46 protein-coding genes and 2 tRNA genes (1 of these 48 only partly in view) are annotated in these 57,006 nt (G+C 69.5%); 19 read left to right on the forward strand and 29 right to left on the reverse strand.

Annotated elements, in window-relative coordinates; genetic code table 11:
- Window positions 1–1,089 (reverse strand): aspartate aminotransferase family protein (locus AB4Z01_RS13135; RefSeq protein ID WP_441694260.1); only part of this gene is annotated, 1,089 nt, incomplete at its 3' end.
- A 141-nt stretch (window positions 1,090–1,230) separates the two neighbouring features.
- Here AB4Z01_RS13135 and AB4Z01_RS13140 point away from each other — a divergent pair.
- Complete coding sequence (locus AB4Z01_RS13140; protein WP_441694261.1) at window positions 1,231–2,151, forward strand: LysR substrate-binding domain-containing protein; 921 nt, start codon at window positions 1,231–1,233, stop codon at window positions 2,149–2,151.
- A gap of 183 nt (window positions 2,152–2,334) precedes the next feature.
- On the opposite strand, the gene AB4Z01_RS13145 is transcribed toward AB4Z01_RS13140, so the two are convergent.
- From AB4Z01_RS13145 to AB4Z01_RS13160, 4 genes are all read right to left on the reverse strand, one after another.
- Window positions 2,335–3,678 carry an alpha-glucosidase/alpha-galactosidase gene (locus AB4Z01_RS13145; protein WP_441694262.1) on the reverse strand — a complete coding sequence of 448 codons (1,344 nt, stop codon included), beginning with the start codon at window positions 3,676–3,678 and terminating at the stop codon, window positions 2,335–2,337.
- A gap of 66 nt (window positions 3,679–3,744) precedes the next feature.
- On the reverse strand, window positions 3,745–5,058 hold the full coding sequence (locus AB4Z01_RS13150) for an ABC transporter substrate-binding protein (protein ID WP_441694263.1): 1,314 nt from the start codon (window positions 5,056–5,058) through the stop codon (window positions 3,745–3,747).
- A 38-nt stretch (window positions 5,059–5,096) separates the two neighbouring features.
- Window positions 5,097–5,993 (reverse strand): carbohydrate ABC transporter permease, encoded by an 897-nt coding sequence (locus AB4Z01_RS13155; protein ID WP_441694265.1) that lies wholly within the window; start codon window positions 5,991–5,993, stop codon window positions 5,097–5,099.
- Window positions 5,994–6,003: 10 nt separating this feature from the next.
- Window positions 6,004–6,942 (reverse strand): carbohydrate ABC transporter permease, encoded by a 939-nt coding sequence (locus tag AB4Z01_RS13160; protein ID WP_441694266.1) that lies wholly within the window; start codon window positions 6,940–6,942, stop codon window positions 6,004–6,006.
- A 199-nt stretch (window positions 6,943–7,141) separates the two neighbouring features.
- Between AB4Z01_RS13160 and AB4Z01_RS13165 the strand changes: the two genes are divergently transcribed.
- On the forward strand, window positions 7,142–8,185 hold the full coding sequence (locus AB4Z01_RS13165) for a LacI family DNA-binding transcriptional regulator (protein WP_441694268.1): 1,044 nt from the start codon (window positions 7,142–7,144) through the stop codon (window positions 8,183–8,185).
- 83 nt (window positions 8,186–8,268) lie between these two features.
- A complete protein-coding gene (locus tag AB4Z01_RS13170; protein ID WP_441694270.1) occupies window positions 8,269–8,607 on the forward strand; it encodes a hypothetical protein in 339 nt (112 codons plus the stop codon).
- Window positions 8,608–8,662: 55 nt separating this feature from the next.
- Here AB4Z01_RS13170 and AB4Z01_RS13175 read toward each other — a convergent pair whose 3' ends face one another.
- Window positions 8,663–9,733 carry a hypothetical protein gene (locus AB4Z01_RS13175; protein WP_441694272.1) on the reverse strand — a complete coding sequence of 357 codons (1,071 nt, stop codon included), beginning with the start codon at window positions 9,731–9,733 and terminating at the stop codon, window positions 8,663–8,665.
- A 154-nt stretch (window positions 9,734–9,887) separates the two neighbouring features.
- Here AB4Z01_RS13175 and AB4Z01_RS13180 point away from each other — a divergent pair, with 154 nt between their 5' ends.
- Window positions 9,888–10,469 carry a hypothetical protein gene (locus AB4Z01_RS13180; RefSeq protein ID WP_441694274.1) on the forward strand — a complete coding sequence of 194 codons (582 nt, stop codon included), beginning with the start codon at window positions 9,888–9,890 and terminating at the stop codon, window positions 10,467–10,469.
- 51 nt (window positions 10,470–10,520) lie between these two features.
- Here the strand turns inward: AB4Z01_RS13180 and AB4Z01_RS13185 are convergent, their stop codons facing one another.
- Window positions 10,521–11,846, reverse strand: a complete 1,326-nt coding sequence (locus AB4Z01_RS13185; RefSeq protein ID WP_441694276.1) for a dicarboxylate/amino acid:cation symporter — start codon at window positions 11,844–11,846, stop codon at window positions 10,521–10,523.
- A gap of 330 nt (window positions 11,847–12,176) precedes the next feature.
- On the opposite strand from AB4Z01_RS13185, the gene AB4Z01_RS13190 reads away from it, so the two are divergent.
- Together AB4Z01_RS13190 and AB4Z01_RS13195 are read left to right on the forward strand one after the other, a co-directional pair.
- The gene (locus tag AB4Z01_RS13190) at window positions 12,177–14,075 is read left to right on the forward strand and encodes an ATP-binding protein (protein ID WP_441694278.1); all 1,899 of its coding nucleotides are present in this window, start codon (window positions 12,177–12,179) and stop codon (window positions 14,073–14,075) included.
- Window positions 14,072–15,424, forward strand: coding sequence for a sigma-54-dependent transcriptional regulator (locus tag AB4Z01_RS13195; RefSeq protein ID WP_441694280.1), 1,353 nt, complete (start codon window positions 14,072–14,074; stop codon window positions 15,422–15,424). The genes AB4Z01_RS13190 and AB4Z01_RS13195 overlap by 4 nt, the downstream gene beginning before the upstream one ends.
- 82 nt (window positions 15,425–15,506) lie before the next feature.
- Here the strand turns inward: AB4Z01_RS13195 and AB4Z01_RS13200 are convergent, their stop codons facing one another.
- From AB4Z01_RS13200 to dxs, 3 genes are all read right to left on the reverse strand, one after another.
- Complete coding sequence (locus tag AB4Z01_RS13200) at window positions 15,507–15,704, reverse strand: hypothetical protein (RefSeq protein ID WP_441694282.1); 198 nt, start codon at window positions 15,702–15,704, stop codon at window positions 15,507–15,509.
- Window positions 15,705–15,934: 230 nt separating this feature from the next.
- Complete coding sequence (locus AB4Z01_RS13205) at window positions 15,935–16,501, reverse strand: hypothetical protein (protein WP_441694284.1); 567 nt, start codon at window positions 16,499–16,501, stop codon at window positions 15,935–15,937.
- A 147-nt stretch (window positions 16,502–16,648) separates the two neighbouring features.
- Window positions 16,649–18,565, reverse strand: a complete 1,917-nt coding sequence (gene dxs, locus AB4Z01_RS13210) for a 1-deoxy-D-xylulose-5-phosphate synthase (protein WP_441694285.1) — start codon at window positions 18,563–18,565, stop codon at window positions 16,649–16,651.
- A gap of 325 nt (window positions 18,566–18,890) precedes the next feature.
- On the opposite strand from dxs, the gene AB4Z01_RS13215 reads away from it, so the two are divergent.
- Window positions 18,891–18,982: transfer RNA gene (locus tag AB4Z01_RS13215), tRNA-Ser, on the forward strand.
- A 33-nt stretch (window positions 18,983–19,015) separates the two neighbouring features.
- Here the strand turns inward: AB4Z01_RS13215 and AB4Z01_RS13220 are convergent.
- Window positions 19,016–19,153: a DUF1127 domain-containing protein gene (locus tag AB4Z01_RS13220; protein ID WP_441694287.1), complete on the reverse strand. Its 138-nt coding sequence runs from the start codon at window positions 19,151–19,153 to the stop codon at window positions 19,016–19,018.
- A 251-nt stretch (window positions 19,154–19,404) separates the two neighbouring features.
- Between AB4Z01_RS13220 and AB4Z01_RS13225 the strand changes: the two genes are divergently transcribed.
- The 3 genes from AB4Z01_RS13225 to AB4Z01_RS13235 all read left to right on the forward strand — a co-directional run bounded on the left by AB4Z01_RS13225 (window position 19,405) and on the right by AB4Z01_RS13235 (window position 21,103).
- A tRNA-Thr gene (locus AB4Z01_RS13225) sits at window positions 19,405–19,480 on the forward strand.
- 106 nt (window positions 19,481–19,586) lie between these two features.
- On the forward strand, window positions 19,587–19,790 hold the full coding sequence (locus tag AB4Z01_RS13230; RefSeq protein WP_441694288.1) for a hypothetical protein: 204 nt from the start codon (window positions 19,587–19,589) through the stop codon (window positions 19,788–19,790).
- Window positions 19,791–19,930: 140 nt separating this feature from the next.
- Complete coding sequence (locus AB4Z01_RS13235) at window positions 19,931–21,103, forward strand: class I SAM-dependent methyltransferase (RefSeq protein WP_441694289.1); 1,173 nt, start codon at window positions 19,931–19,933, stop codon at window positions 21,101–21,103.
- A 4-nt stretch (window positions 21,104–21,107) separates the two neighbouring features.
- On the opposite strand, the gene AB4Z01_RS13240 is transcribed toward AB4Z01_RS13235, so the two are convergent.
- Entirely contained in the window at window positions 21,108–21,572 is a 465-nt protein-coding gene (locus AB4Z01_RS13240; protein ID WP_441694372.1) for a YaiI/YqxD family protein, read from the reverse strand.
- A 105-nt stretch (window positions 21,573–21,677) separates the two neighbouring features.
- Here AB4Z01_RS13240 and AB4Z01_RS13245 point away from each other — a divergent pair, with 105 nt between their 5' ends.
- The 3 genes from AB4Z01_RS13245 (at window position 21,678) to AB4Z01_RS13255 (ending at window position 26,248) form a co-directional block, all read left to right on the forward strand.
- Window positions 21,678–22,754 carry a DNA topoisomerase IB gene (locus tag AB4Z01_RS13245; RefSeq protein WP_441694291.1) on the forward strand — a complete coding sequence of 359 codons (1,077 nt, stop codon included), beginning with the start codon at window positions 21,678–21,680 and terminating at the stop codon, window positions 22,752–22,754.
- Window positions 22,755–23,147: 393 nt separating this feature from the next.
- Complete coding sequence (locus AB4Z01_RS13250) at window positions 23,148–24,890, forward strand: ABC transporter permease (protein WP_441694293.1); 1,743 nt, start codon at window positions 23,148–23,150, stop codon at window positions 24,888–24,890.
- Between the two features lie 11 nt (window positions 24,891–24,901).
- Window positions 24,902–26,248: an ABC transporter ATP-binding protein gene (locus AB4Z01_RS13255; protein ID WP_441694295.1), complete on the forward strand. Its 1,347-nt coding sequence runs from the start codon at window positions 24,902–24,904 to the stop codon at window positions 26,246–26,248.
- Between the two features lie 234 nt (window positions 26,249–26,482).
- Here the strand turns inward: AB4Z01_RS13255 and AB4Z01_RS13260 are convergent, their stop codons facing one another.
- The 10 genes from AB4Z01_RS13260 to AB4Z01_RS13305 all read right to left on the reverse strand — a co-directional run bounded on the left by AB4Z01_RS13260 (window position 26,483) and on the right by AB4Z01_RS13305 (window position 38,766).
- Window positions 26,483–27,634 (reverse strand): hypothetical protein, encoded by a 1,152-nt coding sequence (locus AB4Z01_RS13260; protein WP_441694297.1) that lies wholly within the window; start codon window positions 27,632–27,634, stop codon window positions 26,483–26,485.
- Window positions 27,635–27,722: 88 nt separating this feature from the next.
- Complete coding sequence (locus AB4Z01_RS13265) at window positions 27,723–30,086, reverse strand: hypothetical protein (RefSeq protein ID WP_441694298.1); 2,364 nt, start codon at window positions 30,084–30,086, stop codon at window positions 27,723–27,725.
- 207 nt (window positions 30,087–30,293) lie between these two features.
- Window positions 30,294–31,505, reverse strand: coding sequence for an aminotransferase class V-fold PLP-dependent enzyme (locus AB4Z01_RS13270; RefSeq protein ID WP_441694300.1), 1,212 nt, complete (start codon window positions 31,503–31,505; stop codon window positions 30,294–30,296).
- Between the two features lie 161 nt (window positions 31,506–31,666).
- Entirely contained in the window at window positions 31,667–32,134 is a 468-nt protein-coding gene (locus AB4Z01_RS13275) for a RidA family protein (RefSeq protein WP_441694302.1), read from the reverse strand.
- Between the two features lie 2 nt (window positions 32,135–32,136).
- Entirely contained in the window at window positions 32,137–33,150 is a 1,014-nt protein-coding gene (locus tag AB4Z01_RS13280; RefSeq protein ID WP_441694303.1) for an ABC transporter ATP-binding protein, read from the reverse strand.
- On the reverse strand, window positions 33,147–34,160 hold the full coding sequence (locus AB4Z01_RS13285) for an ABC transporter ATP-binding protein (RefSeq protein WP_441694305.1): 1,014 nt from the start codon (window positions 34,158–34,160) through the stop codon (window positions 33,147–33,149). Before AB4Z01_RS13285 ends, AB4Z01_RS13280 begins: the two co-directional genes overlap by 4 nt.
- Window positions 34,157–35,326 carry an amidohydrolase/deacetylase family metallohydrolase gene (locus AB4Z01_RS13290; RefSeq protein ID WP_441694307.1) on the reverse strand — a complete coding sequence of 390 codons (1,170 nt, stop codon included), beginning with the start codon at window positions 35,324–35,326 and terminating at the stop codon, window positions 34,157–34,159. Before AB4Z01_RS13290 ends, AB4Z01_RS13285 begins: the two co-directional genes overlap by 4 nt.
- Window positions 35,326–36,195 (reverse strand): ABC transporter permease, encoded by an 870-nt coding sequence (locus AB4Z01_RS13295; RefSeq protein ID WP_441694309.1) that lies wholly within the window; start codon window positions 36,193–36,195, stop codon window positions 35,326–35,328. Before AB4Z01_RS13295 ends, AB4Z01_RS13290 begins: the two co-directional genes overlap by 1 nt.
- A complete protein-coding gene (locus tag AB4Z01_RS13300) occupies window positions 36,195–37,136 on the reverse strand; it encodes an ABC transporter permease (RefSeq protein ID WP_441694311.1) in 942 nt (313 codons plus the stop codon). Before AB4Z01_RS13300 ends, AB4Z01_RS13295 begins: the two co-directional genes overlap by 1 nt.
- A 103-nt stretch (window positions 37,137–37,239) precedes the next feature.
- On the reverse strand, window positions 37,240–38,766 hold the full coding sequence (locus tag AB4Z01_RS13305; RefSeq protein WP_441694313.1) for an ABC transporter substrate-binding protein: 1,527 nt from the start codon (window positions 38,764–38,766) through the stop codon (window positions 37,240–37,242).
- Between the two features lie 235 nt (window positions 38,767–39,001).
- On the opposite strand from AB4Z01_RS13305, the gene AB4Z01_RS13310 reads away from it, so the two are divergent.
- Together AB4Z01_RS13310 and AB4Z01_RS13315 are read left to right on the forward strand one after the other, a co-directional pair.
- Window positions 39,002–39,796, forward strand: coding sequence for an IclR family transcriptional regulator (locus AB4Z01_RS13310; protein WP_441694315.1), 795 nt, complete (start codon window positions 39,002–39,004; stop codon window positions 39,794–39,796).
- Window positions 39,797–39,913: 117 nt separating this feature from the next.
- Window positions 39,914–41,941, forward strand: coding sequence for a calcium-binding protein (locus tag AB4Z01_RS13315; RefSeq protein WP_441694316.1), 2,028 nt, complete (start codon window positions 39,914–39,916; stop codon window positions 41,939–41,941).
- A 43-nt stretch (window positions 41,942–41,984) separates the two neighbouring features.
- On the opposite strand, the gene AB4Z01_RS13320 is transcribed toward AB4Z01_RS13315, so the two are convergent.
- The gene (locus AB4Z01_RS13320; RefSeq protein WP_441694318.1) at window positions 41,985–42,215 is read right to left on the reverse strand and encodes a hypothetical protein; all 231 of its coding nucleotides are present in this window, start codon (window positions 42,213–42,215) and stop codon (window positions 41,985–41,987) included.
- A gap of 443 nt (window positions 42,216–42,658) precedes the next feature.
- On the opposite strand from AB4Z01_RS13320, the gene AB4Z01_RS13325 reads away from it, so the two are divergent.
- From AB4Z01_RS13325 to AB4Z01_RS13340, 4 genes are all read left to right on the forward strand, one after another.
- The gene (locus tag AB4Z01_RS13325) at window positions 42,659–44,695 is read left to right on the forward strand and encodes a calcium-binding protein (RefSeq protein WP_441694319.1); all 2,037 of its coding nucleotides are present in this window, start codon (window positions 42,659–42,661) and stop codon (window positions 44,693–44,695) included.
- 164 nt (window positions 44,696–44,859) lie between these two features.
- Window positions 44,860–45,597, forward strand: coding sequence for a trypsin-like serine peptidase (locus AB4Z01_RS13330; protein WP_441694321.1), 738 nt, complete (start codon window positions 44,860–44,862; stop codon window positions 45,595–45,597).
- Window positions 45,598–45,642: 45 nt separating this feature from the next.
- A complete protein-coding gene (locus AB4Z01_RS13335) occupies window positions 45,643–47,022 on the forward strand; it encodes a 3' terminal RNA ribose 2'-O-methyltransferase Hen1 (protein WP_441694322.1) in 1,380 nt (459 codons plus the stop codon).
- Window positions 47,019–49,598, forward strand: a complete 2,580-nt coding sequence (locus AB4Z01_RS13340) for a polynucleotide kinase-phosphatase (RefSeq protein WP_441694324.1) — start codon at window positions 47,019–47,021, stop codon at window positions 49,596–49,598. Before AB4Z01_RS13335 ends, AB4Z01_RS13340 begins: the two co-directional genes overlap by 4 nt.
- A gap of 9 nt (window positions 49,599–49,607) precedes the next feature.
- On the opposite strand, the gene AB4Z01_RS13345 is transcribed toward AB4Z01_RS13340, so the two are convergent.
- The 6 genes from AB4Z01_RS13345 to AB4Z01_RS13370 form a co-directional block, all read right to left on the reverse strand.
- Window positions 49,608–49,832 (reverse strand): hypothetical protein, encoded by a 225-nt coding sequence (locus tag AB4Z01_RS13345; RefSeq protein WP_441694326.1) that lies wholly within the window; start codon window positions 49,830–49,832, stop codon window positions 49,608–49,610.
- Between the two features lie 124 nt (window positions 49,833–49,956).
- The gene (locus AB4Z01_RS13350; protein ID WP_441694327.1) at window positions 49,957–50,811 is read right to left on the reverse strand and encodes an NAD-dependent epimerase/dehydratase family protein; all 855 of its coding nucleotides are present in this window, start codon (window positions 50,809–50,811) and stop codon (window positions 49,957–49,959) included.
- 39 nt (window positions 50,812–50,850) lie between these two features.
- Window positions 50,851–51,570 carry a glutathione S-transferase gene (locus AB4Z01_RS13355; RefSeq protein WP_441694329.1) on the reverse strand — a complete coding sequence of 240 codons (720 nt, stop codon included), beginning with the start codon at window positions 51,568–51,570 and terminating at the stop codon, window positions 50,851–50,853.
- Window positions 51,571–51,864: 294 nt separating this feature from the next.
- Window positions 51,865–52,788, reverse strand: coding sequence for a DMT family transporter (locus AB4Z01_RS13360; protein ID WP_441694330.1), 924 nt, complete (start codon window positions 52,786–52,788; stop codon window positions 51,865–51,867).
- A gap of 132 nt (window positions 52,789–52,920) precedes the next feature.
- Window positions 52,921–56,079: a UvrD-helicase domain-containing protein gene (locus AB4Z01_RS13365; RefSeq protein WP_441694332.1), complete on the reverse strand. Its 3,159-nt coding sequence runs from the start codon at window positions 56,077–56,079 to the stop codon at window positions 52,921–52,923.
- Window positions 56,080–56,219: 140 nt separating this feature from the next.
- Window positions 56,220–57,006, reverse strand: partial view of an aldo/keto reductase gene (locus AB4Z01_RS13370; protein ID WP_441694334.1) — the 3' portion only. It continues 287 nt past the right edge of the window; only the last 787 of its 1,074 coding nucleotides appear in the window; its start codon lies beyond the right edge, outside the window — the gene reads right to left on this strand; its stop codon occupies window positions 56,220–56,222.

A 57,006-nucleotide genomic window follows, 5' to 3' on the forward strand; every position in this document is an offset into this window, starting at 1 on the left:
CTCCAGCCCCAGTAGCAGCCCGCGGCCGCGGACGTCGCCGATGCAGGAATGGCGTCGCCGCAGCCCGCGCAGGCCCTCGATCAGCCGGGACCCAGCCTCGGCCGCCCGGGCTGCCAGCCGGTCGCGGGCCACGATCTCCAGCACCTTCAGCCCGATCGCGGCGGGCAGTGGGTCGTTGACGTGGGTGGTATAAAACAGGAAGTCGCGCGCCTCGGCTTCGGCGGCGATCGCCTCGCTGGTCATCATCGCGGCCAGCGGCAGCCCGGCGCCCAGTGTCTTCGACAGGGTCAGGATGTCGGGCACCACGCCGTCGCGCTCGAAGGCGAACATCAGGCCGGTGCGGCCGATGCCGGTCTGCGCCTCGTCCAGGATCAGCAGCATGCCGCGGGCCCGGCAATGCGCCTGCAGCGCCGCCAGATAGCCCGGCGGCAGGTCGAGAACGCCGCCGCTGCTGAGGATCGGCTCGGCGATGAAGGCGGCGAGGTTGCCGGTGCTCTGCCGGTCCAGCAGGTCGAAGCCATCGTCCAGCTCCTGCCGCCAATCGACGCCGGGGAAGCGCGGGCGATACGGGTTCGGCGCGGGGATCGCGAACTGGCCGGGCATCAGCGGGCCGGTGCCGTGCCGCCCGGCCTTGTAGGTGGCGGCCGCGGCGGCGCCGGTCATGCCGTGCCAGGACTGGGTGAAGCCCACGATCTCCCATCTGCCGGTGACCAGCTTGACCAACCGGATCGCCGCCTCGTTCGACTCGCCGCCGGTCGACAGCAGCATGACCTTCGGCAGGCCCGGCACCAGCCCGGCCAGGGCCTCGGCCAGGTCGACCACCGGGGCAGACAGCATCGAGGAGAACAGGTGGTCCAGCCGTCCGACCCCGTCGCGCACCGTGGCCACGATCTCCGGGTGGGAGTGGCCGAGGATGGCGCTCATCTGGCCGGAGGTGAAGTCCAGCACCCGGCGGCCGGCGGCGTCCCAGAGGAACGCGCCCTCGGCCCGCACCGGGACGAAGGGCACGAAGTCGCCGCCATAGCGCAGCAGATGGCGGCGGGCGCGGGTCCAGAAGGTGGTGTCGGGGGCGGCGGCGAACTGGTCCATGGCTGGGCTCCGGGCCACGCTGCGGCGGAGGACGCGGCCGGCGTGGCGCGCCGCGTAACGATATCCTCCGCCCCGCTCCAGCCCGCCGCAAACGCAGAGAATTCGCTGGACTCGTGAGGACAGTTCACCATTCATCAACCGATGAGCCGGTCGCCCCTGCCGCTGCGCGCGCTCGCCGCCTTCGAGGCCGCCGCCCGCCTGGAGAGCTTCCGGGCGGCGGCGGCGGAGCTGGCGCTGACCCCGTCGGCGGTCAGCCACCAGGTCCGGATCCTGGAGGCAAGGCTGGGCCTGCGGCTGTTCACCCGGGTCGGCCGCGGCGTGGTGCTGTCGCCCGACGGCGCCGAGCTGTTCGGCCGGATCGGCGGCAGCTTCGACGCCCTGGCCGAGGCGGTCGAGACCGCCGCCCGCCGTGGCCGGCGCGCCCGCCGGTCCGAGGTGGTGCTGCTGCGCACCCCGCCGTCGCTGGCCGGAAGCTGGCTGCTGCCCCGCCTGCCCGCCTTCCTGGCCGAGCATCCGGAGATCGACATCCGGGTCCATGCCGACCTGCGCCTCGCCACCGAGAGCGGCGGCCGCTCGGAGGCCGACGGGGTCGACCTGGTGATCTGGTACGGCGACCATCCGCCCGCCACGGCTGTGCCGCTGCTGGCCGAGACGATCCAGCCGCTCTGCGCCCCGGCGCTGGCCGCTCGCGCCGATCTGCGCGCGCCGCGCGACCTGCTGGCCCTGCCGCTGATCGTCACCCGCGACAACCGTATGTCCTGGGAGGGCTGGTTCCGCCGCCAGGGCGTGACGCTGGACGAAGCGTTCGCCGGCACGCTGCAGCTCGACCCGTCACATGTCGCCATCGAGGCGGCGGTGAAGGGCCTGGGCGTGGTGCTGGAGAGCGACGTGCTGGCCGAGGACGCGCTGCACGGTCACCGGCTGGTCGCCCCGTTCCCGGGGTTGGGCCTGTCCTGGACCGCCTATTGGCTGGGCGTCGCCCGCGGCTCGGCCAGAAGGGAGGGCGTGGAGGTCGTGCGCGCGTGGCTGATGGAGAGTGCGGCGCGCATGGTCGGAGGTTAGGGCAGCCGGCAGCGCCTCGCGTTGCCTCTCCCGCGTGATGATGGGACCTGCTCACAACGCCCATCCCTCGCCGTCATTGCGAGGAGGCGAAGCCGACGAAGCAATCCAGGGGCCAGCACGTGGGGCCTCTGGATTGCTTCGCTGCGCTCGCAATGACGGTGTTTTGGTAGTCTGAAAGGTCTCCTACGCCACCCGCAGCAGCGGCGCCGCCTTGGCCGTCGGGCGCAGCGCCTCGGGGATCCACTCGCCATGCGCGGCCAGCAGGTCGTCGACCAGCTTCCAGATCTGGTCGAGGTCCAGCTCCGCCGCCGTGTGCGGGTCCAGCATGGCGGCGTGGTAGATGTGGTCGCGGTTGCCGGTCAGCAGCGCCTCGACCGCCAGCGACTGGACGTTGATGTTGGTCTGCATCAGCGCCGCCAGATGCGGCGGCAGCCGGCCGATGCCGATCGGCTGCACGCCGTTGCGGTCGACCAGGCAGGGCACCTCGACCGTGCAGTCGGACGGCAGGTTCTCGATCAGCCCGCCATTCTGCACGTTGCCGTAGATCACCGCCGGCTGCCCCGTCTCCTTGGCGCGGATGATGGTCGAGCCGTATTCGACGCTGCGCCGGATTTCCAGCGGCACCGACGGGTCCTGCAGCTGGGCCTTCAGCGCGCCCCATTTGTCGATCTGGCGCTCGCAGCGGGTGATGTACTCGTCGAGCGGGATGTTGAACCGGTCGACGATCTCCTCGCGCCCGCGCTTGATGTACCAGGGCACGTATTCGCTGAAATGCTCGCTGGATTCGGTGACGAAGTAGCCGAGCCGCAGGAACATGTCGTAGCGGACGCGGTTCCACTCCGGCACCCGCCCCTCCTCCACCACCTTGCGGATCAGGGGCGTCAGGTCTTCGCCGTTGCGCTCGAACTTCAGGTAGAAGGCCATGTGGTTGATGCCGCCGCAGAGATAGCTGATCTCCTCGACCGGCACGCCGATGTCCTCGGCGATCTCCGCCGCCGTGCCCTGCACGCTGTGGCACAGGCCGACGGTCTTGATCTTCGTCGCCCGGTTCAGCGCCCAGCAGTTCATCGCCATCGGGTTGGCATATTGCAGATGGGTCACGTCCGGGCACAGCCGCTCCATGTCCCGGGCCTGCTCCAGCAGCACCGGCACGGTGCGCAGCGCCCGCATGATGCCGCCGATGCCGAGCGTGTCCGCGATGGTCTGGCGCAGCCCGTAGGTCTTCGGCACCTCGAAATCGGTCACCGTGCAGGGCTTGTAGCCGCCGACCTGGATCATGGTGATGGCGTAGTCGGCGCCGTCCAGCGCCCGGGCGCGGTCGGTCGTCGCCTCGATCGTCGCCGGAGCCTTCAGCGACTCGGCGATGCGCCGGGCCACGGTCTCGGAGGTGGCCAGCCGCTCCGGATCGATGTCGTAGAGGGTGATGCGCGCATCCGCCAGCTCCGGATAGGACAGGATGTCGCCGATCAGGTTCTTGGCGAAGACCGTGCTGCCGGCGCCGATGAAGGTGATCTTGGGAGAGGTCATGCGGAGAGTCCCGGTTGGCGGAAGGTGCCCGCGGCGCGGCGGCCGCGGGCCGGATGGATCGAAGGGTTATTGGAACAGAGCGTTGACCTGGTCGTTCGCGTCCTTCAGCAGCGGCGCGACCGGCACGTCCTCGAGGAAGATCCGATCGAAGGCCACATTCATGGTCGACAGGATCTGCGGCGAGTAGTCGGTGATCGGGTACAGGAAGGTCTGGTCCGGCGTCGCCTCGCTGGTGAAGGCGGTGACGTCCTGGCCGCGCTCGGCGAAGGCGTCCTGGGCGATCTTGGCGGCCGCCGGGATCGCTGGGAACACCACGCCGGCCTTGCCGATGATGTTCTGGCAGTCGGCGGAGCCGAGGAACTTGACCCATTCCCAGGCCTCGTCCGGGTGCTTGGTGCCGGTCCAGATCGAATCGCCGAGGCCGTTGAACATGCTCTTGCGGCCCTGCGGCCCGGTCGGCAGCGGCACGAAGCCGTAGGCGAAGGAGACGTTCTTGCCGTACCAGGTGGAGTTCCACGAGCCGTCGGCGACGATCGCCCCCTTGCGGGCGCCGAGCAACGCGGTGCCGCCGAGGGCGCCGACATCCTTCTGCGGCAGGCCGTAGCCCTTCTTCAGCGACAGGTCGCGCAGCCAGGTCAGGGTCTCGGCCAGCACCGGGTCGTCATAGTGATACTTGGTGCCCCAGGGCCCGTCGGTGAACTTGAAGCCGGCCGAAACCGCCAGCCAGCTCCACTGCGTCTGGCCATAGCCGTCGATCTTCGGGGTGATCAGCCCGTACTGGACGACGTTCTTGGGGTCGAAGCCGGCCTCGTCGCCGCGCTTGCCGCTGGCGTCCAGCGACAGCTTGGCCAGGATCTTCTCGAAGCTGCCGCCGTCCTTCGGGTTCCAGGTCGCGGCGCGCAGCTCGTCGACCGTCACCCCGGCCTTGTCGAGCATCTCCTTGTTGTAGACCAGGGCCACCGTGTCCCAGTCCTTCGGCATGCCGTAGAGCTTGCCGTCGCGCGTCCACAGATCGACCAGTCCGGGGCTGTAGATCTTGGTGTCGACCTTGTCGCGCTCGATCATGGGCGTCAGGTCCATGATCTGCTCGTTGGCGACGAATTCGGGGTAGGAGCGCAGATGGTCGGCGAAGACGTCCGGCGCCTCACCGGAGACGAAGCCGGTCGACAGCGTGGTCCAGTAGTCGAGCCAGCCATACTGCGTCACCTTGACGGTGATGTCGGGGTGCTTGGCGTGGAAGGCGTCGCCGCAGGCCTGGTAGTGCGGCGCCTGCATCGCATCCCAGAGCCAATAGTTCAGTTGGGTCTCCGCCCGGGCAGCGCCGGCCAGGGACATCGCCGCCACTGATAGAAACAGGGTCCTCGACAGGCTCACACGCATCTCGGGCCTCCTCCGATCTCGTTTGTTGATGCCGCGGGTCATTTCAGCCCGCTGAACTGCAGGGATTCGACGACGCGCCGGCCGAACAGCACCAGCAGCACGATCACCGGCACGATCGACAGCACGGTGCCGGCCATCAGCCCGGTCCAGTCCGGGTTGCCGTTCTGCTGCTGGGTCTTGAAGGCGGCCAGCGCCACCGACATCACCCGGACATCGGCGTCGCGCCCGACCAGGAACGGCCAGAAGAAGTCGTTCCAGGCGTTGATCGACAGCAGGATCGCCAGGGTGGCGATGGCGCTCTTGTGCACCGGCAGCACCACCGACCAGAAGGTGCGGAACGGCGTGGCGCCGTCGATCCGCGCCGCCTCTTCCAGCTCACGCGGGGTGGTCAGGAAGAACTGGCGCAGGAAGAACACGGCGAAGGGCGACATCAGGATGGTCGGCGCCACCATGCCCTGGAAGGTGTTCAGCCAGCCCAGCTCCTTGATCAGCACGAAGTTGGGGATGAACAGCACGATCGCCGGGATCATCGTGGCGGCGATGAACAGGTAGAAGATCACCGTCGACCCGATGAAGCGGATCCGGGCGAAGGCATAGGCCGCCAGCGCCGAGAAGAAGATCTGCCCGCCCACCGTCAGCAGCGTGAAGATCAGGCTGTTGCGCAGGGCCAGGGCGAAGTTGATCGGCGTCGACGGGGTGGCCGGGTTGACCGGCGCCAGGCCCAGCACCCGGCGGAAATTGTCGAGGGTCACCTCGACCGGCACCATGAGCGTCGCTTGGTCGAACAGGGTCGAGGTCGGTACCAGCGCCGTCTTCAGCGTGATCCAGAGCGGGAACAGCGAGCAGACGATGAACGCCCCCAGCACCGCCCAGGCAAAAATGCGGCCGGGGGAGAAGCGGAAGGCGGAGGCTTGCGGCAGGGCGATCGCGGTCATGGCGCGTCCCTCACTCGAGATCCGAGCTGCCGGCGCGCAGCGCCCGCATCTGCAGCATGGTGATCAGGATCAGCACCGCGAACAGCGCCACCGACATCGCCGAGGCATAGCCCATCTTCGAGAAGCGGAAGGCGCTTTCGTAGACGTACCAGATGATCGCGCTGGTCGAGTTTGCCGGCCCGCCCTGGGTGGTGACGGCGATGGTGTCGAACACCTGGAACGACCCGATCACGCTGGTCACCAGCACGAACACCAGCACCGGGCGCAGCAGCGGCAGGGTGATGCGGCGGAACACCACCCACTCCCCCGCCCCTTCCAGCCGCGCCGCCTCGTACAGCGACCGCGGGATGGCCTGCAGCCCGGCATAGAACAGGAGGGCGGTGAGGCCGACATGGCGCCAGATGTTGATCCCGGCGATCGACATGATGGCCAGGTCCGACGTCGCCAGGAAGGACTGGCGCGGCACGCCGATCAGCCCGAGGAAGACGTTGGTCATGCCCAGCAGCGGATCGAGCAGCCACAGCCAGATCAGCGCGGCGATGACGTTGGACAGCAGATAGGGCGCGATCACCACCGCCCGCAGCGCCACCGATTTGCTGAGCCGGTCCATCAGCACCGCGAGGACGAGGCCGAGCAAGGTCTGCAGCGGGATGTTGTAGAGCACATAGGCGATGGTGATGCGCGCAGACTGCCAGAAGCGTGGGTCGTCGATCAGCTTCACGTAGTTGTCGAAGCCGATGAATTTCGGCGCCCGCATCAGGTTCCAGTCGGTCAGGCTGATCTCGACCGCCCGCAGCGTCGGGTACAGGTAGAAGACCGCGAAGCCGATCAGCGCCGGCAGGATGAACAGCCAGCCGGTCACGTTGCGCTGCAGCGCCGCCCGCAGCTTCGGGCGGGATCGCAGCCAGCCGGCGGCGGCCGCCGGCCTGCTTAACTCCGCTGCCACCATCCTCGACCATCCTCCCCGGATCGGGCCCCTGCATTCCATGGAAAGCGGGGCTTCTGTCTGCGGATGACACGTGTCAGTATCGTTACTAACACGTGTTAGCTATAGTCAAACGAGATCCGGCCGGCTTGTCAAGCGCCGACCGGCATGGCACAGCGGGCGGGGCGTTCCGGTCGGCCGGGCGCCCATGAAGCGGATGGACATGGAACGACGCAGGGTCACCAGCCACGATGTCGCCCGCCGGGCCGGGGTGTCGCGCGCCACCGTCTCGATGGTGCTGAACCGGTCGAAAGCGGTGACGATCAGCGCCGAGACCCGGCAGCGCGTGCTGGAGGCAGCGGCCGCGTTGGGCTACCGGCCGAATTCGGCGGCGCGGATGCTGGTGCGCGGCGACACCGAGACCATCGGCCTGGTGGTCACCGACCCGCAGGTGCTGGCTGTCGATGGCTTCGTGCCGCAGCTGCTGTACGGCATCAGCCAGGCGACGAGCGAGAGCGGCTATCGCATCCTGCTGGAAGGGGTCGAGCCCGGCGCCGGCCCGCATGCCTATGCCGAGCTGGTGGAGGGCCGGCGGATTGACGGGCTGATCGTGTTGAACCCGCCGACCGACGCGCCGCAGATCCATGCGCTGATCGACCAGGGCTTCCCGCTGGTGCTGCTGGGCTCGGTCCGCCACCCGCGCGAGCACGCCTGCAACTTCTCCACCCGCCGCGCCATCCGCCGCTCGATGGATCATCTGATCGGGCTTGGACACCGGGCGATCGCCCATATCGGCTTCTCGCCGCCCGGCTTCGTCGCCACCGATGCGCGGCTGAACTCCTACCGTGAATCGCTGCGCGCCCATGGCATCGAACCGGACGACCGGCTGGTCGCCTATGGCGCCTTCAGCGCCGAGAGCGGCCACCGGGCGATGCGCGAGCTGCTGGACCGCGGCGGCGTGCGTCCGACAGCGGTCCTGGCCGGCAACGACACCATCGCGCTGGGCGCCCTGGCGGCGCTGACCGATGCCGGACTGTCGGTGCCGAACGACGTCGCCCTGGTCGGCTTCGACGACCTGCCCTTCGCCGCCCTTCTGCGCCCGGCCCTGACCACGGTGCGCAACCCGGGGGTCGAGCAGGGCCGCCAGGCGGCGCAGCTGCTGATCCGCCTGCTCAAGGGCGAGACGGTCGACCAGCGCCGCATCGCCCTGCCGACCGAGCTGGTGATCCGCGATTCCTGCGGCGCGAAGCGGCGATCCGGCCCCTAGGTCCGGTACCTTTCCGTTGAATTTGATGTATTATTGAGGCGCGTTCGCAGGATTTCCGAACGTGGTTTCATAAGGGATAAAAAATGCGGAATTTCCGTTCCTGCGGCTTGGCCGCGGCCGTGATCGGCGGCCTGATGATCTTCGCCGCCCCGGCCTCCGCCGACGACCTGGAGTTCACCCTCACCAACGCCACCACGGTCAGCGCCACGGAGTTCTACGTGTCGCCGGTCAATGTCGACGATTGGGAGGACAACCTGCTGGAGGGCAAGTACCTGCCCGCCGGCAACGAGGTGACGGTGACCATCGGCGACGGCCGGCGCACCTGCACCTATGACCTGAAGACGGTGTTCGAGGACGGCCGGACAGCTGAGAACAACGGCGTCGACCTCTGCCAGACCGGAAAATACACCGTGCACGAGTGACCGGATGCCGGGGCGGTGCCACGCCGCCCCGGCCCGGATATCACGGTGTCGGATGTTACGGAGTCGGGGGCGCGCAGCCCGGCCGGTCGAACAGCGCGGCCAGGCCGCAGGCCGAGGTCAGCATGCGGTCGCCGTCATGGCCGACGCCCTGGACCAGCAGCAGCCGCTGCCGAAACCCGTCCGGATGGCGGCCGCGCAGATACTGCACATAGGCCTCGCCGCGGGCGAGGCGGTAGGGCCCCTGCGCCTCCGCCATGCAGCTCTTGTCCAGCGCCGGGTGGTTCGGGTCGGTGTCGGCGGTGCCCAGCAGATAGGTGACGTCGCGGCCCAGATAGGCCTGCTCCAACGCCGCCGGGGTCGCCGTCCCGGCATAGGCGGGCAGATCGGTCATGCCGTATTTCCAGCGGTCGAATTTCGGGCAGGCGGCGGCGCCGGCGAAGGGAGCGAAGCCGCCCTCCCCGTCCGGCCGGTCGCGGTTGAAATAGGCGTAGGAGGACGGGTTGGCGACGACGTAGCGCACGGCGACGCCGGCCGCGATCGGTACTGTCTCGCCCTGGCCGAGGATGGCGTAGCGCTGCACCACCTGACCGCCACCGGAATGGCCGGCCACCACGATCGTCGTCAGGTTCGGGAACAGCGTGCGGTCGGCCAGCCTGGCCAGGATCGCGTCGAGCCCGGCGAAAGCGCTGATCGGCGCAGGACCCTTGGCGTCGCTGCCGCCCTCCCAGCCGGTGGTGCCCCAGCGCAGGGTGTCGGCCGACAGATGATGGGCTTGCGCATCGACCTCCGCGAGGAACTGCGGCACCACCAGGATCGCGGCCTGACCCGCCTCCCCCGCCGCGGCCAGGGCCTTCTCGGCCGAGGCGCGGTAGACATCGGCGTTGCGCAGCCGGCCGTGGATGACGATCACCGCCCGGGTGACGCCCGGAAGCGGCCGCGACCAATCGCGCGAGACATACAGGGCCAAGTCGCCGGTGCCGGCCGGCGTGGTCACCGTCAGGCGCTGGTCGGCGACCTCCTTGACCGGCTTCTCGGGCGGGCTCTCATCAGCGGCTCGAAGCGGCGGCACCGAGGCCAGCATGGCCGTCGCGGCCAGGACAAGGATTGCGGCACATCGCAGGATCACGCTGGATCTCCCTCACTGTGGGTCCTACACGTCGGACCGCCTTCCGGCGGCCCATGCTCCTCGCACATGTTTCCATCAGACATCGTCATGCGTCGCCTGCTGAGGCGCGGCCAATACTTGGCCTCACCTTTTCGACCACAGACGAGCCCAGCCGATGACCGATACGCAGCGCTTCCCGATCGACGACATCATCGACACTGTCGAATTCGAATCCGACCAGCCGCTCGACCACGCAGCACTGCGGGCGGAGCTCACCCGATATGCCAGGATCCTGAGCACGGGCACCGAGCTGTCGCTGACCCCGGAGCTCGACGAGGACACCCGCCAGGGCTTGGTGCGGGCCATCATGCTCAAGGCGAGCTATTTCTGCATGCTCGACACCGCCGCCACCGATGCGGAATCGGCCGACAACCATCTCCGGATCGTGCTCGGTGGCCTCGACAGCCATGAATACAGGGGTCTGACCCGGAAGCAGGAGCGCGAGATCCGCGGCTTCATCGAGGCGGCCCACGCCGACGGCAAGGTCACCTTCGAGGAGACGATCGACTTCCTCGTCGTGGTGAACCGCGCGACCGATGATGCCGGTCCCGACCTTCCCGCCTCCACCCTCGCGACCGCAAAAGTCTATCTCGAGGAGCACGGCATCGAGCCGACCGAGGCTCGGGTCCGGGCCCTGGCCGAGGCGGCGGAGAGCACGGTGGCAGACACGATCGACGAGGTCGAGGAAGCGGCCTGACGCTGCGGCCGGCGGGCGGGCGGCAATGATATCGCCGTCCGCCCCCTTGCCTCACTCCGCCGGGGCGGGGACCGTGGCCTCATCCGGCGCCGGCAGCGGGTCGCCGGCGAGGGCGGCCCGCAGCCGCGTCTCGTCGAGCGCACCTTCCCAGCGGGCGACCACGACGGCGGCGACGGCGTTGCCGATGAAGTTGGTCAGCGCCCGGCACTCCGACATGAAGCGGTCGACGCCGAGGATCAGCGCCATGCCGGCGACCGGCACGGTCGGCACCACCGACAGCGTCGCCGCCAGGGTGATGAAGCCCGATCCGGTGACGCCGGCCGCGCCCTTGGAGCTGAGCATCGCCACCGCCAGCAGCAGGATCTCGTCGCCCAGCGACAGATGCGTGTTCGTCGCCTGGGCGATGAACAGCGCCGCCATGGTCATGTAGATGTTGGTGCCGTCGAGGTTGAAGGAGTAGCCGGTCGGGATCACCAGGCCGACCACCGGCTTGGCGCAGCCCGCCCGCTCCATCTTCTCCATCAGTGAGGGCAGCGCCGCCTCGGACGAGCTGGTGCCCAGCACCAGCAGCAGCTCGGCCTTGATGTAGCGGATCAGGGCCAGCACCGAGAAGCCGTTGTAGCGGGCGACGGCGCCGAGCACGACCACGACGAAGATGATCGAGGTCGCGTAGAAGGTGCCGACCAGGAAGGCCAGGTTGACGACCGACCCGATGCCGAACTTGCCGATGGTGAAGGCCATGGCGCCGAAGGCCCCGATCGGCGCCACCTTCATCAGGATGTGGACGACCTTGAACACCGCGGCCGATACGGCCTTCAGGAAGCCCAGCACCGGGGCGCCCTTCTCGCCGGTCATGGCCAGGCCGACACCGAACAGCACCGAGACGAACAGCACCTGAAGGATGTCGCCGCCGACGAAGGCGCTGAACATCGTCGTCGGGATGATGCCGGTCAGGAAGCCGACGATCGACTGGTCATGCGCCTTGCTGGCGTAGCCCTCGACCGCCTTGGCATCGAGCGTGGCCGGGTCGATGTTCAGGCCGGCGCCCGGCTGCACCAGGCTGGCGATCACCAGCCCGACGATCAGCGCCAGCGTCGAGAACACCAGGAAATAGCCCAGCGCCTTGGCGCCGACCCGCCCGACCTTCTCCAGGTCGTGCATGCCGGCGATGCCGGTGACGACGGTCAGGAAGATGACCGGCGAGATGATCATCTTGACCAGGCTGATGAAGCCGTCGCCGAGCGGCTTCATCGCCGCGCCGAGATCAGGATAGAAGTGGCCGAGCAGGATGCCGATCACGACCGCGATCAGCACCTGGACGTAGAGATGGCGGTAGAACGGCAAGGGGGGACGCGGGGCGGCATCGGCAGTGGCCATGGCACACACTCCTCGGGGCGCGCGGGCCGCGATGGCCGCGACGCCGGCTTGGGGTTTCCTGCCGCCCCGGGGATGGCCCCTTCTTACGGACGGCCCCCCGGACGGCGCAAGCCCTGTGCCACTCTGCTCCCGATCCATCCGATTTTCGCCATCTTGTTGATGGGAAAGGGCCATTCTTCGAAGACGGCCGGCCATCGGAAGCGGATCTGTGCGGAAACTCGCACAAGCCTGCCCCGGCTGAAGCGGAGATCCGCACAGGCTCGCCGGAGCATTCGCAATGCCCCCAAGCGGGAGAGGTAACGCAGAGAGCGCGGTGCTAGGCTGGACGGCATGACCGCAGTCGACCGTCCCCTGACCGCCACAGCCCCGGCCCGGCCCGCGGTCGCGGCGCCGGCCGCGCCGCACCGGTGGCGCAGTTGGGCGGTGTTCGCCGCGGTCGGCGCCACCCTGTTCGCGGCCGTGATCTGGCAGGCCGGGCCGGTTGGGCGCGACCGGGCGGAGGACGAGATCGCGCGCTCGGCCGCGGCGGCGCTGGGGCTGCATGTCGCCATGCTGCGCAGCGAGCTGGAGAAGCAGCGCTCGCTGCCCTTCGTGCTGGCCCAGGACCCGGATGTCCGCACCGCGCTGACCGCCGCCAACGACCGGCAGCGGCTGGACGGGATCAATGCCAAGTTCGAGGCACTGAGCCGGGGCACGCGGGCGGCAGTGATCTATCTCTTGGACCGCGGCGGCACCGCGATCGCCGCCAGCAACTGGCGTGAGCGGATCAGCTTCGTCGGCCAGCACTACGCCTTCCGCGGCTATTACCAGCGCGCGGTCGAGACCGGCGGGGCCGAGTTCTTCGCCATGGGCACGATGAGCCGCAAGCCGGGCTCGTACCTGTCGCGCCGGATCGACGGGCCGAACGGGCTCTTGGGCGTGATCGTGGTCAAGGTCGAGTTCGACGAGATGGAGGAGGCCTGGGGCCGCTTCGCCGAGACCGCCTTCGTCACCGACGAACGCAACGTGGTGCTGCTGACCGACGTGCCGGAGTGGCGCTTCCGCAGCTTCGGCCCACTGCCGGAGGAAGAGCGCGCAGCGGTGCGCGAGAGCCTGCAATACGGCGGCGCGCCGCTCGACCCGCTGCCGATCGCGCCGGATGCGGCCTCGCCCCGGCCCGAGGCGGTGACCGCGACCCTGCCGGGCGCGCGGATGGCTGGGCGCTTCCTGGCCCTCGCCGCCCCGGTGCCGACCACCGGCTGGACCCTGCACCTGCTGGCGCCGACCTCGCCTTCCGTCGGCCGCGCCGTGATGGACACCAGGCTGATCGCCGGGCTGGTGACGCTGCTGGCGCTGGCCGCCGCGGCCGCCTTGCTGTACCGCCGCAACCGCGCCCTGACCAACACGGCCCGGCAGGCGGCGGCGCAGGCGGAGCTGGAGCGCCGGGTCGCCGAGCGCACCCGGGCGCTGAACGACGCCAATCAGCGCCTGACCGAGGAGATGGAGGAGCGGCGCCGCAGCGAGCAGCGCCGGCAGCAGTTGCAGGAGGAGTTGACCCAGGCCAACCGCCTGGCGATCCTGGGCCAGGTCGCGGCCAGCGTGGCGCATGAGATCAACCAGCCGGTGGCGGCGATCCGCGCCTATGCCGACAACGCCTCGGTGTTCCTGGAACGCGACAAGCCTGCAGCGGTGCGCGAGAACCTGTCGACCATCGCCGGGCTGACCGATCGGGTCGGCGCCATCACCCAGCATCTGCGCGCCTTCTCGCGCAAGGCGACCGGCCGGGTCGAGGCGACCTCCTGCGCCGATGCGGTCGAGGGCGCGCTGCTGCTGACCCGGCCGCGCATCCGCCGCCAGTCGGTGCGGCTGGTGCAGGATCTGCCGCCCGGCGACGTCCGGGTGGTGGCCGAGCGGGTGCGGCTGGAGCAGATCCTGGTCAACCTGCTGCAGAACGCACTCGACGCCGTCGAGGGCCGATCTCACCCCGAGATCCGCATCGCGGTGGACGTCGCCGTGGACGCTGGGGGGGTCGAAGAGGTTAGGATCGCGGTGTCCGACACCGGCAAGGGCATCGCCCCCGATACGATGAAGGCGCTGTTCATCCCCTTCGCCACCTCCAAGCCGGCCGGGCTCGGCCTCGGTCTGGTGATCTGCCAGGACATCGCGCGCGAGTTCGGCGGCAGCATCGCCGCCGCAAACCGCGATGGCGGCGGCGCCGTGTTCTCCGTCACCCTGAAGCGGGCGCCATGAGCGCGGGGCAGGTGGTCTTCGTCGACGACGAGGCCGAGATCCGGCACGCCAATGTCCAGAGCCTCGAGCTGGCCGGCTTCGAGGTCACGGCACTGGCCTCCGCCCGGGCGGCACTGGCGACTGTCGAGCGCGACTTCCCGGGCGCCGTGGTCACGGACATCCGCATGCCGGAGACCGACGGCCTGGCGCTGTTCGGGCGGCTCAGGGAGCTCGATCCCGACCTGCCGGTGATCCTGATCACCGGGCATGGCGACATCGCCATGGCGGTCGGCGCCATGCGGGACGGCGCCTACGACTTCCTGGCCAAGCCCTATCCGGCCGAGCGGCTGGTCGACAGCGTCCGCCGGGCCGTGGAGAAGCGGCGCCTGGTGATCGAGAACCGCCGGCTGAAGGCGCAACTCGAAGAGGCCGACGATCTCGCCTTCCTCGGCGACACGCCGGAGATGGCGCGGCTGCGCGATGCCGTGCGCAACGTCGCCGACGCCGATGTCGACGTGCTGGTGCTGGGCGAGACCGGATCGGGCAAGGAGGTGGTGGCCGAGGCGCTGCACCGCTGGAGCCGCCGCCGGTCGAAGCCGCTGGTGGCGCTGAACTGCGGCGCGCTGCCGGAGAGCGTGATCGAGAGCGAGCTGTTCGGCCACGAGGCCGGCGCCTTCACCGGGGCGCAGAAGCGCCGGATCGGCCGGATCGAGCATGCCGATGGCGGCACCCTGTTCCTGGACGAGGTCGAGAGCATGCCGGCGGCGCTGCAGGTGAAGCTGCTGCGGGTGCTGGAGGAACGGGCGGTGGAGCCACTCGGCACCAATGAGCGCCGGCCGCTGGACCTGCGCGTGGTCGCCGCCACCAAGACCGACCTCGCCGCGGCGTCGCAGGAGGGGAAGTTCCGGGCCGACCTCTATTACCGGCTCAACGTGGTGACGCTGCGCATCCCGCCGCTGCGCGAACGCCGGGCCGACATCCCGCTGCTGTTCGCGCATTTCTTGGCCCGCGCCGCCGAGCGCTTCCGCCGCGACCCGCCGCCGCTCGGCGACGTAGTGCGGCGGCATCTGCTGGACCATGACTGGCCGGGCAATGTCCGCGAGCTGGCGCATTTCGCCGACCGGGTGGCGCTGGGCCTCGACAGGATCGACTCCCCGGCCCCGGCGGAGACGCCGGCCAGCCTGCCGGAACGGGTCGAGCGCTACGAGGCGGCCCTGCTGCGCGAGGCGCTGGCGGCGCATCGCGGCGATGTGCGGGCCACGACCGAGGCCCTCGGGCTGCCCCGCAAGACCTTCTACGACAAGCTCACCCGCCACGGCATCGACCCGAACGAGTATCGGGCGGAGCCGATCGGAAAGAGGGCGGGTTGAGCGCATTGGATCCGTGCGGACCGAGCGGGAAGGCGTCACCGCAGGGCCCCCGGCCTGACAGGAGGCGCGGTGATCCAATCCGTCAGCCGGATCGGTGTCGCTTGGCCTCGGCAATGACCTGATCCAACTCCGCCAAGAGTTCGTCCAACGTCACCGTCCCGTCGCGGTCACCCTCCTGCTCGGCTTCCCGGAGCATCGCCATGAAGGCACGGCGGCGATCCTCAGCGGATTTGTCGGCAAGGCCTTCAAGCTTCGACGTCGGCGGCGGGTCGGTCGTCATGGTCAACCTATTCCAGACCGACGACAGGGTGAGGCCAAACGGAATCGAAGGCAAATCACCGTTGCCTCTGCTGCCAAGCGAGACCTTTTCAGATTCCAAACATCGTCATTGCGAGCGCAGCGAAGCAATCCAGGGCCGCTCGCACCGGCCCCTGGATTGCTTCGTCGGCTTCGCCTCCTCGCAATGACGGCGAGGAAGGGGCAACGCAAAACGACGTGCTTACTCCAATCTCACGGCAGCTTGACGAAATCCGCGTCGATCGTGTTTTCGACCTTGCCACCGACCGTCCGGGTGTAATGCAGCGACAGCTTGCCGGGCGCGGTCAAAGTGCGGCGGTAAGTCTGCAGCTCGGTCTTGCCGCCGGACTTCGCCGTCAGCTCCGTGGTCAGCACCGATCCTTCCAGCCGCGCCTTGGCCTGGGCGCCGCTGTCCAGCTTGGCGGTCCAGACATTCGGCGACTTGCCGGGCGCGAAGACCGCGGTGTTCTCGCGCATCTTGAGCTGGTCGTCATTGTCCGCGCCGTCACGCGGCCCCTCGGCGCTGCGCCAGCGCAGGAACAGGCCGCCATCGGCCGAGGCGTCGATCACCAGCGCCGCGGCGCGGCGGGTGTCTCCCTCGCCCTGGCTGGCGCCGACCCAGGAGCCGCGGAATGCCTCGATCCCGGTGACCGCTGCCGCCTGCGCCGCGGCCGGAGCAGCCGCCGCAACGGGCGGCTTGGTCTCCCCGGATGCCGGCACGCAGGCGCCCAGCGCCGTGATCGCAGCCACCCCCAGGATGGCATGCCGCAGCCTCATCATGTCCCCCTTCCCGTCCCCACAGGATCGATTCGACGGCCATCATCGCCGATGCGCCGCTTCCGCCGCACGGGAAATCGGCCCGCAGAAAGGAAAACGGCCGCACCGACGGATCGGAACGGCCGTTCATCCAAAAAGCAGCGGAAGCGGTCAGGCGCGGATCACACCGGTGGCCGGCGTGTCGAGACCGAGCGCGGCGGCGGCGGTGGCGACGATGTCCTGCGCCGACAGCGCGGCCTCGGCGTATTGCAGCTCCGGCTTCTCATGGTCCTGGAACCGGTCCGGCAGCGTCATCGGCCGCATCTTCAGCCCGTGGTCCAACAGGCCGGCGCGGGCCAGATGGTGCAGCACGATGCTGCCGAAGCCGCCCTCGGCCCCCTCCTCCACCGTGATCAGCACGGCATGGTGGCGGGCCAGCTGGCCGACCAGCTCGGTGTCGAGCGGCTTGGCGAAACGGGCATCGGCGACGGTGGTCGACAGGCCCATCCCGCCGAGAACCTCGGCCGCCGCCAGGCATTCCTGCAGCCGGGTGCCGTAGCTGAGCAGCGCGATGGTGGTGCCCTCGCGCAGCACGCGGCCCTTGCCGAGCGCCAGCGGCTGGCCGCGGGCCGGCAGCTCGACGCCGACGCCGTCGCCGCGCGGGTAGCGGAAGGCCGAGGGCCGGTCGTCCAGCGCGGCGGCGGTCGCCACCATGTGCACCAGCTCGGCCTCGTCGGCCGCAGCCATCAGCACCATGCCGGGCAGGCAGCCGAGATAGGGGATGTCGAAGGCGCCGGCATGGGTGGCGCCGTCGGCGCCGACCAGCCCGGCGCGGTCGATGGCGAAGCGCACCGGCAGGTGCTGGATCGCCACGTCGTGCACCACCTGGTCGTAGGCGCGCTGCAGGAAGGTCGAGTAGATCGCGCAGAACGGCTTGAAGCCTTCCGTCGCCATGCCCGCGGCGAAGGTCACCGCATGCTGCTCGGCGATGCCGACGTCGAAGGTGCGGTTCGGGAAGCGCTGGGCGAACTTGTCCAGGCCGGTGCCGGACGGCATGGCGGCGGTGACGGCGACGATGCGCTCATCCGCCTCCGCCTCCTGGACCAGCGCCTGGGCGAAGACGCCGGTGTAGCTCGGCGCATTGCTCTTCGGCTTGGCCTGGGCCCCGGTGATGACGTCGAAGCGGCTGACGCCGTGATACTTGTCCGGCGCCGCCTCGGCCGGGCCGTAGCCCTTGCCCTTCTGGGTGACGACATGGACCAGCACCGGGCCATCATCGGCGTCGCGGACATTCTCGAGCACCGGCAGCAGGTGGTCGAGATTGTGCCCGTCGATCGGGCCGACATAGTAGAAGCCCAGCTCCTCGAACAGCGTGCCGCCGGTGACGAAGCCGCGGGCGTATTCCTCGGCCCGCTTGGCGGCGCGCGCCACCGGCTTCGGGAACACCGCGGTGACGTCGCGCATCAGGTGGCGCAGCGAGCGGTAGGAGCGCGAGGAGATCAGCCGCGACAGATAGGCGCTCATGGCGCCGACCGGCGGGGCGATCGACATGTCGTTGTCGTTGAGGATGACGACCAGGCGGCTCTTCAGCGCGCCGGCATTGTTCATCGCCTCATAGGCCATGCCGGCGCTCATCGCGCCGTCGCCGATCACGGCGACGACTCGGAAGTCCTCGCCCTTCAGGTCGCGCGCGACGGCCATGCCGAGGCCGGCCGAGATCGAGGTCGAGCTGTGCGCGGCGCCGAACGGGTCGTACTCGCTCTCCGACCGCTTGGTGAAGCCGGACAGGCCGCCGCCCTGGCGCAGGGTGCGGATGCGGTCACGGCGCCCGGTCAGGATCTTGTGCGGATAGGCCTGGTGGCCGACATCCCAGATCAGCTTGTCCCGAGGGGTGTCGAACACCCGGTGCAGGGCAACGGTGAGCTCGACCACACCGAGTCCGGCACCGAGATGACCGCCCGTGGTCGAGACCGCGTCAATGGTCTCTGCCCTGAGCTCATCAGCAACCTGCTTCACGTCGGAAGCCGGCAGGAGTCGGAGGTCTTCGGGGGTGTGGATGGCGTCGAGCAGCGGCGTGACTGGCTTCATTCAGCTTCGCTTTCGGCAGGATTGGTCCGGCGGTTCGGGCGACTTCGGCATCGGTCTCTCTCCCACCGTGACGGCAGACCTTCGGCCGAAGCACCCATCATTTTCCTGCCCCATAGTCGTTCCAGCACTATAGGGGAGCGGTGGCGCGATCAAGAAAATCCGGTGACAAGGGCATGACCGGATGCCGATTTGCCACACCCTGACGCCGCTGCGCCACGTCTTGGTCCGGACTGCAGCGGAGCCGGCCCGGACGGGCCGCGAGCCGTCATTGACAAGCCTGCTCCGTCCCCTTAGAACCCCGGACCGAGCGGCGCTGCCGCTCGACGGAGGGGTGGCCGAGCGGCTGAAGGCAACGGTTTGCTAAACCGTCCACGGGAGAAATCCCGTGCCCGGGTTCGAATCCCGGTCCCTCCGCCACCCTACGCCTGACGGCTTCGGGTGGCAGGCCACTTACCGCCAGAACGGCTTCGACAGTTCGGCCAGCGCGTCGCCGCGGGTCCAGCCGAGATCCTCCAGATCCGGCTCCGACAGGCCGGCCAGGGCGCGGCGCTGACGGATTCGTTCCAGCGCGTCCTCCAAGGCCAGCATCAGGCGCCACTCCAATGACACGGCCGGCCCGGGCCGCATGGTCCCGGGTGCGTTGTTGTCATTGGCGCTCCGCCCGGCCAGTTCGCCCCGGACGCCGGGCGCGGTCGAACCGATACTCCACATCGCCGGCCCCACAGCCAGACCCGCTCCAGGAATGATAGAGCCGGGGGACCCGGGCCAGCCAGCGTGTCGCGCGACGGCCGCCTCCCCGCTGGACAGCGGCGGCGGGACTCGTTAGGGAATGGGCCGGCGCCGGATTAGCTCAGTCGGTAGAGCAGCGGTTTTGTAAACCGAAGGTCGCGGGTTCGACCCCTGCATCCGGCACCAATTTTTTTGGGCTTCCGCGGGCTGCGGCGGCGCTCTTTACGCTTTCCGCAGCGTCCCCATTTCTAGTGTAGGCTGGCCGACAGCCATCGACACTTCTGGCCGACAAATGACCGACAAGCCCGACAACATCGTTCTGGATCTGCTCCGTGCGATCCGCAGCGACATCGCCGAGGTCAAGACGGATCTCGTCGAACTGAAGGAGCGTATCGGCAATCTGGAAAGCCAGTATGCCAGCGTGTCCCGTCGGCTCGACCGGATGGCCGGCGACATCGAGCGGATTAAGAAGCGCCTCGATCTGGTCGAGGCGTAGTCAGACCCCTCACCCCCCGCGGGGTGCCCTGCACCGGGCGTGACAGATCGGGCCCGGCCGCCTTATCCTGCCGAAGTTTCTGAGCGTATCCGGAAATTTCCAAGCGTTTCCGGGCATATCGGGTTTCCGGGGGGATTTTGATGCAGAATTCGACGATCCGCCGCGCCTGTTTCGTCTGCGGCTCGACCGAGGGCGAGACGGTGTTCGAGACGGCGATGGATGTCTGCGGCCTCGGCCGCGTCACCTATGCGCTGCGCTGCTGCTCCGATTGCGGCCTGACGCTGCAGGACCCCGCGGTGTCGCCCGAGACCATGCTGCGCCAGTACCAGACCTTCTCCAACTACACCGCCTTCGGCGGCGGCGATCCGCCCCTGATCGACACCGCCCGGCGGATGCTCGCAATGGTCCAGGCCGAGGGCGTGCGGCCCGGCCGGATGTATGATGTCGGCTCCTCCAGCGGCTCGATGCTCTGGCATTTCCGCAAGCTGGGCTGGGCCGTCGCCGGCTGCGACCTGTCCCCCAAGGCGGTCGAGCAGGCGCGCGAGCGCAACGGCATCGAGGTCGACCTCGGCGGCGATGAGGAGGCGCTGCCGCATCGCCCCGGCCAGGACCTGATCACCTTCTCGCATGTGCTGGAGCACATCTACGACCCGGCGGCGACGCTGCGCCGCGTGCACACGGCCCTGGCCGAGGGCGGGCTGCTGCTGCTCGAGGTGCCGTGCCTGGCCGCGCCGGAGGTCAACCCGCCCGGCCTGTTCATGATGGAGCACGTCAATTATTTCGACGAGACGTCGCTGGACAACCTGCTGGCCCGCACCGGCTTCGGCATCCTGCAGGCGCCAGTCACGGTCGAGCACTACCCCTATCCGGTAATCACCGTCCTGGCCCGCAAGCAGGCGCCGCAGCCCGACCGGCCGCTGGTCGATGGCTTCGAAAAGAACCGCGCCTTCTGCCGGGCGTATGGCGAGGTCGAGAAGCGGCGCTGGGGTGCGGTCGAGGAACGGCTGCAGGCCGGTATCCGGCCTGGTGAGGAGGTCTATGTCTGGGGCGCCGGGCTGCACACCTCGACCATGCTGGAGCGCACCTCGCTGGAGAGCCATGCCCGGATCCTGGCGATCACCGACCGCGACACCCAGAAGCACGGCCACACCGTCGGCCGCCATGCCGTGATCGCGCCCGACGACGTGCTGCGCAGCGGCCGCAAGGTGGTGATCTCCAGCTTCCCATCCGAGCGCCAGATCGGCGAAGGGCTGCTGCAGGCCGGCGTTCCGCGGGACATGATCGTGTCGCCGCACGGGCAGTTCACCCCGTAAGCCCTCAGCCCGGCCGCGGCGGCGGGGCACGGCGCAGGCGGACCACGGCGGCGTCGAGCGCCGACAGGAAGGTGGATTTGTCCTTGGCCACCATCGGCTTGTTGCCGCCGCCGACCGTGCCCATGGCGCGCAGATCGGCCATCAGCGCTCGGCTGGCCAGGGCCATGCCGATCGATTCCTTGGTGAACGGCCGGCCGGTGTTGCCGATCACCGTTGCGCCCGACTTCAGGCAGCGGTCGGCCAGCAGGATGTCGGCGGTGACCACGATGTCGGACGGGCCGCAGCGCTCGGCGATCCAATCATCGGCCGCGTCGAAGCCGTCGCTGACGATCACCAGTTGGATGCGCGGGTCGCGCGGCACCAGCACCCCACCATTGGTCACCACGAAGACGTCCAGCTCGTAGCGCTCGGCGACGCGGTAGATCTCAGCCTTCACCGGGCAGGCATCGGCGTCGACGAGGATGCGGATCGGGGCGGTCACGGCGATTCTGCGATTGCGGAAGGGACCGGAACCATAGCGGCGGCGGGGCCGTTGGTCCAAGCGCCCTTCCCGCCCAGGAGCCGCCTTCCCCGAATGGCCGACATCGCCGCATCGCTGGGCGCGTTGCCCGATCCGTCCCCACCCGCGCAAGCGAAGGCCCATGGGCTTCACTACGTCTCCGATACCGAGCCCGGCATCCGACGGCGTCGATCCGGCAAGGGCTTCGCCTACCGCATGCCGGACGGCAGCCCGGTTCGTGACCGCGAGACGCTGGCCCGGATCCGCAAGCTGGCCATCCCGCCCGCCTATACCGATGTCTGGATCTGCCTCGACCCGCTGGGCCATCTGCAGGCCACCGGGCGCGATGAGCGCGGCCGCAAGCAGTATCGCTACCACCCACGATGGAAGGAGGTCCGGGATGAGGCAAAGTACGGCCGCATGGTCGCCTTCGGCCGCGCCCTGCCGCGCATCCGCAAACGGGTCGACGCCGACCTGGCCGAGCGTGGCCTGACCCGGACCAAGGTGCTGGCCGCTATCGTTCGCCTGCTGGAGACGACTCTGATCCGCGTCGGCAATGACGAATACGCCAAGGCGAACAAGAGCTTCGGCCTGACCACACTGCGCAAGCGCCATGCCGATGTCGAGGGCGGCGCTGTGTATTTCGAGTTCCGCGGCAAGAGCGGCAAGCAGTACCGCACCGGCTTCCGCGACCGCCGCATCGCCCGCATCATCCGCTCCTGCCAGGACCTGCCCGGCTACCGGCTGTTCCAGTATGTCGGCGACGACGGCGAGCGGCATGCGGTCGGATCGGACGACGTGAACCAGTATCTGCGCGAGATCTCGGGCCAGGATTTCACTGCAAAGGATTTCCGCACCTGGGCCGGCACGCTGTTCGCCGCCCGGCTGCTGTCGGCCGCGGATCCCGAGGCGCCGCCGAGCAAGGCCGCGGTGGCACGCTGCATCAAGGAGGTGTCGGCGCAGCTCGGCAACACTCCGGCCGTGTGCCGCGCCTGCTATGTCCATCCGGAGGTGGTCGAGGCCTTCCTCGACGGTCGCCTCGCGACCACCCTGCGCTGGCCGCCCGGCGACGATGCGGAGGGGCGCCGCGGCGAGGCCGCGCTGCTGCGCTTCCTGAAGAAGCTGGAGGCCGCGCCGGCCGCCGGCGCATGACCTGTTCCTTACAAATCGTACAGGACCGGAAAGCGGCTTGACCGCTTCGCCTCGCGGCGCGATATCGGCTGGGTCGAGGCCAGTTCCCGACGCAATCAAGGACCCGCCGCTCCGATGAGCACGCCCAGTCGACCTAGCGCGACTTTGCCGGCGCCGACGCTGCGAGCCTGACCCTCCGGGTTTGGTTCACCTCGTCGCGCGGCCAGGCCGCGCCGGTGCGAGGTGAACCCGATGAAGCACCAGTCTTTCAACCATGGTCCGTCCTATCGGCGCGCCACCCTGGAGGGTGACGACCGAAGGCAAGGGTGACGCCGGCACATCGCCGGACGTTCCGCACCGCGTGTCCCCGGCGACGCGCGGCGATTGCGACTGCCTGCCTTCCGGACGGACATCATGGCCTTTCACACCCCCGCGCTCACGGCGGAGCGTCCGCGCACCCTGCCCAATCTCTGGGACCTGGTGGCGTTCTCCCTCGTCTTCGGCGCCATCGTGCTGGTCGCCCATGGCGGCCGCGCCACCCTGGCGCCCTTGGCCGGCCTCGAGCAGACGCCGATCTCGCTCGACCCGCTGGCGCTGCCCGAATACGCGCTGCGCACGACGCTGCGCATGCTGGCGGCGATCGTCGCCTCGCTGGTCTTCACCTTCGTCTACGCCACCGCGGCGGCCAAGAGCCGGCGGGCGGAGATGGTGCTGATCCCGCTCTTGGACATCCTGCAGTCGGTGCCGGTGCTGGGCTTCCTGTCCTTCACCGTGGTCGGCTTCATGGCCCTGTTCCCGGGCCAGGTGCTGGGCGTCGAATGCGCCGCGGTGTTCGCCATCTTCACCTCCCAGGCCTGGAACATGACCTTCAGCTTCTACCAGTCGCTGAAGACCGTGCCACGCGACCTGGACGAGGCCAGCCGCAGCTTCCGCCTGTCCTCCTGGCAGCGCTTCTGGCGGCTGGAGGTGCCCTTCGCCATGCCCGGCCTGGTGTGGAACACCATGATGTCGATGTCGGGCGGCTGGTTCTTCGTGGTGGCGTCGGAGGCGATCTCGGTCGGCGACACCACCATCACCTTGCCAGGAATCGGCTCCTACGTCGCCAAGGCGATCGACAGCCGTGACCTCGCCGCCGTCGGCTGGGCCGTGCTGGTGATGGGCGCGGTGATCCTGGCCTACGACCAGCTGCTGTTCCGGCCGCTGGTGGCCTGGGCCGAGAAGTTCCGCTTCGAGCAGTCGGCCGGCGCCACCCGCCCGCATTCCTGGCTGCTGACCCTGGTGCAGCGCACCCGGCTGTTCCAGCTGGCGCTGTCGCCGATCGGCTTTGTAACCCGCACCGTGTCGCGCCGGCGCTTCGCCTTCATCCCGGCCGGGGCGATCGACGGCGGCGTGGTTGCGCGGATCTGGTCCAGCCGCTGGGCCGACCGGGGCTTCGTCGCCCTGCTGCTGGCGGCGATCGCCTATGCCCTGTGGCAGATCGTCGGCTTCGTGGCGACGGAGCTGAGCTGGGGCGATGCCGGCGAGGCGCTGCTGCTCGGCAGCTTCACCCTGATCCGGGTGGTGGTGCTGATCGCGCTGGCGACGGTGGTGTGGGTGCCGATCGGCGTCTGGGTGGGCCTCCGCCCCCGCGTCGCCGAGCGGGTGCAGCCGCTGGCCCAGTTCCTGGCCGCCTTCCCGGCCAACATCGCCTTCCCCTTCGCGGTGGTGGCGATCGTCCGGCTGGGCCTGAACCCGGATGTCTGGCTGGCGCCGCTGATGGTGCTGGGTACCCAGTGGTACATCCTGTTCAACGTGATCGCCGGCGCCAGCGCCTTCCCGACCGACCTGAAGGAGGCGGCGGCCAGCTTCCGCATCGGCGGTTGGAACTGGTGGCGCAAGGTGATCCTGCCCGGGATCTTCCCCTACTACGTCACCGGGGCGATCACCGCCTCGGGCGGGTCCTGGAACGCCAGCATCGTCGCCGAGGTGGCGAGCTGGGGCACCACCACCCTGACCGCGCACGGCCTCGGCGCCTACATCGCCCAGGCCACCGCCGCCGGCGACTATCCGCGCATCGTGCTCGGCATCGCCGTGATGTCGGTCTTCGTCTCGCTGTTCAACCGGCTGCTGTGGCGGCCGCTCTTCACCTTCGCCGCCCGCCGGCTGCGCCTCGACTGAGGGCCACGACCATGTTCGACATCAACCTCCTCCGCCCGGCTCCGAAGGCCGTGAACGACAACCCGGTGCTGATCGACATCGCCGGCGTCCGGCAGGCCTATCACAAGGGCGACAACGACCTGCTGGTGCTCGACGACGTGTCGATGACCATCCGCGAGGGCGAGATCGTCGGGCTGCTCGGCCGCTCCGGCTCCGGCAAATCCTCGCTGCTGCGGATCATCGCCGGCCTCGTGCCGCCCAGCGCCGGCCGGGTCAGCTGGTGCGGCCGTCCGGTCGCCGGCCCGTCCGAGGGCCTGTCGATGGTGTTCCAGAGCTTCGCCCTGTTCCCCTGGCTGACCGTGCTGCAGAATGTCGAGATCGGCCTGGAGGCCCAGGGCATCCCGGCGGCGGAGCGGCGGCGCCGGGCGCTGGAGGCGATCGACCTGATCGGCCTGGACGGCTTCGAGAGCGCCTATCCGAAGGAGCTGTCAGGCGGCATGCGCCAGCGCGTCGGCTTCGCCCGCGCCCTCGTCGTGCACCCCCGGCTGATGCTGATGGACGAGCCGTTCTCGGCGCTGGACGTGCTGACGGCGGAGACGCTGCGCACCGACCTGATCGACCTGTGGATGGAAGGCCGGCTGCCGATCAAGTCGATCCTGATGGTGACGCACAACATCGAGGAGGCGATCCTGATGTGCGACCGCGTCCTGATCTTCTCCGCCAATCCCGGCCGGGTGGCGGCGGAGATCAAGATCGACCTGCCGCATCCGCGCAACCGGCTGGACCCGGAGTTCCGGCGGATGGTCGACGACATCTACGCCCGGATGACCAACCGCAGCCCGGCGGAGAAGGCCGGGCCGAAAGCAGCCGGCGGCTTCCCCGGCACCGGCATCGGCATGGAGCTGCCGCATGTCTCGACCAACCTGATGTCCGGCCTGATGGAGGCGCTGGCCGCCCCGCCGTATAACGGCCGGGCCGACCTGCCGGACCTGGCGGCGACGCTGCAGATGGAGGCGGACGAGCTGTTCCCGATCGCCGAGACGCTGCAGTTGCTGCGCTTCGCCGAACTGGCCGATGGCGACATCCACCTGACCGAGCACGGCCGGCTGTTCTCGGAGTCCGACGTCGACCACCGCAAGCGGCTGTTCGCGGCGCATCTGCTCGCGCATGTGCCGATCGCAGCGTTGATCCGGCGGGTGCTGGACGAGCGCCCGAGCCACCGCGCGCCCCGGCTGCGCTTCAGCGAGGAGCTCGAGGATTTCATGTCCGAGGACCGGGCGGAGGAAACTCTTCGCGCCGCGGTCTCCTGGGGCCGCTACGCCGAGCTGTTCGCCTATGACGGCGAAAGCGGCCAGTTCAGCCTGGAGGATCCGGTTTAGAGCAATCGAGTGCTGTCTGCGTTGCCTCTCCTGCGAGCGACGGCTTTTCATAACGTCCATTCATCGCCGTCATTGCGAGGAGGCGAAGCCGACGAAGCAATCCATGCCTCCGCTCTTGCGGCCCGATGGATTGCTTCGCTGCGCTCGCAATGACGGTGTTGGAATTCTGAAACGGTCTCGCTTGCGCGGGAACCGCCACGCGCATGCCTCCGGCCACGGCGGCCGGTCCTCCGGTCAGCCGTGCCGGTTGTGGGGCAGAGCCGCTGCGGGCGGCGGCACTGCGGCGGGCGGCCCGATGTCGCCGGGTGGCCCGGTGCCGGCGAGCGGCCGGTCGTCCGCGGGCAGCGCCGGGGCAAGCTCCCGATCCGGGTTGAAGATCGCGCCGGTGGTGTGGATGCGGCGCTCGCCCTCGGGCTTGCCGAATTCTTCGTCCGGCATGGTGCGACGGACGTCGGAAGAGGCTCGGTGCAAGGCCGGGCCGGAGGTTCGGCCCTTCGGACCGGCGGCCGGAGGCCCGGCGTTCGCCGCGCCGGCGGGCCCTCCTGCGGCAGGTCCGCCGGCCGGAGGAGTCCCGGAGGGCGGCAGGCCGAGGGCCCGGCACAGGCTGGCGATCAGGGCCTCGATCGGCAAGGTGGTGTCGGCGAGGTCGACGTCGATGCGCTCGTCCTCGGTCAGTTTTTCCCGGAGCTCGGCGGTCAGCCGCTCCTGGGCGTCGGCATCGGGAACCGCGGCGATGGCGGCGGCGACGCCCTGGGCGGCGGCCTGGCGCCGATCGTCCTTCTCGTCCTGCCGGGTCTTCCGCCGGGCTTCGGCCTCGCGCTGGGCCTGCTCCCGCTGCCGCCGCAGCCTGGCCTTGAGCGCGATGGCACGGCGGATGCCGAGAAAGAGGCTGCTGAAGCGGGTCTCGGCATCCCCGGCACGGTCGAGATCGCCGGCCGCGAGGGCGGCGAGGGCCACGGCGTGAAAGCCGCGGGCCAGCGCCTCCGCGAGCTCCATCAGCTCGGACAGCATCGCGGCGTCGGCCTCGATCGCGCCCGGCCACGCTACGGCATCCTCCCGCCGCCGGCGCAGCTTGAGCGCGACGGTGCGGCGGATGGCGAGGAAGAGGGTGCTGAAGCGGGTCTCGGCCTTGCCGGCGCGGTCGAGATCGCCGGCCGCGAGGGCGGCGAGCCCTCGAGCCTGAAAGGTCCGGGCCATCTCCAGAGCCAGCTTGGTCAGCCCGGACAGCAGTTCGGTCTCCCGGCCAGCCTCGTCCGTGGCCGGCGAAGCGGCGGCGGGAGTCTCGGCTGTGCTGGCAACGACCATGTCCGCATTAGAACAAAAAGGGAACAACCGGTCAAACGAAATCGTCCGCTCATGGCTGAGGGCGAAGGGCTGGATGGGCACGCCCCTGCGGGGCTCGCCATGACGAGCTCGATGTGGCGACTCCGGACGGGTGGGGCCCGGCGCCGACTCAGATCCTCGAAGTCCGTCCTCAGCGGCGGCGGCGGAAGCCGCCGCCGCCACCCTCGAACCGGCCGCCGCGGTCGTAGCTGTCCAGCCGCTGCTCGCCCAGGCCGCGCGCGCCGCGCTGGCCGTCGAGCCCGCGCAGCTCGTTGTTGTCGCGCTGCACCGGCTGCCAGCCGCTGGAATCGTGCTTCTGCCAGCCGTCATCGTTGTGCTGGTAGACGTTGCCGTCATGGCCGGCATAGACGTTGCCGTTGTTCCAGGCCACGCCGGAATCGGTGCGGGGATTGGCCACGACCCCCTTGCTGTCGACCGAGCGGTCGCCGGTCCGGACATTGCCGGTGACGGTGGTCTGGGCGGCGCCGATCCGGCCCGTCTGCGCATTCACCCCGGCGACCTGGCGGCCGGCCTGATACTCGCCGGTGTCGACATTGCCGGTGATGCCGGCCCGGCCGGCGGCGGCGACGCCGGTCGAGGGGTTGGCGAAGGAGCCCTGCCGCCCCGCCGCATAGCCGCCGGTGTTCCAGTCGAACGCCCCGGCCCGGCCGGCCTGGCCATGGGCGCCGGTGTAGGGATTGAAGCCGGAGACGTGGCTGCCGCTCCAGCTCGTGTCGCTCCAGCCGTTCCAGCCGCTGGCATGGGTGACCGTGCCCTCGCCCCAGCGGCCGTAGACATTGACCTGATTGACGTCGACATGGCCCCAGTTGACGTAGTGGCCGTCATAGCCCCAATACGGGCCCCAATAGGGCGAGGCCGAGCCCCACAGCGCCCCGGCCGCGAAGCCGAAGGCGAAGCCCGTCGCCGTACCCAGGCCGAAGCCGGCGCCATAGCCATAGGTCGCCGGATAGCCGTACCAGACATCGCCCGCGACATAGGCCGGGTAGACGTATCCGGTGCCGTAGACCACAGTCCCGGCGGGGCTGACGACGACGCCGAGATAGCCCGGCGTGTAGCCGACCACCACCGCCTCCGGCGTCGCCGAATAGACTCGGACATAGGTGACGTAATGCAGCGGTGACGCGGCCGGGATGGTGTAGATCACCGCCGGCACCGCATCGGCGACGCGCCACGGACCGGCGGGCACCAGGGCGACGAACCAGACGCCCTTCGACACGGCGTAGTAGTGCTCCGCATCGACCCGGATCACCGGCACCGGCGTATTGGCGGCATAAGCCAGCGGCGTGCCCGCGATCGGCCGGAACTCCGGCACGTCGCCGGCATAGGAGACCCTGAGGCTCGCCTCGCTGCGCGAGACCGTCGCGGTCTGCGGGATCGTGGCCGCGATCGCCGCCTCCTTCGCCTGCGGCGTGCCGGCAACGGAGACCAGCACATCGGCCTTCGGGTCATCAGGCGAAATTTTGGCGAAATCGGCCGGCAGCGAATCCGGCGGTACGAAGCTCCACGGCCCGTCCAGCCCGGTCGATCTGAACCAGCGGCCGGAGATCAGCACGTAAGTGCCGTTGCTGGACGGATCGACGAAGACGGCATGATCGGCATTGGTCATGGTCAGCAGGCCGACCCCGGCCACCGGCGCGATCTGCGGCGGCCCGCTGGTGACGACCAGCTCGGTCGGCTGGGTGACGACCAGGAGGGAGGGCGGCGTCGCCGGCGGCTTGCCGTCTTCCGGCAGCAGCGGGTCGGGCGCTGCGGACTGGGCGGCCGCCTTCGCCGCCGCCTGCAGCGCGGCCGAGGGCGCTGCCGTCACCACCCAGGTGCCGCCCAGCGCCGACGCCGCGTACCAGGACCCGGCGGCCTGGACATGGAAGGTCGAGCCCTCCTGCAGGATCAGGGCACGGGCGTTCACCACCCGCTGATAGCCGGCCGCCCCGTCCACCGGGCGCAGCACCGGATCGCCATCGATCGACACCAGCACGGTCGGTGTATTGGCGAAGACGATCCTCGGCGGGTCGTTCTGCACCGGCACCCCGGCCTGCTTCTTGATCTCCTGCTGCGCGGCGTAGCTGGTCTGCAGATGGTCGAGCGCCACGGTCATGCCGTCGGCCGGCAGCCGGGCCTGCAGCGCCTTCTGCAGCTCCGGCGCCTTGTCGGGCGCGGTCGGCACCTCGACCGCGTCGATGGTGATGTCGCGCAGCCGGACCAAACCGGCGGTCTTGTCGATATCGGTGTCGGCGCTGAACCGGGCAACCCCGTAGACCGGCTGGCCGTCCTTGGCGCCGATGGCGATGGCGGCCCGGCCGGAGAGGTGGTCGCCGCTCCAATCCTCGATCTGCGGCTGGTAGATCTCGACCCGCTGGTCACCCTGGTCGAAGTCCCGCGGCCAGGACAGCTGAGTGACGGCGTTCGGAGCGGCGGCATCCTGGGCCGGAGCCGGGATCGCGGCGAAGCTCAGGACCGCGGCCGTCACCGCCGTCATCAGCCAATATCGTGGCATGGCGCTCCATCCCATTTGGTCGTTATGCGCCCGGACGGGCTGGTTCAAATCGAACTCGGATACGGTTCGAGTGTGACCGAACAGGGTGGGCGTCGCACCGATTTTCTATGCCCGGCAGTTCGTAGGTTGGGTTCGCCTTCGAACCCAACACCGTCCGGGCGGTTGGATGTTGGGTTCGCGAACGCGAACCCAACCTACGGCGGATTACTACCGCGGGAAGCGCAGCAGCGATTCCAGCCCCTTCTGCCCGCGCGCCAGCAGCCGGGCACGGGCGTCGCCCTGCGGCGGATCGCCCGCGGCGCCGCGCAGCACCGCCAGCAGCCGCTCCAACACCAGCTGCGCCTCGCCGTCATGCTGGTTGCAGGGATCGAGGTAGACGTAGTTGTGCTCGACCTCGTGGTCGCGGACGATCACCGGCGGGTCGCCGGCGGCCAGCCGGTCGGCGACGTCCCAGGCGGCGAGGCCGGCCTTGGCCGGGTCGATCGTCACCTTGAGCCGGTCCAGCGGATTGTCGGTCGGGTCCGGCTCGATCACCGCGGTGACGCCGGGCAGCCCGGCCAGGCCCTCGTGCCACAGCTTCAGATGGCCGTCCTCGCGCGCCCGTGCCGCGGCGTGATCCCGCTTCTCCCAGGCATCGAGCGCGGCGATGGTGCCGACCACGCCCTCCTTGCCGACCTTCATGCCGCGGCCGATGCCCCGGTTCTGCAGGAAGGCAGCGCGCACCAGGTCCTCGCGCCCGGCGACGATGCCGGCGGTCGGGCCGCCCAGGAACTTGTGCGAGCTGTAGATCACGAGGTCCGCGCCCTTGGCCAGGAAGCCGGTCAGGTCGTATTCGGAAGCCGCGTCGACGATCACCGGCACGCCCTTGGCCCGGCAGATCGCGGCGAACTCCTCGAGCGGGATCTGGCCGTACTGCACGACATGGTGCGAGACGACATAGAGCGCCGCCGCCGTGCGCTCGGTGATGGCGCCGTCCAGCTGGTAGCCCGCGGCCGCGGTGGCGGTGCCCACCGGCACCACCTTCGCGCCGGCCAGCCGCACCGCCTGGTCGACCGGGGCGCCGTAGCTGACCATGTGCCCGACCTGCAGCAGCACCTCCGTCTTCGGCAAGCCGGCCGTGTCCGGCAGCCGCTCGATCGCCAGCAGGTCGTCGCCGGTCATGGCGCCGGCCACGGCCAGGCTGATCCCGGCCGAGGCCGAGGCGGTGACGAAGCCGGCCTCGGTGGCGCAGGATCTGGCGATCCGGGCGCTGGCCTTGCGCTGCAGATCGGTGATCTCGACGAATTGCGGCAGGATCTCGGCGACGGCCTGCACCGCCTCCGGCACCACGATCGAGGCGCCCAGCGAGGTCATGGTGCCGGAGACGTTGATCACCGGGCGCAGGCCCAGGCGGCGGCGGATATCCTCGTTCGACTTCATTTGCTTCCCCGTACCGGCAGGCGGAAGAGATGCTTCCCAGCACCTCCCCCATGCTGTCATTGCCGGGCTTGACCCGGCAATCCAGAGGGTCTCGACATCCTCTGGATGCCCGGGTCAAGCCCGGGCATGACAATTAAAAACAAGGCAAAGCGTGCCCTTGATCACCGGGCAAACTCGACGACGGCTTCGATCTCGACGGTGATCTGGCGCGGCAGCGATCCCATGCCGACGGCGGAGCGGGCATGGCGCCCGATTTCCGGCCCGAACAGCTCGACGAACAGGTCGGAGCAGCCGTTGATCACCTCGGGATGATGCTCGAATTCCGGGACGGCGTTGACCATGCCGAGCAGCTTGACGATGCCGGTGATGCGGTCGAGGTCGCCCAGCGCCTCCTGCATCACCGCGATCAGGTTGATCCCGGTCAGCCGGGCATGGCGATAGGCGGCCTCGCGGTCGACGGTGGCGCCGACCTTGCCGCGATGCAGGGTGCCGTCGGCCTCCAGCGGCCCCTGCCCCGACAGGAACAGGAGCTGGCCGGAGATCCGGTGGGTCTCGAAATTCGCGACCGGCGGCGGCGCCTTGGGCAGCGTGATGCCGAGCGCGGCAAGGCGGTCGTAGACGTTGGGCATGGTCAGTCCGTGGTCGTGTTCGTTTGATCGTTCAGTTCGGCATCGCGGATGCAGGCGACGAAGCGCCCGGGCTCGCGCTCGGCCAGCGGCGGCACCGCCTGGGCGCAGGCTTCGACCGCCATCGGGCAGCGGGTGCGGAAGACGCAGCCGGAGGGTGGCGCGATCGGGCTGGGGATGTCGCCCTTCAGGATGATGCGGTCGCGCTTGGCCCGCGGGTCCGGCACCGGCGCGGCCGACAGGAGCGCCTTGGTGTAGGGGTGGCGCGGCCGGTCGTAGACCAGGCGGGTCGGCCCCTTCTCCATGATCCGGCCGAGATACATCACCACGATCTCGTCGCAGAGATAGTCGACCACGGCGAGGTCATGGGCGACGAACAGCAGGGTCAGGCCGAGGTCGCGCTGGATGTCCTGGATCAGGTTCAGCACCTGGGCCTGGACCGAGACGTCGAGGGCCGAGACCGGCTCGTCGGCGACGATGAAGTCGGGCTCCACCGCCAGCGCCCGGGCGATGCCGATGCGCTGGCGCTGGCCGCCGGAGAATTCGTGCGGGAAGCGGCGCTGGTGGTCGGCGTTGAGGCCGACCCGCTCGAGCAGTTCGCCGATGCGCTGGCTGCGGCGGCCCTTGGCCAGGCCGTGGGTGTCCAGCGCCTCGCCCAGGATTTCGGCCACGCTCATCCGCGGGTTGAGGCTGGCATAGGGGTCCTGGAACACGATCTGCATCCGCCGGCGCCAGGCACGGAACGCGCGCTCCGGCAGGGCGGTGATGTCGGTGCCGTCGAACATCACTCGGCCGCCGGTCGGCTCGATCAGGCGCAGGATGGCGCGGCCGGTGGTGGTCTTGCCGGAGCCGGATTCGCCGACCAGCCCGACGATGCTGCCGCGGCGGATCGACAGGCTGACATTCTCGACCGCGCGGACGACGCGGCCGCCGCCGATCGGGAAATGCACCGACAGGTTCTGCACGTCGAGCAGCGGCGCGGCGGGATCGGCTTCAGGTCGGAGGGCGGCGGCGGTCACAGCAGGTCGGTCCTCCGGCAGCGGGAGCGGTGGCCGGCCTGCACCGCAGCGAGGTCCGGCACCGTGGCCTCGCAGGCATTCTCGCTGAAGGGGCAGCGCGGCGCGAAGGCGCAGCCGGGCGGCAGGGCCATGACGCTGGGCACCGTGCCCGGGATCGGCTGCAGCCGGGCGTCGTCATGCAAGCCGCCGGTGCGGGCGTTCGGGATGCAGGACAACAGGCCGCTGGTGTAGGGGTGGCGCGGCCGGTCGAACAGGTCGAGCACCGGCGCCTCCTCCACCACCCGTCCGGCATACATCACGGCGACGCGGTGCGCGATCTCGGCCACCACGCCCATATTGTGGGTGACGAACAGGATCGACATGCCGATCTCGGCCTGCAGCCGGCGCAGCAGGTCCAGGATCTGGGCCTGGATGGTGACGTCCAGCGCCGTCGTCGGCTCGTCCGCGATCAGCATCGACGGGTTGCAGGACAGGGCCAGCGCGATCATCACCCGCTGACGCATCCCGCCCGACATCTGGTGCGGATAGTCGTTCAGCCGCGACGCCGCCGCCGGGATCTCGACCAGATCCAGCATCTCCCGGGCGCGCGCCATCGCCCTCGCCCGGCCGGTGCCCTGATGCAGTTGCACCGCCTCGGCGATCTGGTCGCCGATGGTGAACAGCGGGTTCAGGCTGGTCATCGGCTCCTGGAAGATCATCGCGATCTCGGCACCGCGCAGCTTGCGCAGCAGCGACTGGGATGCGTGCGTCAGATCGTGCGTCGTGCCCTTGCTATCGCGGAAGCGGATGGCGCCGCTCTCGATCCGCCCCGCCGGCTTGGGCAGCAGCCCCATGATCGACAGGCTGGTGACCGACTTGCCGGAACCGCTTTCGCCGACGATCGCCAGCGTCTCACCGCGCGCCAGGTCGAAGGTCACGCCGTCGACCGATTTGGCGATGCCGTCCCGGCTGTGGAACCAAGTCCGCAGATCCTCGACCGCCAGAACGATGTCGCGGCTGGACGCACTCATCCGTGCACTGCCGGATCGAACAGCCGGGCCGCCTTGACCGACTTCGTGCCCAGCACGGCATGGCGCGGCGTGAACAGCTGGTCGAGCGTGGCGCTGTCGCCGGAGGAATCCGGCAGTGTCACCGACGCATCCTCCAGCCCGAAGACGGTGAGATCCGCCTCGGCCCCGACCCGCAGATTGCCTTCGGCCGGCAGCCCGACCACGGAGCGCGGGCGGGTGCTGGCGGCGGCGACCACCTCGGCGAAGGGCATGCCGACGGCCAGCAGCTTCGACATGGTGGTCGCCATGTCCCAGACCGGGCCTTCGATCGAGCGCAGATGCAGATCGGTGGAGATCGAGAACGGATGCAGCCCGCGCTCGATCCCGGCCCGCGCCACCTTGAAGGAGAAGGAGGCGCCGCCATGCCCGACATCGAGCCGCACCCCGGCCGCCGCCACCTGCTTGGCGATGCCGAACAGCTCCTCATCCTCCAGGATGTTGCCGCCCGGCTTGCCGTGGAAGCAATGCGTGAGGACGTCGCCGGGGGTCAGCACCGCCAGCACCTCCTCCAGCAGCGGCGGCGGCTCGCCGACATGGACCATCAGCGGCAGCTTGGCGATCTTCGCCACCTTTTTGGCGATCTTCACCGGGGTGATGCCCCAGGCGCCGGTCACGGTGCTGCAGGCCCGGCACTTGATGCCGCGGATGATGTCGCGGTTGGCCTCGATCACGGCCAGCGTGCGAGTGATGTCGATCGAGCGCTGGTCGATCAGCTCGCTGACCCGGTTGCAGGCGACCAGGCCGATCGAGCCGATGTTGAGGAAGGCGACCACCCGCTCCGCCGCCGGCTCGGCGATGAACTCGCGGAAGCCGACGAAGTTGCCCTCCCCGGCCGATCCGGCGTCGACGATGGTGGTGACGCCATGCGCCAGCCCGCCCTGGGACGGGCGGATCGAGATGTCGGTGCCGCCGTGATAGACATGGGCGTGCAGATCGGCCCAGCCGGGCGACACCCAGCCGTCCCGGCCGTCGACGATCTCGGCCCCAGCGGGGGCGTCGATCCCCTGCCCCGCCCCATTTTCTTTCAGGGCGGCAACGCGGCCATCGGCGATCAGGACGTCGATCGGGGTGTCACCGGAGTGATCGGGGAAGCCGACCGGGCGGGCGGCACGGATCAGGACGGGCATCACAGTTCCTTGCGCAGGCGGGGGTCGAGGATGTCGCGCAGGCCGTCGCCGACCATCTGCAGCGACACCACCGACAGCACGATGGCGAGGCCGGGGAAGACCATCATCCAGTCGGCCGAGCCCATATATTGCTGGCCGGAATTGATCATGGTCCCCCAGGTGGGGATTTCGGGCGAGACGCCGACGCCGAGGAAGGACAGGCCGGCCTCGGCCAGGATGGCATAGGCGAAGATGAAGGTGCCCTGCACCAGGATCGGCGACCACAGGTTGCGCAGGACATGGGCGGTGACGATCCGCCAGGTCGAGACGCCCAGCGCCCGCGCCGCCTCGACGAAGGGCAGCTCGCGGATCACCAGGGTCGAGGCGCGGACGATGCGGGCCAGGCGCGGCGTGTAGACGATGCCGAGCGCCAGGATGACGTTGACCAGCGACGGCCCCAGCGCCGCGACCAGCGAGATCGCCAGCAGGATGTCCGGGAAGGCCATCATGGCGTCGATCACCCGGGCCACCACCTTGTCGGCCGGCCGGAAGAAGCCGGCGACGAGGCCGAGCACGATGCCCAGCACCGAGGACAGGATCACCACGGCGAAGCCGACGAACAGCGACAGCCGGCCGCCATAGACGGCGCGGGTGAAGACGTCGCGCCCGAACTCGTCGGTGCCGAACCAATGCGCCGCGCTGGGCGGCTTCAGCCGGTTCACGATCGACAGCTTCTGCGGCGCGTAGCCGGTGATGTAGGGCGCGAAGGCTGCGGCCAGGACCAGCACCACCAGGATGATCAGGCCGATCATCGCGGTCTTGCGGCGGACCAGAAGGCGGGCGAGCTTCATGCGCTCGCCGGCGACCGAGATGGAGGCGGTGGCGGCCATCAGGTGCGCACCCTGGGATCGACGAAGAGATAGAGCAGGTCGATGACGAGGTTGATCAGCACGTACAGCGCTGCGATCATCAGCAGCGCGCCCTGGATCACCGGATAGTCGCGCCGCAGCACGCCGTTGACCACGAGGTTGCCGACCCCCGGCAGGCCGAACACCGTCTCGGTCACCACTGCGCCGGAGACCAGCAGCGCCGTGGTCAGACCGATCACGGTCAGGATCGGGATCAGCGCGTTCTTCAGCGCATGCTTCAGCACCACGCGCCACTCCGGCAGGCCCTTGGCCCGGGCGGTGCGGACGTAGTCGTCGTTCAGCACGTCCAGCATGCTGGCCCGGGTGAAGCGGGTGATCAGGGCGGAGTTGACCAGGCCGAGCACGATCGCCGGCAGCACCAGATGGGTCATGCGGTCGAGGAAACTGGCGCCCGGCCCGCCATAGCCGGCCACGGGGAACCAGCCGAGCTTGACCGAGAAGATCTGCATCAGGATCAGGCCCAGCCAGAAGCTGGGAATGCTGGCGGTGAGCATCGACACGGTCAGCACCGACTGGTCCAGCAGCGAGCCGCGCCAGACGGCGGAGGCGATGCCGACCGGCAGGGCGATGGCGACCGCGATCAGCATCGACAGCAGGGTCAGCATCAGCGTCGGCTCGGCCCGGTCGCCGATCGCCTCCAGCACCGGCTGGTTCAGGAAGATCGACTGGCCGAGGTCGCCGACCGCGATCTGGCCGAGCCAGGTGACGTATTGCACCGGCAGCGGCTGGTCGAGGCCCAGCTTGGCCCGCAGCTCGACGATGTCCGACGGCTGGGCGTCCGGCCCCAGCATCACCGCCGCGGGATCGCCCGGCGTCACCCGGATGATGACGAAGACGACCGTCGCCACGATGAACATCACCGCGACCATGCCGATCAGGCGATTGACGATGTAGGAGAGCATGGCGGTCAGTCGTAGGTTGGGTTCGCGACAGCGAACCCAACACGGGGCGGGGCGGCGGGATGTTGGGTTCGCGAGGGCGAACCCAACCTACGGGGCGCCTTGGTCACTTCTCGACGTAGGCGTTCCAGAAATACGGCCACGGGGCCGGGGTCACGCCCTGCAGCGCCTTGGACTTGGCCGAGAGGGCGTTGAAGTCGCCGACCTTGATCAGCGGCACCTCGTCGGCCATCACCTGCTGCACGCCGGCCCAGAGCTTCACCCGCTCCTCCTGCGTCAGCGCCTGGTTGAAGGCGCCGACCGCCTTGTCCTTGGCCGGCGTGTCCCACCAGCCGGGCGAGCCCTTGGCCAGGGCGCCGATCAGCGCCGGCTCCGGCAGGAACGGGCTGTGGCTGATGTAGATCTCCCACAACGCCGGATCGGTCCGGCGCTGGGTCAGCGTCGCCCAGTCGGTGACGTCGACCTGGACCTGGAAGCCGGCGGCCTTCAGGTACTCCGCCGCCACCAGCGCCATCTTGTAGTGGAACTCGTATTGCCGGCTGGTCAGGATCCGGATCGGCGTCTTGCCGTCATAGCCGGCCTCCTCGAGCAGCTTCTGCGCGCCCTCGGCATCGCCCTTGTTGTAGACCTCGGTGCCGACCTCGGTGCGCCAGGGAAAGCCCTCCGGATACATCGCGGCGTCGAGGGCGTAGAAGTCGGTGCTGCCGAAGGCGGCGGCCAGCATGTCCTCCTCGTTCAGCGCCAGCTGCACGGCCTTGCGCAGCTTCAGGTCGCTGAGCAGGCCCTGCTTGGTGTTCATGACGAAGACCGGCCAGCCGAAGGGCTTCAGGATGATCGGCTCCGACGCCCCGGCCTTGATCTTGTCGACGGCCTCGACCGGCAGGGAATCGGTGTAGTCGAACTGACCGGCCACCGCGCCCTCGACCCGGGTGTTGGCGTTCGGCACCGGGGTGAAGCGGATCTCGTCGAGATACTGCTTGCGGGCGCCGCCATAGCCGTTCGGGTCGCCCTCGCGCGGCTTGTAGCCGTCGAAGCGGACCAGCTGGATGTACTGGTCGGCCACCCGCGCCTTCAGCATGTAGGGGCCGCTGCCGACCGGGTCCTTCATCTCCGGCGCGATCTTCTCCGACGGCACGATCACCGCCGCGCTGTTGTTGAAGGCCAGCAGGGCCAGCAGCGGCGCGAAGGGCTGCTTCAGCGAGATCTTGATGGTCGAGGCATCGACCTTCTCGATCGCCTCGATGTTGCCGGCGGCCAGCTTTCCGCGCGACGCCACTTCGGTCCACCGCTTCAGTGAGGCGACGACGTCGTCGGCGTCCAGCGCCGAGCCGTCGTGGAAGGTCAGGCCCTGGCGGATCTTGATGGTGTAGACGCGGCCGTCGGCGCTGATCTCCGGCATCGCATCGGCGACCAGCGGCGTGACGCCCCAATTGGCGTCGAAGGTGTAGAGCGTCTCGAAGATGTGCTGGGTGATGATGCCGACCAGGTCGGCGGTGCTGACCATCGGGTCCAGCGTCGGCGGCTCGCCGATCGTCGCCACGGTGATCGTCCCGCCCTTGGCCGGCGCAGCCATAGCGCCCGAGGATATCGGCAGGATCGCGAGTGCGATCAGGCCCAGAATTCCCGACGTCATTCGCAGCATTGACTCCCCCTGTCGTGAGCTTCTACTATTCCGTTATTAAGAAACATCATCTTCCGTTGCGGAATACGCTAGGACCATCGCGACGGGGACGTCAACCCCATCCGATCGAGGCGAGCGGCGGAAACGCTCGGCGATTGACCGCAATGCAAGGCAAAGCCTAGCTTCAGACAAACGAGAACTATACCACTCGGCCGGAGCATCGGCCGGGAGAGACGGGACGGGGATCATGGCGGAAGCAGCGGTGGCCAAGGCCGAGAGGGCAAGCGAGCGCAGCCGGGTCAGCGGCATCGAGCGCGCCGTGCAGATCTGCGATCATCTGCTGGCCATGGGCCGCCCCCTCACCGCCTACGACGTGTCCAAGGCGCTGGGCGCGCCGATGTCGACGATCTACGGCGTGGTCGATTCGCTGCTGCGCCAGGATCTGCTGTCGCGCGACGGCGACGGACTGCTGTGGTTCGGCCCCCGCCTCTACCATTACGGCCTGGCCTATGGCCGCAGCCTGAACCTGCTGGAGACCGCATCGCAGGAGATGCGGGAGCTGAGCCGGCTGCTGGGCGAGACGGTGCAGGTCTGCGGCCGCGACGACGGCCATATGGTGGTGCTGGCGATGGCCGAGCCGGCCGGGCATTTCCGGGTGTCGTCCAAGATCGGCACCCGGGTGCCGCTGAACTGGACCGCTTCCGGCCGGCTGCTGATCGGCCACCTGCCCTGGGCGGAGCGGGTCGAGCTGATGCGCCGGGTCGCCCTGCCCTCGCCCACCGGCATGGCCGAGACCGACCCGGAAGCGCTGTGCCGGATCGCGGAGAGCGCGCTGACCGAGAAGCTGGCGATCCAGCTCAGCGAATCCGACTTCGCCGTGGCCTGCATCGCCGCGCCGATCTGCGCCCCGAACGGCGATTGCGACGCCACGATCAGCGTCGTGCTGCCCGAGCAGAAGGCGCGCGAGCGCGAGCGCACCTACAGCGTCGCGGTGCAGGAAGCCGCGAGCCGGATCGAGCGGCTGCTCGGCTGGACCGCCTGAGGCCTATTCCATTCGAAGCGCCTGGCTCCCGAAATTTTATCGATCCTCTTGGCAGGCGATGCCCAACTGAGGATTCTTTGCTTCATCACAAGCCTTCTCGGAGCAGGGAGCGTATTCATGGCCACTTTTACCGGCACCAATGGTGCCGAAGTCCTACCCGATCTGATCATCGGCCCCGTCCAGGGCATCGGCAACGACTTCGTCGACGCGCTCGGCGGCGATGACGTCGCCATAGGCTGGTCCGGCGACGACGTGATCCGCGGCGGCGCCGGGGCGGACGTGATCATCGGCGGCCTGCTCAACGCCGCCGGCATCATCACCCTCTCGGGCATCGATGCGTCGGACTACACGACCTCGGTCGACGGCGTGACCATCGACCTCTCGGTGATCCTCAGCCTGACCCTGCCGATCCTGGGCATCAACATCCAGCTCACCGGCGCCTCGCAGGGCTTCGGCGGCGACGCGCAGGGCGACTGGCTGGTCGGCATCGTCAACCTGCTCGGCTCCAACACCGGCGGCGACAACCTCACCGGCAGCGCCGCCGCCAACACGCTGGCCGGCCAGGGCGGCGACGACACGCTCGGCGGCGAAGGGGGCAACGACATCCTCCTCGGTGGCGTCGGGGACGACGTGCTGATCGGCGGCGGCGGTGCCGATTCGCTGCAGGGCGGCGCCGACACCGACACGGCGGACTATTCCGGTTCCGCCTCGGCCGTCACCGTCGACCTGACCACCGGCACCGGCAGCGGCGGCGACGCGCAGGGCGACACCCTGACCGGCATCGAGAACCTGATCGGGTCGTTCGGCGACGACAGCCTCACCGGCGACGCCGGCAACAACACGCTCATCGGCGGCGCCGGGGCCGACGCCCTCACCGGCAATGGTGGCGTCGACACGGCCGACTATTCCGGCTCCAGCGCCGGCGTGACCGTCGACCTGGCCGCCGGCACCGGCACCGGCGGCGACGCCCAGGGCGACACGCTGAGCGGCATCGAGAATCTCAACGGCACGGCCTTCACCGACCATCTATACGGCGACGCCTCGAACAACCTGATCCTCGGCCTCGACGGCGACGACACGATCCGCGGCGGCGCCGGCACCGACGCCATCGACGGCGGCCCCGGATCGGACTTCGCCAACTACCAGGGCTCGTCGGCCGCGGTCGACGTCAACCTGCTGACCGGCGTCAACACCGGCGGTGACGCCGCCGGCGACACGCTGGTCAACATCGAGAACCTGTACGGGTCGAGCCACAACGACACGCTGACCGGCGACAACGGCCGCAACATCATCGGCGGCGAGCTCGGCGATGACACGATCGTCGGCAATGCCGGCGACGACTCGCTCGCCGGCGAGGGCGGCAACGACACGCTCGACGGCGGTGACGGCAACGACCGTCTCGTCGGCGGCGACGGTACCGACATTGCCGATGGCGGGGCCAACAACGATTCCATCGACGGCGGCACCGGCGACGACACCATCAATGGCGGCGCCGGGGACGACACCCTCACCGCCGGCGCCGGGGCCGACACGGTCAACGGCAATGACGGCAACGATATCCTCCACGCGGGCGAAGGGGCCGACCACATCGACGGCGGTGCCGGCATCGACACCGCCTACTACATCAACAGCACCGCGGGCGTGACCGTGGACCTGGGTGCGGGCATCGCCTCCGGCGGCGACGCCGCCGGCGACACGCTGGCCAATATCGAGCAGCTCCACGGATCGAGCCTGGCCGACGCCCTGAGCGGAGACATCGGCAACAACCGGCTCTGGGGTTATGGCGGCGACGACGTGCTGACGGGACGCATCGGGGCCGACACGCTGAAGGGCGGCGCCGGCAACGACAGCTTCGTCTACACCTCGATCGCCGATAGCACCGTGGCCGCATCCGGCCGCGACACGATCGAGGACTTCTCGACCGGCGACCGGATCGACCTGTCCGCGGTCGACGCCAACGGACCGGGCGATGCCTTCGTCTTCGGCACCGGCAATTTCACCGGCACTCTGGGCGAATTACGGGTGGTGGCGTTGTCCAACGGCTACCAGGCGGTCTATGGCGACACAAACGGTGACAAGGTCGCGGACTTCGCCATCGTCGTCCTGTCCGACCACGCGCTGACCGCCGGCGACTTCGTGCTTTGAGCAGCGAGCCGGACCGAGCAGCCGGACGACCCAAGCCGTTGGGCTAGCGGCGCCGGGCTGCGAGGTCGCGGGCGACCGGGTCCACTGTCTGGTCGAAGGCCGCGGCCTCCGCCACCGCGGTGCGCAGCGCGCGCCGCTTCTGCGCAACATAGGCCGCACCGGTGATGCCGGACGGGGCGGCCGGGTCGTCGTGGCGGAAGGCCCGCTGCGCCCGGCTGGTCGCCTGCGCCACCTGCTTGGCCCGCCCCACCTGGCGTGTGAAATCGCGATCCATGGCGATCTCTCCCTTGGTTCTGGGATGCGGCGGCAGCCGCATCGACGTCGGTGATCGGAAAACGCCGATAACCGCGGCGGTGTTCCTACGGGATCATGTCGAAGGCAGAACGTCAATGGCCGCCCCCGGATGGGCTTGGGCGAACCCGAGCGTCAGCTGCCCAGCTTGTCCTGGTCATGGCGCCATTGACATTTGTTATTTTGCACAACCGTTTATTTGGAACGACCGTCGTGTCAATGGCAATCGTTTGCCGACGACAGATGATACCGATCACATCATAGTTAACATAATTTCATAATCACTTACCATATCGTCATACAATTATGGGTTGATTGCGCTTCGGTCGGCCGCCGATCGCATTTTTGTTGAACATTGCGAGAAGAAGTGACCAACTACGGCGCCCACTTCATATCGGGCCCAGATCATAGTGGGGAGGAATATTCATGGCCACTTTTACCGGCACCAACGGCGCCGAGATCATACCGAGCCTTCTCCTCGGTCCAGTCCAAGCCCTCGGCAACGATTTCGTCGACGCGCTCGGCGGCGATGACATCGCCATCGGCTGGTCGGGCGACGACGTGATCCGCGGCGGCGCCGGGGCGGACGTGATCATCGGCGGCCTGCTGAACCTGGCCGGCATCATCACCCTGTCGGGCGTCGACGCGTCGGACTACACCACATCGGTCGCCGGCGTGACCATCGACCTGTCGACCCTCGTCAACCTGACCCTGCCGATCCTGGGCATCAACGTCCAGCTGACCGGCGCCTCGCAAGGCTTCGGCGGCGACGCCCAGGGCGACTATCTGGTCGGCATCGTCAACCTGCTCGGCTCCGACACCGGTGGCGACAACCTCACCGGCAGCGCCGCCGCCAACAACCTGAACGGCCAGGGCGGCGACGACACGCTCGACGGCCAGGGGGGCAACGACACCCTCATCGGCGGCGCCGGGGACGACACGCTGGTCGGCGGCGGCGGTGCCGATTCGCTGAACGGTGGCACCGGCTTCGATACGGCGGATTATTCCGGCTCCGCGACGCCCGTGACGGTCAACCTGCTTACCGGCACAGGCACCGGCGGCGACGCGCAGGGCGACACCCTGACCGGCGTCGAGCGCGTGATCGGGTCGGCCGGCAACGACACCCTCACCGGCTCGGCCGGCGACGACACCCTCATCGGCGGCGCCGGGGCCGACGCGATCAACGGCAATGGCGGCGTCGACACCGTCGACTACTCCGGCTCGAGCGCCGGCGTGACCGTCGACCTGACCGCCGGCACCGGCGTCGGCGGCGACGCCCAGGGCGACACGCTGACCAACATCGAGAATGTCGACGGCACGGCGTTCGTCGACCACCTGTACGGCAATGCCTCGGACAACACCCTCAACGGCCGCGAGAGCGACGACACGCTTCGCGGTGGCGCCGGCGCCGATGTGCTGAACGGCGACGCGGGCTCGGACTTCGCCAACTACCAGGGCTCGGCGGCGGCGGTCACCGTCAACCTGCTGACCGACACCGCCAGCGGCGGCGACGCCACCGGCGACCAGCTCAACAGCATCGAGAACCTGTACGGCTCCAGCAACGACGACTTCCTGACCGGCGACAACGCCCGCAACATCATCGGCGGCGAGCTCGGCAACGACACGCTCGTCGGCAATGCCGGCGACGACTCGCTCTCCGGTGAGGCCGGCAACGACAGCCTCGACGGCGGCGACGGTGCCGACCGGCTGGTCGGCGGCGACGGCGTCGACGTCGCCAGCGGCGGGGCCAACAACGACTCGATCGACGGCGGCACCGGTGACGACACCCTCAATGGCGGTGCCGGGGACGACACCATCTCGGGCGGCACCGGCATCGACACGATCAACGGCGATGACGGCAACGACTACATCGAAGGCGGGGCCGGGGCCGACACGATCAACGGCGGCGCCGGCATCGACACGACGTCCTATGCCAATTCTTCCGCGGGGGTGGTCGTCAACCTCCAGGCCGGCACCGGCGCCTTCGGCGATGCCGAAGGCGACAGCCTGGTCGGGGTCGAGCAGGCGATGGGGTCGGGCTTCAACGACGTTATTGCCGGCACCGCGGGCAACAACACGCTCTGGGGCCTGGCCGGAAACGACCAGCTCTCCGGCGGAAACGGTGCCGACACGCTGAAGGGCGGCGCCGGTAACGACACCTTCGTCTATACCAGCATCGGCGAGAGCACCGTGGCGGCGGCGGGCCGGGACACGATCACCGACTTCACGACCGGCGACCACATCGACCTGTCCGTGATCGACGCCAATAGCGACGGCCCGGGCAACACCGCCTTCACCTTCGGCACCGGCGCCTTCACCGGCGCAGCTGGCGAGATCCGGGTGGTGACCCAGCCCAATGGCTACCAGGCGGTCTATGGCGACACCACCGGCGACAAGGTCCCGGACTTCGCCATCGTCGTCTTTTCCGACCACGCGCTGACCGCCAGCGACTTCGTGCTCTGAGTCCCCTCGGGCACACCCCCCATCCTGCCTCCGGGCAGGATGGGGTCTTTTTTTGTCCGCTTCCCGCCGCCGCGACGATATGGGCGGCTTGGCCCGGGCCGGTTCGGCGGCGATACTCGGTTGCGGGGAAGCCGGCACCGACCGGCCGGAACAGGCGGACCAGGATGCGGCTCACATCGGCTCTGATCGCGGGCGCGCTCCTCGCCCTCTCGGCCCTGGCCGCTTCGGCGGCCGCACCGCTGCTGCCCGGTTTGGGCCCCGACGACCGGCGCATGCCGGTGGACGGCACCGCCGCCCCGTGGCGCAGCCTGACCAAGGTGCAGACCGGCATCGGCGGCCGCTGCACCGGCGCCCTGATCGGCCCCCGCCGCGTGCTGACCGCGGCGCATTGCCTGTTCAATCCGCGCACCCGCCGTTTCCTGCCCGCCTCCTCGTTGCATGTGCTGTTCGGCTACGAGCGCGGCGAGTTCATCGAGCACACCCTGGTCACCGAGGTGATCCACGCCGACAGCTACGACCCGTTGCGGCCGCGCGAGGAATATGCGGCGGACTGGGCGATCCTGGTGCTCGCCGCCGATGCCCCGCCCCAGGCGCCGCCGCTGGTGGTGTCGGAATCGGTGCCCTCGCCGGGAACGGCGGTCGTGCTCGGCGGCTACAGCCAGGACAAGGCGCAGATCATCACCGCCGACACCGCCTGCATGGTGCTGGGCACCGACCGCACCACCAAGGGGCCGGTGCTGATCCACGACTGCAACGGCACGCGCGGCACCAGCGGCAGCCCGCTGCTGGCGCTGCACGACGGCGACTGGCAGGTGGTGGGCATCGCCGTGGCCGGGTCGACCGACCGGCTGACCCTGAACTTCGCGGTCCCGGCCTCCGCCTTCGCCGCGGCGCTGCGGTAGCGGACCTGCCTTCCCCGGGACCAGGCCTTCGGCTACAGAGGCCTGATGTATCTCTCGATTTCCACAACTCATAATCCGGCCACCGATCTCGGCTTCCTGCTGCACAAGCATCCGGACCGGGTGCACGAGACGGAGCTGTCCTTCGGCAAGGCCCATCTGTTCTACCCCGAGGCCACGGCGGAGCGGTGCGAGGCCGTGCTGCTGCTGGAGGTCGACCCGGTCGGGCTGGTGCGCGGCCGCGGCTCGGCCGAGGGTGTGGTCGACCAATATGTCAACGACCGCCCCTACGCGGCTTCGTCCTTTCTCTCCGTGGCGCTGATCCGCAGCGTGAAGACGGCGATGGCCGGGATCTCGAAGGACCGGCCGGAGCTCGCCGCCGCCCCGATGCCGTTGGAGGCACGGATCAGCCCACTGCCCGCGCGCGGCGGCGAGGTCCTGGTGCGCCAGCTGTTCGAACCGCTGGGCTGGACGGTGCGGGTCGAGCCCGTGCCCGGCCCCGACGGCGCAGCCAGCCCGCGCTACCTCGCCCTGACCCTATCGGGCACCGCCCGGCTGAGCGCGCTCCTGAACCACATCTACGTGCTGGTCCCGGTGCTCGACGACGACAAGCATTACTGGGTCGGCGAGGACGAGGTGGCGAAGCTGCTGGCCCGCGGCGAGGGATGGCTCGGCAGCCATCCGGCGCAGGAGCTGATCGTCCGCCGCTACCTGGCGCACCAACGGTCCCTCGCCCGCCAGGCCCTGGCCCGGCTGGTGCCGGAGGAGGCGTCCGATGGGGCTGGGCCCGAGGGCGCCGCCAGCCGCGAGGAGGCGCTGGAGGCGCCGATCCGGCTGCACGACCAGCGGCTGGCGACGGTGGCTGCGACGCTGCAGGCCAAGGGCGCCAAGGTCGTCGCCGATCTCGGCTGCGGCGAGGGCAAGCTCTTGTCCCTGCTGGCGCGGGAGCGCTGGGTCGAGCGCCTGATCGGCGTCGACGCCTCGACCCGCGACCTCGATCGGGCGCAGCGCCGGCTCAAGCTCGACCAGCCCGGCGGCCCGCCAGAGGGGCGGATCACGCTGCTACACGGCGCCCTCACCTATCGCGACCGTCGCTGGGCCGAGGCCGACGCGGCCGTCCTGGTCGAGGTGATCGAGCATCTCGATCCCGACCGGCTTCCGGCGCTTATCCGCGTGGTGTTCGGCGAGGCCCGACCGCGGCTCGTGGTCGTGACCACGCCGAACGCCGACTACAACGCGCTGTTCCCGACCCTGGGCGCTGGGGCCTTCCGCCACGCCGACCATCGCTTCGAATGGAGCCGCGCCGAGTTCCGCGCCTGGGCGGCCGCCGTTGCCGACGCCTATGGCTACATGGCCGAGTTCGGTGATATCGGCCCGACCGACGACCAGCAGGGAGCGCCGACCCAGATGGCGGTGTTCACCCGATGAAGGCCGCCGATCCCTCCCGCATCGACATCCCGGACTTCGCGCTGATCGTCCTGATCGGCGCCACCGGCTCTGGCAAGTCGACCTTCGCCGCGCGGCATTTTCGGCCGACCGAGATCATCTCCTCGGACCGCTGCCGCGGCCTGGTGTCGGATGACGAGACCGACCAGGCGGCGACGGCTGATGCGTTCGACCTGGTCCGCACCATCGCCGAGAAGCGCCTCAAGAACCGGCGCCTGACGGTGATCGACGCCACCAATGTCCGCGCCGCCGACCGCAAGGACTGGGTCGCGCTGGCCCGGCGCTGGCACGCCCTGCCGGTGGCGATCGTGATCGACCCCGGCATCGACCTGTGCATCGAGCGCAACAAGGCGCGGCCCGACCGTCCCTTCGGCCCGCAGGTGGTGGTGCGCATGGTGTCGGAGATCCGGCGTGGCCTGGGCGGCCTGCAGCGCGAGGGCTTCCGCCAGGTCTGGCGTCTGACAACCGCCCAGGGCATCGACGCCGCGACGGTCGAGCGCCGGCCGCTGTGGACCGACAAGCGCGACGATTCCGGCCCCTTCGACATCATCGGCGACGTCCATGGCTGCGCCGATGAGCTCGAGGCGCTGCTGCGCCGGCTGGGCTATGCGGTCGACTGGCAGGAGGCGGAGGGCGGGCGCCAGGTCACGGTGACGCCGCCGGCCGGCCGCAAGGCGGTGTTCGTCGGCGACCTGGTCGACCGCGGCCCGCGTACGCCCGACGTGCTGCGCATCGCCATGAGCATGGCGGCGGCCGGCACCGCCCATGTCGTCAACGGCAACCACGACCGCAAGCTGGCACGGTGGCTTGAGGGCCGCGACGTCAAGATCGCGCATGGGCTGCAGCAGTCGATCGAGCAGCTCGAGGCCGAGGGCCCGGCCTTCAAGGCCGCGATCAAGCCGTTCCTGGACGGGCTGCTGAGCCATGTCTGGCTGGATGGCGGCAGGCTGGCGGTCGCCCATGCCGGGCTGAAGCCGGAGATGGTCGGCCGCGCCTCGCCCGCGGTGCGCGAATTCGCACTGTACGGCGAGACCACCGGCGAGACCGACGAGTTCGGTCTGCCCGTGCGGCTGGACTGGGCTGCCGCCTATCGCGGGCCGACGGCGATCGCCTACGGCCACACGCCGGTGCTCGACCCGGAATGGGTCAACAACACCATCTGCCTCGACACCGGCTGCGTCTTCGGCGGCCGGCTGACGGCGCTGCGCTGGCCGGAGAAGGAGCTGGTCTCGGTGCCGGCCGAACGGGTGTGGAGCGAGCCGACCCGACCGCTGGCACCGCGCGCCGACCAACGCAGCGCCCAGGCCGAGGCCGACGACCTGCTCGACATGGAGGACGTCGCCGGGCGGCGCTGGGTCGAGACGCAGTTGCGCGGCCGGATCGAGGTCGCAGCCGAGAACGCGGCCGCGGCGCTGGAGGTGATGAGCCGCTTCGCCATCGCGCCGCAATGGCTGGTCTACCTGCCGCCGACCATGTCGCCGGTCGAGACCAGCGCGCGGGAGGAGTGGCTGGAGCGGCCGGAGGAGGCCTTCGAGCATTTCCGCGGGCGCGGCGTGGCCGAGGTCATGTGCCAGGAGAAGCACATGGGCTCGCGCGCCGTGATCGCGCTGTGCCGCGACGCCGCCACCGCCCGGGCGCGGTTCGGCGTGACCGGGAGCGAAACCGGCGCGATCTGGACCCGGACCGGCCGCGCCTTCTTCGCCGATTCTGCGACCACCGAGGCCGTGCTCGAACGACTACGGGCGGCGGCGGATTCAGCCGGGCTGTGGTCGGAGCTGGACACCAGCTGGCTGCTGTTCGACGCCGAGATCATGCCGTGGTCGGCCAAGGCCGGCGCCCTGATCGAGAGCCAGTACGCCCCGGTCGCCGCCGCCAGCCTGGCTGGGCTGACCGCCGCCGGCGAGGCGCTGGCCCGAGCGGTCGGGCGCGGCCTGCCGCTGGCCGAGCTGCAGCAGCGCGTCGCGGCGCGGCGCGACCGGGCCGAGGCCTATGGCCGGGCCTGGGCGCCCTATGTCTGGCCGGTTTCCGGCATCGACGACCTGCGCATCGCCCCGTTCCACCTGCTGGCCGCCGAGGGGCGCGTCTGCTTCGACCAGGACCATGTCTGGCACATGGGCATGGCCGACCGGCTGGCGCAGGCCGGCGGCCCGGCCGTGGCGGCGACGCGCTGGCGGCTGGTCGATCTGGCGGACGAGGCTGCCTGCGCCGACGCGGTCGCCTGGTGGGAGGCGATGACCGCGGCAGGCGGCGAAGGCATGGTGGTGAAGCCGCGCGATTTCGTCGCCCGCGGGCCGAAGGGCCTGATCCAGCCGGCGGTAAAGGTGCGCGGGCGGGAATACCTGCGCATCATCTACGGCCCGGAATACGACCTGCCGGAGAACCTGGTCCGGCTGCGCGACCGCAAGCTGGGCGGCAAGCGCAACCTGGCGCTGCGCGAATTCGCCCTTGGCCACGAGGCGCTGCGGCGCTTCGTGGCGCGCGAGCCGCTGCGCCGGGTACATGAATGCGTCTTCGGCGTGCTGGCGCTGGAGAGCGAGCCGATCGACCCGCGGCTGTGACCGGGCCGGTCAACCCTCGGCGTGACGCCGGTCGCAGACGACCTTGAGGTAGCGGCCCTCGCCCAGCTCGGGCCCGAGCGCGGTGCTGGCCAGCATCGCCTGGCCGGTGAAGCCGCAGCCGAGCGGCGTCGGCGCTACTGGGCCTGCGACCACGTCGACCGCGGTGTTCCGGTTGCAGTCGCGCTGCGGCAGCGCCGTGGCGCAGACGAGGATAAGGGTGGTGAACACGTCCATGCTTCCGCTCCCTGGGTTGCGCACCACCCGGGGGCTTCCTCCGGCAGGCCCGGTCCGTTCGCCGATGCCTGCGTCGGGCTATTGTGCACTGCAACATAAGGTCGAGCAAGCCCGCCCTGCTGGGTTACCGCGATGCCGGGTCGCGCCAGCTGTGCCGTGGCTCGTAGCCGAGCACCCGGCGCGCCTTCTCGATCGACAGCAGGGTCTCGTTCGGGCCGAAGGAGCGCTTGCGCGGCACGCCGGGATAGACGGTGTCGAGCAGCTTGTCGTTCGGCTGGCTCATCACCGAATCGGCATTGGCGATGACGAAGACATCGGCCCCGGTCAGCTTCGATTCCAGCGCCAGGCGGATCGCCTGGGCGGCGTCGCGGGCGTCGATATAGGCCCACAGGTTCCAGTTGCGCTTGCGCGGGTCGTCGTCGAAACCCGGGAATTCGGCGTAGCGCTCCGGGTCCATCACGTTGGACAGGCGCAGGCCGATGATCTTGGCCTGGGGGTCCCAGCGGCAGAACTGCTTGGCCATCTCCTCGCCCATCAGCTTGGACAGGGAATAGGCGGTCTCCGGCCGGCCGGGATACTCCTCGTCCACCGGCACATAGGGCGGCGGGTTGGCGAAGGGCAGGCCTAGCACGGTCTCGCTCGAGGCCCAGACGATGTTGCGGATCTTCAGCTGCCGCGCCGCCTCGAACACATTGTAGGTGCTGACCGTGTTGGTCTCGAAGATGACGTGGTTCGGCGCCAGGCCGGGCGCGCGGATCGCCGCCAGATGGACGATGCCGGTGACCTGCGACACCCGGTCGTCGATCGCCGAGAAGGCGGCGATGGTCTGGCCGTAATCGGTCAGATCGACCCGGCTGTGCCGGACCGACGGATCCGTCGGCGGCGCCAGGTCGACCGAGCAGACGTCGTGGCCATGTGCGATCAGATCCTTCAGGCAGGCGCGGCCCGCCTGGCCGCTGCCGCCGGTGACGATGATCATCCGTTCCTCCCTCGTCCAACAATTGTCCGACAAGATAGGTCAGCGATCGAGCTCGGGATAGTGGCGGAAGATGCCCATCGAGTTGAACGGGATGCGCCGTGGCGAGGCGAGATAGGCCTTCACCCGCGGCAACGCGCCGACGAGATCGTGCAGCCGCACCAGCCGCGGATGCTCCGGCTCGATCCGTGCCATCGCCTTCGGGAAGGCATAGCGCAGCCCGGCGATGATCTGGAACATCGACAGGTCGGCGGTGGTGATCCCGGCCCCGACCAGATGCGCGTCGCCGGCGGGGTTGCGCGCCATCACCCGCTCAAAATAGCCGAGGTATTTCGGCACGCGATTGGCCAGGAAGTCCTCGGTGCGGCGCTTCGCCTCCGGCTTCTGGTCCTCGTAGTACAGGCCGCTGGCGACCGGGTGATGGGTGTCGTGCACCTCGACCACGAGGTCGGCGATGGTGAGCTGCAGCTGGTGCGTCCACAGCCGGCCCTCCTCGTCCGCCGGCGCCAGCCCGTGCCGGTCGCCGAGGAACAGCAGGATGTTGGCGGTCTGGCCGATCAGCAGGTCGCCGGCCTTGAGATAGGGCGGCGCGAAGGGCGGCTGCGGCACCGCGCCGTCCCGCATGTAGTGCATCAGCCCGGGCAGGTCGTCGTCCTCCTCGCGGGCGACGTCGGTATAGTCAGCACCGGCCTGCTCGAGCGCCAACCGGACGAACTCGCCTCGCCCCTGGATCTCGGGCCAGTAGTAGAGCTCATAGGCCATTCCGCAATATCCTTTCGTATACATCCGGCCTCGCGAAACGATTCACGCTCGATTCACGCTGGTTGGTTACGATGGCCATACTGTCCCACCGGATGGTACGCCCATCGAGCCTGAGGCGGATTTCATTTGAATTAGGGGTGATACTCGGAGCGTCGATAGTCGAACGGGCATATTCTCTTCGCCCGCAATCAGAAGCTCGATGGGCGTCTTACCGCGACCCAACGGACAGGGATGGGTGAGCGACGGGAGACGGGGGCGGGTTCGCCCCCGATCTCGTTTCAGCCCCGACGCGCGTCAGGATGTCGGCCCCATGCCGAGGACCAGCGGCGCTTCCGCCGGCTCGTCCCTCGACCGCAGCCATTTCGCCACGGCGCTGTACACCCCGCCGCTCACGATCAGGGCCGCCCCGATCAGGCTGAGGGGCGCGATCTCCTCATGGAAGGCGAGGACGCTGAAGCCCGCCGCCCAGACGAAGATCGAGTAGTCGATGACCGCGACGTCGGAGACGCCGCTGAGCCGCAGCCCGCCGATATAGAGCAGGTTGGCCAGCCCGCCGGCGATTCCGACGCCAATGAAGGGCAGCCAGTCGCCGGCCATCGGCCAGACCCAGCCCACGTGCAGCATCCAGGCCGCCGAGCCGACCAGCATCACCGTGTTGCCCCAGATCGCGGTGACGATCGGCGGGTCGACCTGCCCGGCTCGGCGCGTCGCCACCACGCCCAGGGCGTAGAACAGCGCCGAAACCACCGCGATCAGTGCGTAGACATTCATCCCGTCGGTCGGCCGCACGATCAGCAGCCCGCCGGCCAAAGCGATGGCGATGCTGACATAAGTCTCGCGGCCCGCCGGCTCGCGCAGCACCATGATGCCGAACAGCGCCATGAAGACCGGCGCCGCCAGGGAGATCGCGGTCGCGTCGGCCAGCGACAGGCCGGACAGGCTGAGGAAGAAGGTGGCGCAGGCCGCCAGCACGAAGCCGCCGCGCAGCAGCTGCAACAGCGGCTTGCCGGACCTCACCGCCTGCATCCCCCGCACCATGCCCATGCGGTACTGGACCAGGATCGGCAGGTAGCCGAACAGGGTGCGGATCAGGATGATCTCGGCGATCGGATAGGTACTACCGCTCAGATATTTGGCGAAGGCATCCATCGTCGCGAAGGCGCCGACGCCCAGGGCATACAGCGCGAGACCCTGCATCTGACGGGAAGAGGTGCGCACGGTGAATGAGCCTTCTGAAATACGACTGCTGCCGAGACCGGCACGAATGTCGTCATCACAGCAGGCAATCATGGCCGCATTCGCGCTGGGCGACGCTGGAATCGCGCCGAATTGCGGTCTTACCGTGGCAGCTTAGAACAGGCTGAGCTGCCGGTCGGCCGAGCGGCGCGGCGCCGGGTCCGCGCGGCGATGGGCCAGCAGCTCGGCCTCGATCTCGCCGAGGAAGGGCGATGCCTCCAGCCGCACCATGCCGCCGCGCCAGCGCCGCTCACGCGCCCGGCACAGGAACAGCCGGTCCATCGCTCGGGTCATACCGACATAGAACAGCCGCCGCTCCTCGGCGAGTGCCGCCGGATCGGCCTCACCGAAGCGCAACGGCAGCACGCCGTCGTCCAGGCCGAGGATGAACACCACCGGGAACTCCAGCCCCTTGGCGGCGTGCAGGGTCAAGAGCGAGACGCGGTCCGCACGCGGGTCCCAGAAATCCGCCTCGGTCGCCAGCGCCACGGCGGCCAGGAAAGCGGAGCGATCGTCACCGTCTTGTCGAGAAGCGATCAGCGCCAGGCGCTGCAGCGCCGCCGTGGTCATGGCCGGTTCGGCCCCGTCCTGGCGCAACTGCTCGGCCGCGCGCTGCAGAAGCTGCGGCAGCGGCCCCTCCTCCGGCTCCAGCGCCGCCAGCAGTGCGCGGACCGCCGGGTCCTCGGCCAGCGGCGTCAGCGAGCTCTTCTTGAACGGCATGCCACCGCGTCCCAAAGCCTCCGCCACCGCCTCGGCCTGGGCGTCGGTGCGGTACAGCACGGCGATGTCGGAGAAGGACAGCTGGTCGTCCGCGCGGCCATCCGATCGACCGCTGTCGATCGAGAAGAAGCTGTGGCCGCCCAGCAGCGCCTCGATCTCCGCCACCACGAACTCGGCCTCGGCCTTGTCGCCGGCGGCGGCATGGACCGAGATGCGGTCCTGCATCGCCCGCACGATCTCGGCTGCCGGCTCTGTGCGCCCATCCGCGCCGATGAAGCGCGACGCGGCGGTGGCGATGGTGCCGGTCGAGCGGTAGTTGCGCCGCAGCCGGATCACCGCGGCGCCGGGATGGTCGCGATGAAACCGGTCGAAGCAGGAGGCGTCGGCGCCGCGGAAGCCATAGATCGCCTGGTCCGGGTCGCCGATGACGCAGAGATTGCCGCCCGACGGCACCAGCAGCGACAAGAGGCGCACCTGGCTGTCGTCGACATCCTGGAACTCGTCGACCGAGACATGGCGGAACCGGTCGCGGGTCAGGGCGACCAGGCCGGGGTCGCCCTCCAGCGCCGCGATGGCCTTGCCGACGAGGTCGTCGAAATCGATCCGGTTGCGCAGCGCCAGCGCCTCGTCATAGCGGGCCAGCGCCTCGGCAAGGTCGAGATCGGCCGGCGCCCCGGTGCGCTTGGCTCGGGAGATGGCGCGCAGCAGCCGCTCTGCCTTGGTGCGGGACACCTTCAGCACCTCCTGCAGCAGGGCGGCGCGCTCCGCCTCCCCCGCCACCCGGAATTCGCGGTGCAGCCCGGCAGCCTCGCCATGCTCGCGCAGGAAGGCGAGGCCGAGCGAATGGAAGGTGTGGATCGGCATCCGCGCCGCAGCACCTGGCAGCAGCGCCTCCAGCCGCTCGCGCATCTCCGCCGCCGCCCGGCGGGTGAAGGTGATGGCGAGGCAGGATTCCGGCGCCGCGCCGCCGGCGACCAGATGGGCGATACGATGGGTCAGCGTCCGGGTCTTGCCCGATCCCGGCCCGGCGACGATCAACAGCGGCCCCGCCACCCGCTCCGCCGCCACCCGCTGGTCGGGGTCGAGCCGGTCGAGGAGGCTGGGAGCCGCTGTGGCGGGAACGCTCGGCGCCTCCGCCCTCTCCCCTTCATCGTCATTCCCGCGAAAGCGGGAATCTCCCTCCGGTTCAGGCGCGACGAGATCCCCGCTTTCGCGGGGATGACGGGGTGTGGATGGGCGGGACGGCTCCGCCCTCCTCTGCGGCAGGTCGAACAGTAGCCCGCCGGCGGTGCGGCGCTTCAGCTCCTGCGGCTCGAACAACCGGATCACGCCGTATTCGCCGTCATAGCCGGCATCGCGGATCACCTGGCCTTTGCGCAGCCGGGTCACCGCCTCCGCCAGCAGCTCGCTCTCGGCCCGGGCGATATCCTCGACCGGCAGCTCGCCCAGGATGGCCAGCTCCGATCCCAGCGTGCCGACCAGCCGGTCGTAGCTGCGCTCCACCGCCTTGCTGGCCGGGCCGCTTCCCAGCAGTTCGGACAGGATCTCGGGCAGCGGCACCAGGCTCGATATCTCCCCGGCCGTCGGCGGCGGCAAAGTCTCCGCCTCGCTGCGGTCGGCCAGCGTTTCCACCCGATGCAGCACGCCGACCGTGACCGGCTGGCCGCAGACCGGGCAGCGCCCGTCCAGCGCCAGCGTCTCCTGCGGGCTCAGCCGGACATCGCATTTGCGATGGCCGTCGGCGTGGTACTTGCCCTCCTCCGGGAAGAACTCGACGGTGCCGACATAGCCCTCGCCGGCCTCCAGCGCCCGCCGGATGGCGTGGTAGTCCGGGTCGCAGTCGAATTCCGTGGCCTCGCGCCCCAGCTTGCCCGGTGAATGCGCGTCGGAGTTCGAGGTCAGGCGGTAGCGGTCGAGGAAGGAGATCCGCCAGTTCATCGCCGGGTCGGAGGACAGGCCGGTCTCGACCGCGAAGATGTGGTCCGACAGGTCGCCATAGCATTCGGCGATTGAATCGAAGCCGGATTGCGAGCCCAACGCCGCGAACCACGGCGTCCAGATATGGGCCGGCACCAGATAGGCGTCCGGCCCGGAGGCGAGCGTGATCTCCAGCAGGTCACGGGAATCGAGGCCGAGGATCGGCCGCCCGTCCGAGGCGATGTTGCCGATCCGCGCCAGGCTGGCCTGCAGCCGGTCGATCGTCGCAAAATCCGGCCCGTAGATCAGGTGATGGATCTTCCGGGTGCGGTCGCCCTTCTTGTAGATGGTCGAGATCTCGGTCGACAGCATGAAGCGCACCGGCGTCCGGCACGGCGCAGGCAGCGTCGCTATCACCCCGGCCTCGAGATCCGGCCGCAGCCGGAACAGGCCCGGCGTGTCCGGCACCAGTTTGTCCTTCAGCTCGGCCAGCCAGACCGGGTGCACGCAGTCGCCGGTGCCGACCACGCCGATGCCCTTTCGCGCCGCCCAATGCGCCAGGTGCTCCAGGTCGAGGTCCCGGCTGGTCGCCCGCGAATGCTTGGAATGGACGTGCAGATCGGCGTGAAAGCGCATCTCGGCCCCGTGTTCCGCGCCCGCGGATCGCCGTGCAGACTCGGGCGCCGATCCGGGGATGATAGGACGCCGGGCCGGGGCGGCAAACGCCGGAAGGCTTGGTTCAGCCCGTCAGGAACGCGGCATGTGCCACCCCGGCTCTACCGACGCGGGGCGATCCGGACGTCGCCAAACATCACGGCGCGGGTCAGCGGCCGGGCCAGGAACTCGTGCGGGAAGCCGGGCTCGATGGCGCTCGCCGCCTCCAGCCGCGCCCGCTGGTCGTCCGAAAGCACGACATCGAGCGCGCCGAGATTGTCCTCGAGTTGCGCCACGGTCCGCGCACCGATGATTGGCGCGGTCACAGCCGGGTTCAGCAGTGTCCAGGCCAGGGCCACCTGCGCCGGAGACTTGCCGATCTCGGCAGCTGCCGCCTTGACCTCCTCGGCGATGGCGAGGGTCCTCTCGGTCAGCGCGCCATTGGCGGCGGCGACGTTCTTGCGCGTGCCCACGGCAGCCGCCGTGCCGCCGCCGATGTCGAGATCGGCTCGGCTGTACTTGCCGGTCAGCACCCCGCTGGCCAGCGGCGACCAGGGAATGACGCCGAGGCCGAGCTCGCGCGCCATCGGGATCAGGTCGCGCTCCACCGTCCGCTCGATCAGGCTGTACTCGATCTGCAGCGCGATCAGCGGCGACCAGCCGCGCAGGTCGGCGATGGTCTGCATCCGCGACACCTGCCAGGCCGGCGCGTCGGAGATCGCGACATACAGCACCTTGCCGGCGCGGACCACATCGTCCATGGCGCGCAGGATCTCCTCGACCGGGGTGGTGAAGTCCCAGGCGTGCAGGTACAGCAGGTCGATATAGTCGGTCTGCATCCGCTGCAGGCTGCTCTCGATCGACCGGACCAGGCTTTTGCGGTGATTGCCGCCGGAGTTCGGGTCGCCG

Source organism: Inquilinus sp. YAF38 (assembly GCF_052113205.1).
In the GTDB taxonomy this organism is placed as follows: domain Bacteria; phylum Pseudomonadota; class Alphaproteobacteria; order DSM-16000; family Inquilinaceae; genus Inquilinus.

Bases quoted from the DNA above. Each gene is read 5' to 3' on its own strand.
- AB4Z01_RS13140 (WP_441694261.1), top strand. From the start codon at position 1,231: ATGAGCCGGTCGCCCCTGCCGCTGCGCGCGCTCGCCGCCTTCGAGGCC.
- AB4Z01_RS13145 (WP_441694262.1), bottom strand. From the start codon at position 3,678: ATGACCTCTCCCAAGATCACCTTCATCGGCGCCGGCAGCACGGTCTTC.
- AB4Z01_RS13150 (WP_441694263.1), bottom strand. From the start codon at position 5,058: ATGCGTGTGAGCCTGTCGAGGACCCTGTTTCTATCAGTGGCGGCGATG.
- AB4Z01_RS13155 (WP_441694265.1), bottom strand. From the start codon at position 5,993: ATGACCGCGATCGCCCTGCCGCAAGCCTCCGCCTTCCGCTTCTCCCCC.
- AB4Z01_RS13160 (WP_441694266.1), bottom strand. From the start codon at position 6,942: ATGGTGGCAGCGGAGTTAAGCAGGCCGGCGGCCGCCGCCGGCTGGCTG.
- AB4Z01_RS13165 (WP_441694268.1), top strand. From the start codon at position 7,142: ATGGAACGACGCAGGGTCACCAGCCACGATGTCGCCCGCCGGGCCGGG.
- AB4Z01_RS13170 (WP_441694270.1), top strand. From the start codon at position 8,269: ATGCGGAATTTCCGTTCCTGCGGCTTGGCCGCGGCCGTGATCGGCGGC.
- AB4Z01_RS13180 (WP_441694274.1), top strand. From the start codon at position 9,888: ATGACCGATACGCAGCGCTTCCCGATCGACGACATCATCGACACTGTC.
- AB4Z01_RS13185 (WP_441694276.1), bottom strand. From the start codon at position 11,846: ATGGCCACTGCCGATGCCGCCCCGCGTCCCCCCTTGCCGTTCTACCGC.
- AB4Z01_RS13190 (WP_441694278.1), top strand. From the start codon at position 12,177: ATGACCGCAGTCGACCGTCCCCTGACCGCCACAGCCCCGGCCCGGCCC.
- AB4Z01_RS13195 (WP_441694280.1), top strand. From the start codon at position 14,072: ATGAGCGCGGGGCAGGTGGTCTTCGTCGACGACGAGGCCGAGATCCGG.
- AB4Z01_RS13200 (WP_441694282.1), bottom strand. From the start codon at position 15,704: ATGACGACCGACCCGCCGCCGACGTCGAAGCTTGAAGGCCTTGCCGAC.
- AB4Z01_RS13205 (WP_441694284.1), bottom strand. From the start codon at position 16,501: ATGATGAGGCTGCGGCATGCCATCCTGGGGGTGGCTGCGATCACGGCG.
- dxs (WP_441694285.1), bottom strand. From the start codon at position 18,565: ATGAAGCCAGTCACGCCGCTGCTCGACGCCATCCACACCCCCGAAGAC.
- AB4Z01_RS13220 (WP_441694287.1), bottom strand. From the start codon at position 19,153: ATGCTGGCCTTGGAGGACGCGCTGGAACGAATCCGTCAGCGCCGCGCC.
- AB4Z01_RS13230 (WP_441694288.1), top strand. From the start codon at position 19,587: ATGACCGACAAGCCCGACAACATCGTTCTGGATCTGCTCCGTGCGATC.
- AB4Z01_RS13235 (WP_441694289.1), top strand. From the start codon at position 19,931: ATGCAGAATTCGACGATCCGCCGCGCCTGTTTCGTCTGCGGCTCGACC.
- AB4Z01_RS13245 (WP_441694291.1), top strand. From the start codon at position 21,678: ATGGCCGACATCGCCGCATCGCTGGGCGCGTTGCCCGATCCGTCCCCA.
- AB4Z01_RS13250 (WP_441694293.1), top strand. From the start codon at position 23,148: ATGGCCTTTCACACCCCCGCGCTCACGGCGGAGCGTCCGCGCACCCTG.
- AB4Z01_RS13255 (WP_441694295.1), top strand. From the start codon at position 24,902: ATGTTCGACATCAACCTCCTCCGCCCGGCTCCGAAGGCCGTGAACGAC.
- AB4Z01_RS13265 (WP_441694298.1), bottom strand. From the start codon at position 30,086: ATGCCACGATATTGGCTGATGACGGCGGTGACGGCCGCGGTCCTGAGC.
- AB4Z01_RS13270 (WP_441694300.1), bottom strand. From the start codon at position 31,505: ATGAAGTCGAACGAGGATATCCGCCGCCGCCTGGGCCTGCGCCCGGTG.
- AB4Z01_RS13275 (WP_441694302.1), bottom strand. From the start codon at position 32,134: ATGCCCAACGTCTACGACCGCCTTGCCGCGCTCGGCATCACGCTGCCC.
- AB4Z01_RS13285 (WP_441694305.1), bottom strand. From the start codon at position 34,160: ATGAGTGCGTCCAGCCGCGACATCGTTCTGGCGGTCGAGGATCTGCGG.
- AB4Z01_RS13290 (WP_441694307.1), bottom strand. From the start codon at position 35,326: ATGCCCGTCCTGATCCGTGCCGCCCGCCCGGTCGGCTTCCCCGATCAC.
- AB4Z01_RS13295 (WP_441694309.1), bottom strand. From the start codon at position 36,195: ATGGCCGCCACCGCCTCCATCTCGGTCGCCGGCGAGCGCATGAAGCTC.
- AB4Z01_RS13300 (WP_441694311.1), bottom strand. From the start codon at position 37,136: ATGCTCTCCTACATCGTCAATCGCCTGATCGGCATGGTCGCGGTGATG.
- AB4Z01_RS13305 (WP_441694313.1), bottom strand. From the start codon at position 38,766: ATGACGTCGGGAATTCTGGGCCTGATCGCACTCGCGATCCTGCCGATA.
- AB4Z01_RS13310 (WP_441694315.1), top strand. From the start codon at position 39,002: ATGGCGGAAGCAGCGGTGGCCAAGGCCGAGAGGGCAAGCGAGCGCAGC.
- AB4Z01_RS13315 (WP_441694316.1), top strand. From the start codon at position 39,914: ATGGCCACTTTTACCGGCACCAATGGTGCCGAAGTCCTACCCGATCTG.
- AB4Z01_RS13320 (WP_441694318.1), bottom strand. From the start codon at position 42,215: ATGGATCGCGATTTCACACGCCAGGTGGGGCGGGCCAAGCAGGTGGCG.
- AB4Z01_RS13325 (WP_441694319.1), top strand. From the start codon at position 42,659: ATGGCCACTTTTACCGGCACCAACGGCGCCGAGATCATACCGAGCCTT.
- AB4Z01_RS13330 (WP_441694321.1), top strand. From the start codon at position 44,860: ATGCGGCTCACATCGGCTCTGATCGCGGGCGCGCTCCTCGCCCTCTCG.
- AB4Z01_RS13335 (WP_441694322.1), top strand. From the start codon at position 45,643: ATGTATCTCTCGATTTCCACAACTCATAATCCGGCCACCGATCTCGGC.
- AB4Z01_RS13340 (WP_441694324.1), top strand. From the start codon at position 47,019: ATGAAGGCCGCCGATCCCTCCCGCATCGACATCCCGGACTTCGCGCTG.
- AB4Z01_RS13345 (WP_441694326.1), bottom strand. From the start codon at position 49,832: ATGGACGTGTTCACCACCCTTATCCTCGTCTGCGCCACGGCGCTGCCG.
- AB4Z01_RS13350 (WP_441694327.1), bottom strand. From the start codon at position 50,811: ATGATCATCGTCACCGGCGGCAGCGGCCAGGCGGGCCGCGCCTGCCTG.
- AB4Z01_RS13355 (WP_441694329.1), bottom strand. From the start codon at position 51,570: ATGGCCTATGAGCTCTACTACTGGCCCGAGATCCAGGGGCGAGGCGAG.
- AB4Z01_RS13365 (WP_441694332.1), bottom strand. From the start codon at position 56,079: ATGCGCTTTCACGCCGATCTGCACGTCCATTCCAAGCATTCGCGGGCG.